The sequence below is a fragment of the Mycolicibacterium komossense genome (assembly GCF_025822605.1).
Classification (GTDB): Bacteria; Actinomycetota; Actinomycetes; order Mycobacteriales; family Mycobacteriaceae; genus Mycobacterium; species Mycobacterium komossense.
On sequence record NZ_JACKTY010000047.1, the window covers coordinates 171,508 to 229,178 of the forward strand.

Sequence of the window (57,671 nt, forward strand, 5' to 3'; positions counted from 1 at the left end):
GCGGCCAGCCTGCTGTTCGGGCTCGGCTTCATGCTGACCAGCAGCAGCGGCTGACGCCGATCAGCTCGGCGGGGTGAACGGCTCCGCCTGTCGCGTCATCCCTGCGGCCCTGCCCTTACCGGCTATCACCAACGCCATCTTGCGGCTGGCCTCGTCGATCATCTCGTCGCCGAGCATCACCGCGCCGCGCGCGCCGCCCGCGGCGGAGGTATGCCATTCGTACGCCTCCAGAATCAGCTCGGCATGGTCATAGTCCTGCTGACGTGGGCTATAGATCTCATTACCGGCCGAGATCTGGTCGGGATGGAGCACCCATTTCCCGTCGTAGCCGAGCGCCGCCGACCGTCCCGCCACCTTCCGGAAGGCGTCGGTGTCGCGGACCTTCAGGTAGGGGCCGTCGATGGCCGCAATGCCGTTGGCCCGCGCCGCAATCAGGATCTTCATCAACACATGGTGGTACGCGTCGCCGACGTCGTAACCCTGCGGCTGCTCCCCGACGACCAGTGTGCGCATGTTGAGACTGGCCATCAGGTCGGCAGGTCCCAGCACCAGCGCGTGCACCCGCGGATGCGCGGCGATGGCGTCGACCAGCGTCAGCCCCCTGGCGTCCTCGATCTGCGCGTCGATGCCGATGTGGCCGACCTCCAGCCCACCGGCGAGCTCCAACTGGGCCAGCAGCAGATCGAGCGCCTGCACATGCGCGATGTCGGTCACCTTGGGCAGCACCACGACATCGAGCTGGGCACCTGCGGCCGTCACCACATCGATCACGTCGGCGTGGGTCCACGGCGTGGTCCAGTCGTTGACCCGGACCCCGCGTAGCTGTCCTGCCCAACCCGGCTCGGCGAGCGCGGCGGCCACCGTCGCACGGGCATCGGTCTTGGCATCGGCCGCGACGGCGTCCTCCAGGTCGAGGAAGACCTCGTCGGCGGGAAGCGTCTTGGCTTTCTCGATCATCTTGGGGCTGCTACCAGGTACCGAAAGACAGGTTCGACGGGGTCGATAAGCGGAATTCACTGTTTCACTCCTACCCTTTGAGTCATGTCGTCGATCAACAGGGTGTACGCGGCTCGGCTCGCGGGTCTGGTGGTCCTGGGCCCCGACGGTGAATCGCTCGGCCGCGTGCGTGATGTCGTCGTGAGCATGAGCATCGTCCGTCAGCAGCCCAGGGTCTTGGGCCTGGTCGTCGAATTACTCACGCGCCGAAGAATTTTCGTGCCAATTCTGCGCGTCACCGCCATCGAACCGCACGCCGTGACGTTGATAACGGCCAATGTCTCACTGCGCCGCTTCGCCCAGCGCCCCGGTGAAGTCCTGGTGGTTGGGCAGGTGCTCGACACCCGTGTCCGGGTCAATGACCCCGAACTGCCGCAGCTCCAATCCGTGGATGTCGTCGTCACCGACCTGGGGATCGAACAGATCCGGTCGCGCGACTGGCTCGTCACACGGGTCGCGGTGCGCAGCCACCGTCGGCTCGGCCGGCGGACCAACGTGTACGTCATCGACTGGCAGAACGTCCAGGGACTGACGCCGTCGGCACTGGCGATGCCCGGCCAGGGCGTCGCTCAGCTGCTGCACCAGTTCGAGGAGCAGCGGGCCGTCGAGGTCGCCGACGCGATCCGCGAACTTCCACCCAAGCGCCGCAACGAGATCGTCAACGCACTCGACGACGAGCGCCTGGCCGACATCCTGCAGGAGTTACCCGAAGACGATCAGACCGACCTTTTGCTGCAGCTCGACACCGAGCGGGCCGCCGACGTGTTGGAGGCGATGGATCCCGACGACGCGGCCGACCTCCTGGGTGCGATGAACCCGACTCAAGCCGAGGCCTTGCTGGCCCGGATGGATCCCGAGGATTCCGATCCGGTCCGTCGACTGCTCAAACACTCCCCCGACACCGCCGGCGGTCTGATGACGTCCGAACCGGTGGTGCTGGCACCCGACACCACCGTCGCGGAAGCACTGGCCCGGGTTCGCGACCCCGACCTGACGCCTGCGTTGTCCTCGCTGGTGTTCGTCGCCCGCCCGCCCACGGCCACGCCCACCGGGCGCTATCTGGGCTGCGTCCATCTGCAGCGACTGCTCCGGGAACCGCCGTACTCGCTGGTCAGCGGCATCATCGACAAGGATCTGCCCAACCTCACCCCTGAGATGTCCCTTGCTGCGCTGACCCGCTATTTCGCTGCCTACAACCTGGTCTGCGGGCCGGTGGTCGACGAAGAGAGTCACTTGCTGGGCGCAGTGACCGTCGACGACGTCCTCGATCACTTACTCCCCCACGACTGGCGCGAACGTGAAGACGAACCCGAGCTACCCGTAGCCGAAGGGGCGACATGAGCGAGCCCACCACCCGCCAGCGCCTCGACACCCCCCGCAGCTCGCGGCGGCGCTTCACGATCAACATCGACCCGGAGGCCGCGGGCCGGGTCAGCGAGTCGTTCGCACGTTTCCTCGGGACCGGCCGGTACCTGCTGATCCAGACCGTTTTCGTCATCGTCTGGATTGCGGTGAATCTCGTCGCGATCTCGTGGCGGTTCGACCCCTACCCGTTCATCCTGCTCAACCTGGCGTTTTCCACACAGGCCGCCTACGCAGCGCCGTTGATCCTGTTGGCCCAGAACCGTCAGGAGAATCGGGACCGGGTCGCACTCGACGAAGACCGGCGCCGCGCCCAGCAGACCAAGGCCGATACCGAGTACCTGGCCCGCGAGCTCGCCGCGCTGCGGTTGGCGGTCGGCGAAGTGGCCACCCGCGACTACCTGCGACGTGAACTTGAGGAGTTGCGCGAATTGGTCGCGGCGCTGCAGCCGGAGAAGCCGTCCAAACCCTCAAAGTCGAAGCGGCACAAGGCGGAAAACAGCGAATCACCGGCTGAGCAGCCCGCCGGGGAGAGCATCGAAAACGTTTCCTGATCTGTACCGCGGCTACCGGGCCGACCATTGTTGCCACAGGGGTCACAAGAGTATGTATGGTGACTTCGTTCACATGGTCTCACCGGATTCCAACCGGCTCACATCGTCAAGGGCGGTCGCGTGCGCATAGGGAGAGGCTTGGGCGCCCACCCGGCCCTCGCGAGCGCACTGGGTTCTGCCCGCAGTCAGATGTCGAAGGCCGGCAGTCGGCCCGTCCTGGGTATTGCTGTGATCAGCCCGCTCATCCTCGCGGTCGCAGTGGGAGCGTCCGGTCCGACGGCGTCGGGGCTGGCCACCGCTGCACCGATTCGCGATGCCGACGTGACCCCGTTGGCGGCCGTCGCACCGGTGCCACCAGAGATGAACGGCCCGACGGTGGTCGCCATCCGCAGGACCCCGACTAACTTCCACATCGCTGCCGCGACGCAGGCGGCGCCCCCGCCCGCCGTCGTGGTGACCTCGCCCGGAGCCCTGCGGATCCCGGCGATGGCGCTGAGCGCCTACCGCAACGCGGAGGCGATGATGGCCCGCGCCGATCCGGCCTGCGGGATCAGTTGGAACCTGCTGGCCGGTATCGGGCGGATCGAATCGATGCACGCCAACGGCGGCGCGACCGATGCACGCGGCAACCCGATCCAGCCTATTTACGGCCCTGCGCTCGACGGCACCCTGCCGGGTAACGAGATCATCGTGGCGGGCAGCCAGGCCGGCCGGGTGAGCTATGCCAGGGCGATGGGCCCGATGCAGTTCCTGCCCGGCACCTGGTCGCGGTTCGCGTCCGACGGTGACGGTGACGGTAAGGCCGACCCGCAGAACCTGTACGACTCGTCGCTGGCCGCCGCCCGCTACCTGTGCAGCGGCAACCTGAACCTGCGGGACCCGTCACAGGTGATGACCGCGATCCTGCGCTACAACAACTCCGTCGCCTACGCCCGCAACGTGTTGGGCTGGGCCGGCGCGTACGCCACCGGCGTCGCACCCGTGGACCTGCCGCCGATCAACGGCCCGGTCCCAGCGATGGGCGACGCACACCTGGACAACCCCGAGGGTCTCGGCCCCGGGCTGCCTGCCAATGCGATCGGCCTGCCGGCCGGCGACCCGTTGTCGCAGTTCTCGATCTTCACCCTCGGCCAGTCCGATGTCGCGAACCAGCTGCCCGTGCCACCGGGGCCGGCTGCCGGAGCCACGCAGACGACCCCGCTGACCGCCCCGTGCGCCATTTTCTGCATCACATCGAATTCTGCTCCCGCCCAGCCGGGACCAGCCGACGCGGTGCCACCGGCCCCGTTCAATCCGTTGACGACGCCGCCGGCAGATGCCGCTCCACCCGCTCCTGGGGGACTCCCCGGTCTGCCGCCGCCCGCCGCGCCGCCCGCGCCGTTCAACCCCTTCGCACCGCCCCCGCCGCCCGCTCCCGAGCCCGCAGCGCCGCTGCCGCTGGGACCGGCACCCGGTCCGGCCGCCTGACCTCCGCCCCAGCTCGTCCCTCGCTGCATCGTCGCTGGCCTAGACTCGGCCGTGATGAGCGACAAAGAACTTCAGTCGGCAGTGCGCGCCGCGCTGACCAAGGTGATCGACCCCGAACTGCGCAAACCGATCACCGAACTCAACATGGTCGAATCCATCGACGTCGGTCCCGGCGCCGAGATCCACATCTCGATCCTGCTGACCACAGCCGGCTGCCCGAAGAAGACCGAGATCACCGAACTCGTCGCCAAGGCTGCCACCGACGTGCCGGGTACCGGCGCCGTCAAGGTGTCCCTCGGCGTGATGAACGACGAGCAGCGCACCGAACTACGCAAACAGCTGCGTGGCGATGCCGCCGAACCGGTCATCCCGTTCGCCCAGCCAGGCTCGCTGACCAGGGTGTATGCCGTCGCCTCCGGTAAAGGCGGGGTCGGCAAATCGAGCGTCACGGTCAACCTGGCCGCCGCCATGGCCGCGCGCGGCCTCTCGGTCGGCCTGCTGGACGCCGACATCTACGGCCACAGCGTGCCGCGGATGATGGGTACCGACGAACGGCCCACCCAAGTCGAGTCGATGATCCTGCCACCCATCGCCCACGACGTGAAGGTCATCTCGATCGCCCAGTTCACCCAGGGGAACACCCCGGTCGTGTGGCGCGGGCCGATGCTGCACCGCGCGCTGCAGCAGTTCCTCGCCGACGTGTACTGGGGTGATCTGGACATCCTGCTGCTGGACCTGCCACCCGGTACCGGCGATGTGGCCATCTCCATCGCCCAGCTGGTGCCCAGCGCGGAGATCCTGGTGGTGACGACACCGCAGCTGGCCGCCGCCGAAGTGGCCGAGCGCGCGGGCGCGATCGCGTTGCAGACCCGTCAGCGGGTCGCCGGCGTGGTGGAGAACATGGCCGGACTGGTGCTGCCCGACGGGTCCACCATGCAGATATTCGGTGAAGGCGGCGGTCAACGGGTCGCGGAGTCGTTGTCGCGGGTGGTGGGCGCCGACGTGCCGCTGCTCGGCCAGGTACCTCTGGACCCGGCGCTGGTCGCGGCCGGCGATTCCGGGGTGCCACTGGTGCTCAGCGCGCCGGATTCCGCGGCGGGCAAGGAGCTGCAGAAAATCGCCGACAGTCTGTCCTCGCGGCGACGCGGCCTGGCCGGAATGTCGCTGGGATTGGACACTGCCAGGCGAGGTTAGTCAGTTCGGCGACGGCGGGTTTGGCTGAGCAGGACTACCGGACTAGGTGGCGTCGCTGTCGAACGGGGTGGGACGATCGCCAGGCGGCTGCGAGGTCTCGGCGGGCGGGGCGGCCGGAGAGCGTAGTGCGGCCGACGGAGGCACCACGATGTCGGCGGGCTTCTCCGCCGCGTTGTCGACCGCTTTGGTCCCGTCGAAGTTCCCGGTGAGGAACGAATCATCGCCGTCGAGAAGGTGTTTCGTGATCGCGGCGCGCGGCGTCATTCCGCGCAACTTCTGCAGCTCGCTCAACGGCTGCCGTAGATCCTCGAACTCCGGACCGAGATCATCTCTTAGCTGGCTGGTGGCCCCACTGATGTAGTCGCGGGCCTGTTTGACGGTGTTGGCGGTCCAGCGGATCGCTCCGGGCAGTCGTTCGGGGCCGAGCACAACCAGGCCGATGATGACCAACACCAGCATCTCGCCCCAGCCGAGGTTGGCGAACACCTCAGCTGTCCGGCGTCGGGGTCACCATCAACGTCACGTGCCGGCCGTCGCGGACGACCTCGATCGGCGATGCCTGACCGATGGGCAACTGACGCACCGCCACAGTCATCTCGTCGGCATCGGCGACCGTGCGGTTGCCGACCTTGACCACGACGTCGTTCTCCAGCAGCCCGGCCTTGTCGGCGGGACCGCCGGCTTTGACGTTGGCCACCTGGGCCCCGGACGCCAGATCGTTGCTGACCGAGCGCGCGCTGAGGCCCAGCGTCGGGTGCTGAATCTTGCCGTCCTTGATCAAAGCCTGCGCGACCTGCTTGACCTCGTTGACGGGGATGGCGAAGCCCAAGCCGCTGGCACTGTCCGACAGCGACTTGCCCGCGGTGTTGATGCCGATGACATGGGCGTCCATATCGATGAGCGGTCCACCGGAGTTGCCGTGGTTGATCGACGCGTCGGTCTGGATACCGTCGATCACGGTGTCGGTGTCCGAACCGTCCCCGGAAAGCGGGATCGGGCGGTGCAGTGCGCTGACGATGCCGTGCGTGACGGTGCTGCGCAGGCCGAGCGGGGAGCCCGCGGCGATGACCTCTTCGCCGACCTGCACCTTGTCTGAGTCACCGAGCTGCGCCACCGTCAGGTTGTCGACATTGTCGACCTTGAGCACCGCGAGATCGGTCTTCGGATCGCGCCCGACCAGGTTGGCCGGCGCCTCCTTGCCGTCGTTGAACACGACGGTCATCTTGTACTGGCTGGGGTTGGTCGCCGCCTCGGAGATGACGTGATTGTTGGTCACGATGTACCCGCGGCCGTCGATGACGACGCCTGAGCCCTGCGAACCTTCCTGATCGCTGACCGCTTCGATGGTCACCACCGAGTTGGCGACCGACGAGGCGACCTGCGCGAACCGCCCGGTGGGCATATCGCCGGAGTCGTGGGTGGACAGCGTGACCTTGGACGTGGTGAACGCCTCGACGACTTCGGCCGTCTTGCGGCCCACCCAGCCACCGGCCAGGCCGATGACGAGCGCGACCACTCCGAGGATCGCCAGAGCGGTGTAGGACACCTTCCCGCCGAAGAGGACATCACGCACGCCGAGCTTGCCGCTGGGGCCGCTGACGACCTCCGGGGCGGCTTCGCTGACCGCCGGGGTACCCAGCGCGGCGGGCGCCGACGGATCACGCCACGGATCGTCAGGCTCGTCGAGGCCCTTGTCACGTTCGGCGTCGAGGGCGCCGGCGTCCACGGGGTGACGCTGCAGCGACTCACCACCTAGGTAGGGCCGGCCGAAGGCCTCTTCCAGAACAGGGTCCGGCGGCTGATCGCGGGGCTCGTACTGGTCGCCGTCCTTGAACTTCTTCGACCTGAGGTCCTCGGCGACAAAGGAACCGTCGACACCCTGCGGCCGCCCGAACGTGCGGCGGGACGCGTCGTCTACCGGTGGTCGTGAGACGGGACGGGGCGCCAGACGAGGGCCAGCCGACCCCGGGGCGGAGTTGTCCTGATTGGAACTCAAATCATCCTCTTCTGCAGCGAGGGCTCTACTTAGCGCAAGCGCCGCTACCCGTGGGCCGGGTCCGGCACGCTCCACCCTACCGGCGACGACGCCGACTACGGTCCGCGTCGTCAGCTAACTCGCCGGTCAGCGGACCCACAGCATCGTCAGGTGGCGTCACAGGGGCATGCGGAATCTGCGACAGCATCCCGAGCAGCGTGCTGGGGATGTTGACCGGACAGGAGTCGCGCAATGCGGAGCGCGCTTGCCGCTGGGCGTCCACCTCGGCGCCACACTGCCCGCACAACGACAGATGGTGCGCGGCGCGCAAGTGCGCGTTCATCCGCAGCTCGCCGTCCACAAACGCGGCGATGGCTTCGGTGGAAAGATGCTCGGTGGAGCCGAAACGCCTGGCCCCGACGGGTGCGTCGCTCTGCGATGCGAACTGAGCGGGAAGCCAGGAGAACGCCCGACGGAACACATGTCCCCGGTCGAACATCACCGGCCCCCTTCCTGCCCAGTCCTGGGCCTGTCCACAGGCGCCCGAAGGTTTCTTACGATTTATTAACGACGCCTCTTCGAATGTAGCGCGCGAACGGCCGTAAGACACCGCAAGACAGGGGTTGTCGGTCAAGCTGAATTGGCGGCGATGCCAGAATCCTGTGGATGTGCTGCCAGATAGTCGCGAAGCGCCTGGCGGCCGCGGTGGATCCGGCTGCGGACAGTACCCAGCTTCACCCCCAGCGTCGCGCCGATCTCCTCGTAGGACAAACCTTCGATATCGCACAGGACGACCGCGGCGCGGAACTCCGGCGGGAGTGAGTCCAGAGCGGCCTGCAGATCAGGTCCGAGCCTCGAGTCGTGATAGATCTGCTCGGGGTTCGGCTCATCGGCGGGCACCCTGTCGTAGTCCTCGGGCAGCGCTTCCATCCGGATACGGCTGCGACGCCGGACCATGTCGAGAAAGAGGTTGGTGGTGATGCGGTGCAGCCAGCCCTCGAACGTGCCCGGCTGGTAGTTCTGCACGGACCGGAACACACGGATGAACGTCTCCTGCGTGAGGTCTTCGGCGTCGTGCTGATTGCCGGAGAGGCGGTACGCCAGCCGGTACACCCGGTCCGCGTGCTGGCGGACCAGCTCGTCCCATGACGGCATCGATGAGACATCGCCCGTCGCGTCGAAAACCGCAGTTCCCTGCAGCTCGTCCGACGGCTCCACCCATCCCGACTCATCGTGCTGTTCGAGAGTGGGCATCTTGGCGCGGGCCAGCATTGTGTTGGTCGTCAGACCCTCCTGGTCAGGACTGCCGAATCGGGCCGGCAGGTCATTGTCCCGCACAACATGGAGATCCTCTGGGCTATTCCCGTTCCGAAAACCTCCACGTTCCATGCGCCATACCGTCCCCTAATGGCGTGTGGCGCGCATATGAGCAAACTTAACTTTCCCTGAGAAAGGCTTGCACAGGGCCCTTACGCTGGGGAGATAGGAAACATCACAAATCGGTGACGGCGACCCGATCGGCGTGTCGCCGAGGCCGGGCGCGGCCGGTTGCGGGCGCGCCTGCTCAACGCCTCCTGCGCTTGCCTCTACGCTGCGGGAATGGCCTCTGCAGATGAATCACCCGGCCACAGCCGGGCCAGTCTGGCCGAATCGCTGGTGGCGCACGCCGAGGGCTCGATCTCCGAGGATTCCGTGCTTGCCGCAGCCCGCGAGCGTGCCGACGATATCGGAGCCGGGGCCGTCACCCCTGCCGTCGGGGCGCTGTTGTCGATGCTGGCCAGGCTCAGCGGCGGCAAAGCTGTCGTGGAGGTCGGGACAGGTGCCGGCGTCAGCGGCCTGTGGCTGCTGTCGGGGATGCGCGAGGACGGGGTCCTGACGACCATCGATATCGAGCCCGAGCACCAGCGGATCGCCAAGCAGGGGTTCGTGCAGGGTGGCATCGGGCCGTCGCGCACCCGGTTGATCAGCGGCCGGGCCCAGGAAGTCCTCACCCGACTCGCCGACGAGTCCTACGACCTGGTGTTCATCGACGCCGAGCCCGCTGATCAGCCCGATTTCGTCATCGAAGGCATTCGCCTGCTGCGCCCCGGTGGCGTCATCGTGGTCCACCGCGCGGCGCTGGGCGGCCGCGCCGGTGACCCCGCCGCACAGGACGCCGAGGTGGCCGCGGTCCGCGAGGCCGCCCGGCTCATCGCGGAGGACGAACGCTTCTCACCGGTACTCGTGCCACTCGGGGACGGCATCCTCGCCGCGGCCCGGGACTGACCCGCGGTGGCGCCCACACGCGGAGTCGGGTAGCAAAGTAGCGATGAGCAACAGGCACCAAGGTTCCTCCCCGCTTCGCGAGTCGATGACGCGGCGGCTGTACCGGCGTACCGGCGCCTCGGGCCGAATCGAATTCCCCGCGATTCCCGGCATGATCGACGATTACGTAACCATCTGCGGCAGCGTCTTCGCCGATGTCGGGCGGGAGTTCACCGCTGACGAGCTCAGCCACCTACGTTCGGTGCTGCAGCAGCAGTTGTCCGCCGCTTATGCCAGTTCACCCCGGTCGACGATCGTCGTCACCTACAACGCACCGCCCGCCTCGATACTGAACTACGAGGTCAACTTCGAATGGCTGACGCTTGAGCAGGCCTACGAGAACTGGGTCAGCACCCGCGAACCACCGCTGTTCGGCACCGAACCGGATGCACGGGTGGTTGCGGCGGCAGCAGAAGCCGATGACGCGACAGTTCACCCCGTCCTCGACATCGGAGCCGGGACCGGCCGTAACGCGCTGGCGCTGGCGCGCCGCGGACATCCGGTGGACGCCGTAGAGCTGACACCGAAGTTCGCTGAGACGATCGCGTCGGACGCCGGCCGGGAGTCCCTCGCCGTGCGCGTGATCTCTGGTGATGTATTCGCCTCGACGCAGGAGCTACGCCGCGACTACGGGCTGATCCTGCTGTCCGAGGTGATCTCCGACTTCCGGACGACGCAGCAGCTGCGCCAGGTGTTCGAGCTGGCCGCGGCCTGCCTCGCGCCGGGCGGCCAGTTGGTGTTCAACGCCTTTATAGCCAAACCTGGATACCAACCTGACGCTGCGGCGCGCGAACTCGGTCAGCAGTTCTACACAAGCATCTTCACGGAAGATGAAATGTCCATCGCAGCACTGGACTTACCCCTGCGGCTGGAGAGCGACGACTCGGTGTACGACTACGAGAAGACGCACCTGCCGCAGGGAGCGTGGCCGCAGACGAGTTGGTACGAACAATGGGTCAGCGGGCAGGACGTTTTCGACGTGCCGCGCGATCAGTCACCGATCGAGCTGCGCTGGCGCGCCTACCGCAAGTGGGGCGTCCCGGCGATCTGAGCGCGAAAGCATGTGTGGGGCGCCGGCCGAGCCGGCGCCCCACACATGTGACTAACTGCTATCCGGCGTTACCGCCGGCGCTGCCGTTGCTTCCATTGGCACCGTGAGCACCGGCTGAACCGTCAGCGCCCTTGCTGCCGGAGCTGTTGGTGACGCCGCCGCTGCCCGTTCCGCCGGCCCCGCCCTTACCGGCGTTTCCGCCATTGGCGCCGGAGCCGCCGATGCCACCCTTGCCTGCGGTGCCACCGGTTCCGGAGGAGCCGAAGATCCCGCCGCCACCTGCAGCGCCGGCCGCACCGCCGTTCGCGCCGTTGCCGCCGCTACCGCCCTTGCCGCCGTTCCCACCGCTACCGCCGTTGCCACCGGCAGAGCTGGGGCCGGCGACGCTCACCGCGTTGCCACCGGCGCCGCCATCGGCACCGTTGCCACCGGTACCTGTGCTCGTACCGCCGTTACCGCCGGCACCGCCACTGCCGCCGTTACCGCCGGCACCCAAGATGCCGCCCGATCCACCGGCACCACCGGCGCCACCTGTGGTCCCGTTCCCGGCCGATGCGCCGTCGCCGCCGTTACCGCCGTTACCACCGGTCGCCCCCACTGCCGGGACTAGCGGGGCACCGACGCCGGCACCACCCTCACCACCGGCGCCACCGTTGGCGCCGGTCGCACCGTTACCGCCGTTGCCACCATTGCCGGCCGGGACGACCGTCACCTGAGGCGTGCCGATCGCGCCGGCGCCACCGACGCCGAGCGTGCCGCCGGTGCCGTTGCCGCCGTTCGGACTCACAACAGGCACGCCCGGGATACCGGGAACACCGACGATCGGGTTGGACGCGTCGGCGCCGTCGACGCCAGCGCCGCCGGCCCCGCCGTTGCCGCCCGTGCCGAACAGCCCGAAGATGCCCGCGTTACCGCCTGCACCGCCATTGCCACCGGCGGTGCGCTCGCCAACGGCGCCCAGCAGCGTCACATTGTTTCCGGCCGCACCCACGCCACCGTTGCCACCACTGCCGAAGATCGAGAAGATGCCGGCGTCGCCGCCTCGACCGCCGCTGCCGCTGGGCGTGGCCCCCAGCAGACTGAGTGCGCCATTACCGCCATTGCCGCCACTGCCGTAGAACAGTCCACCGCTGCCGCCGTTGCCACCGTCGGTGCCATCGGGGAGGACGCTGGTATAGCCGTTACCGCCGTAGCCCGCGAAGATACCGGCGTTGTATCCGTCGGGGTGCAGCGCATTGCCGTCCGCACCGTTACCGACGAAGAAATTCAGGACCGGGATGGTGCCCGCGACCGCAAGAAGGCTGTAGAAGGGGTCGTTGGCGGGTGCGATGTTCGGGGCGAGCGCTGCCGCCAGCACGGTGGGAGTCGGCGCCGCCGTGCTGGGACCGAACAGGGAGTTGTTGTTCCCCAGGAACCAAAGGTCACTGGTGTTCGCCGGTGCCGACGGGGTGGAGATCGCAGGCGCGGCAGAAGCCGTACCTGAGGAAAGTAATAGCGCCGCCGGAGCCGCGAGCATGATGCCCGCCCCTGCTACGGCGATTCCTGCTGCGGCAAACGGTCCGGACTTCTTCGCTCCGGTGCGACCGTTGCCTTTTTTGGCGTGCTTGGACATATAGGTGTTTTCCCTCCGAGTCGTGGCCTGAAGGCCGGTCAGCCCCCGAAGACCGGCCCTTGGCAACGTAACACCGGAGCAACGTCCCCGGGACGTTAATTACCGACTTTTTCATTTGCAATTCAGCTCGAGTCGGTTAGCTGCCTTCACTCACCATGATCAGAAGCTGAGAAAACACCCCGCCGCCCTCAGGATTGTCCAGGAGCTGACTAGCCGGATAATAGTGGTCTGAACTGGATATATACCTCTCATACGCGATTACTCGGCTCGCGATCTGGCGGGATGTCGGCACCGAGTCTCAGCTTCCCTTCAGGGGCGAGAACATCGCTGAGGATTCGGCGCATCGTTGCTAGCGACACGCTCGACGTGTTGACGTATTCGTTAATTTGCTAGAAGTGCACGCTTGTGCAGCAAATGACTTTTGAAGTGGCGAAAATAGACCTTGACGAGACACTGAACGTGCGTTTAATCTACAAAACATGCGTTCAGCCGACAGGCGCCCGGAAGAAAGAACAGCAACCGCCCGAATCCGCGACGCGGCGATCGAGCAGGTCGGGTTACACGGATTCGGGATCGGTCTGCGGGCCATCGCCGAAGCTGCCGGAGTGAGCGCTGCGCTGGTGATTCACCACTTCGGCTCCAAGGACGCCCTACTTCAGGCCTGCGATGACTACATCGCCGAGAAGATTCGCAGCGAGAAGTCCCAAGCCATCCAATCCCACGACCCGGCCAGCTGGCTGGCACAGGTCGCCGAGATCGAATCCTTCGCACCGATGATGGCCTACCTGGTCCGCAGTATGCAGTCCGGTGGCGGTCTCGCGAAAACGTTGTGGCGCAAGATGATCGACAACGTCGAAGGGTATCTCCAGGAGGGTGTGCGGGCCGGTACGGTCAAGCCGAGCCGCGACCCCAAGGCCAGAGCGAAATTCCTGGCCCTCGTCGGCGGCGGCAGTTTCCTGCTCTACCTGCAGATGCACGACACCCCGACCGATGTGCGCGCCGTGCTGCGCGACTACGGCAACGACATGGTGCTACCGGCGTTGGAGGTCTACACCAACGGCCTGCTGACCGACCCCACGATGTATGACGCCTTCGTGGCGCACGAAGAGGCGCGAAAAACCCAGGGAGACAACGATGAGTGAGACCATGACACCAAGTCTCGACCCGGGCCTCGCCATCGAGGTCCGCGGACTGACCAAGACCTTCGGGGCGGTGCGAGCCTTGGACGGTCTGGACCTCACCGTCAGGGAGGGAGAAGTGCACGGATTCCTCGGCCCCAACGGGGCCGGGAAGTCCACCACCATCCGGATCCTGTTGGGTCTGGCCAAGGCCGACGGCGGCCAGGCACAACTGCTCGGTGGTGACCCGTGGCGCGACGCCGTCACACTGCACCGGCAGATCGCCTATGTCCCAGGTGATGTCACGTTATGGCCGACGCTGACCGGCGGTGAGACCATCGACCTGCTGGCCCGCATGCGCGGCGGCATCGATGCGGCCCGTCGCGATGAACTGATCGGACGTTTCGACCTCGATCCACGCAAGAAAGCCCGTACCTACTCGAAGGGCAACCGGCAGAAAGTGTCACTGGTGTCGGCATTCTCATCCAAAGCCAGACTACTGCTGCTCGACGAGCCCAGTTCTGGCCTGGACCCGTTGATGGAGAACGTCTTTCAGCAATGCGTCCGGGAGGCCCGCGACCGGGGTGCCACCGTGCTGCTGTCCAGCCATATCCTCGCCGAGACCGAGGCGCTGTGCGACCGCGTCACCATCATCCGGACGGGCAGAACCGTCGAAAGCGGCACGCTGGAATCCATGCGGCATCTGAGCCGTACCTCCATCAAGGCCGAGATGGCCTCGGATCCAGGAGATCTCAGCCGGATCAGCGGTGTCGAGGACGTCAGCTTCGAGGGCACCACCCTGCGGGCTCAAGTCGACAGCGCCAGCATCGGCGAGCTCATCCGGGTCCTCGGCGACGCCGGGGTCCGCAGCCTGGTCAGTCAGCCGCCGACATTGGAAGATCTGTTCTTGCGGCACTACGGCACGCCCGAAAGCGTGCACGCATGAGTGCCGCGACGCTGCAGCGTCCGCCGCAACCCGCCCACCGCGCCTCGGCACACAGCTCCCCCTTTGCCGGCACGTTCGGCCTGCTGCGGCTGAACCTGCGCCGCGACCGCGTCACCGTCCCGCTGTGGATCCTGCTGCTGTCGGTACCGCTGTCGACGGTGTACGTCGGCGGCGTCGACGCGGTGTATCCGACCGTCGCCGACCGTGCCAACTTCGCCGCATCGATCATGGCCAGCCCTGCGCAGCGGGCGCTCTACGGCAATATCTACAACGACAGCCTTGGCGCCGTGGGTATCTGGAAGGCCGGGATATTCCATCTACTCATCGCCGTCGCGGCGATCCTCACCATGATCCGGCACACCCGCGCCGACGAGGAGACCGGCCGCGCCGAACTCGTCGGCTCGACCGCCGTCGGACGCTGTGCCGGCCTGACCGCAGCACTGCTCCTGACCTCGGGAGCGGCGGTGCTGACCGGGCTGATCGGGAGCGCAGGCCTGCTCACTCTCGATATCCCGGCGATGGGGTCGGTGGCGTTCGGTCTGGCCCTGGCTGGATCCGGTCTGGTTTTCACAGCCGTGGCGGCCGTGACAGCCCAGCTCTCGCCGAGCGCCAGAGTCGCCAGGGGTGCGGCGTTCGGCCTGCTCGCGGCCGCATTCACGCTGCGCGCCGTGGGCGACGCCGGTAACGGGGCTCTGTCCTGGCTGTCGCCGCTCGGCTGGTCACTGAAGGTCAAACCCTATGCAGGGGACCACTTTTGGGTTCTCACCCTGCCTGTGGCGGCCGCCACGGTACTCACGCTGCTCGCCTTCCGATTGCTGGCCCGCCGCGATGTCGGCGCCGGCCTGATCGCCGAGCGACTGGGCCCAGCCACGGCGCGACTCGGGCTGCGCAGCCCGTTGAGCCTGGCGTGGCGCCTGGACCGCGGCGCGCTGATCTTGTGGACGGTCGGGCTCTGCATCTACGGGCTGCTGGTCGGCAGCGTTACGAACGGGATAGGCGACGAGATCGGCACCAGCGGTGCCGCCCGCGAGATCGTCGCGCGCCTCGGCGGCACCGACGCCGTCGAGCAGGCCTTCATCACGGTGGCATTCGCGATGCTGGCCATGGTGGCAGCGGCGTTTGCCACTTCCCTTTCCCTGCGGCTACACCAAGAGGAAGCAAGCCAACGCGCCGAACCGGTACTGGCTGGCGCTGTCAGCCGAAACCGCTGGCTGGCAAGCCATCTCGGCATCGCAGTAATCGGCTCAGCCGTCGCGATCATGATCGCCGGCCTGGTCACCGGGCTGACCTACGGTATCGCCGCACACGATATCGGCGGAAAACTGCCGACGGTACTGGCCACGGCAGCAGTTCAGCTTCCGGTGGTCTGGCTGCTCGCCGCCGTCACGGTCGCCCTGTTCGGGGTGGTACCGCGCTTTACCCCCGTGGCCTGGGGCGTGCTGGTGGGGTTCATCGCGCTGTACTTGCTCGGTTCACTCTCCGGCGCCCCGCAGTGGATCCTGGATCTCGGCCCGTTCGCCCACACGCCGCGGGTGGGCGTCGATTTCACCGCGACTCCCCTGGTCTGGTTGCTGGCCGTCGATACCGCACTGATCACACTGGGCGCCTTCGCATTTCGGCGCCGCGACTTACGCTGAGCAAAGTGCTCCGTTACCGGGGCACGCTATTGCCGAGACCGACGTGCCCAGTGGGCAGGGGTCAACGCTCATCCCGCTTCGAAGATGCTGTACCTATTGCGGCCCGCCTGCTTGGATACGTAAAGAGCGGTATCAGCGGCCCGCAACACCGTTTCCGCGTCGGCGCCAGCTGTCGGCACGAACGCAATCCCCACACTCAGGCCGATGTTCGCCGGAACTCCCTCGACGTGAGTCGGGGCCGATACGGCACGAATCATCTTTTCTGCCAGCGTAATTGCCGGGCCACGTCGACCACCTGCGAACTGCATAGCGACGAATTCGTCGCCGCCCCTTCGCCCGACGGTGTCCTCACCGCGCACACAGGTCCGAAGCCGGCCGGCGACTTCCTGCAACACCGCATCGCCGGCGCCGTGCCCGAACCGATCATTGACTTGTTTGAAGCCGTCGAGGTCGAGACAGAACACCGCGAAGCCGTCGTCTCGGTCGGCGGTGCGCGCGATCTCACGCTCCAGCCTTTCGTAGATCAGCGCTCGATTGGGCAGGCCCGTCAGCACGTCATGCATCGCATCGTGCTCCAGGCGGGCCTCCAACTCTTTCCGCCGAGCGGTACCGCGCACCGAGGCGACATAGCCGTCCTGCTCACCGGTCACCGGATCGAAGGTGACCTGGACGAACGCCTCCAGCCACACCCAGGAGCCGTCCTTGCGCCGGTGCCGATGCTCGGTGGTGAAGTTGTCGGTGCGGCCTTCTTGTATCTCCCGCATCGATGCCCTGAACTCGGCGAGATCGTCAGGATGGACATAGTCACCGGCTCGGCTACCGACCAGCTCCTGCGGGGTGAATCCCAGCAGGCTTTCCAGGGAGGGTGACAGGTAGCTCCGAACGCCCCCGATCTCACCTCGCACGAGCGTGTCGGCGGAGTTCTCGGCCAGGGTCCGGAACAGCGCAGCCTCCGCGGTCAGCTCGCGGCGCTCGATCTGTTCGCGCAGATGCGACTGCGCGATCTCAACGAGGTCGCTGAAGCGGTCGCGGTCCTCCTGAGTGACACTGCGTGGCGCGTCGTCCGACAGACAGAGCACGCCGACCGGGGTATCGGTGCCACCGAGAATCGGTGCGGCCGCGAAGAACCGGATCCCGCTCGGCGATGCGACCAGAGGATGCGAAGCCAGGATCGGATCTCGTCGAGCATCCTCAACCAGAAGGACGGTCCGAGGGTACGGCCAATGTTCGCCGAGCGCCGCCGCCAGATCGGCCTCGGGCGGCGGCACACCAGGCCGACCGTCACCGCGGTAGGTTCCGTCTTCGAGGCAGACGAATGCATGGGGCACCGCGAAGAGCGTGCGGGCGATACGGCAGACGGCATCGAAAAGCGTTGTCGTCGAGCTCGTGTCAGATAAGGCCATCGGGGTCCGGGCTGCTGGCGCTAGATCCAGATTCCCTTACCGACGGCGACGATGCCGCCGGAGCTGATCGAGTACTTTTCGCGGTCCTTGTCCAGGTCGACGCCGACCATCTCGCCCGGCCCGACCACGACGTTCTTGTCCAGGATAGCCTTGCGCACCACCGCGCCCCGACCGATGCGGACACCGGGCATCAGCACACTGCCCTCCACAATCGCACCGTCGTCGACGACGACGTTCGACGACAGCACCGAATTGCGCACCGACGCCGCCGAGATGATGCTGCCCGCGCCGACCACCGACTCCTGGGCGGAGCCGCCGTTGACGAACTTCGCCGGCGCCAGGTTCTCCGACCCGCCGCGGATCGGCCAGCGCTTGTTGTACAGGTTGAACACCGGGTGCACGGAGACCAGATCCATGTGGGCGTCGTAGAACGCGTCGAGTGTTCCGACGTCACGCCAGTAACCGTGATCACGTTCGGTGGCGCCGGGTACCTCGTTGTTGTTGAAGTCGTATACCGAGGCCATGCCGTCCGCGACCAGGCGGGGAATGATGTCACCGCCCATGTCGTGATCGGAGTGATCCTCATCGGCGTCGGCCTTGATCGCATCGATCAGGACCTTGGTGGTGAAAATGTAATTACCCATCGACGCGAACGTCATCTCCGGATCATCCGGGGTCCCCGGCGGGTCGGCCGGCTTCTCCACCCAGCCGCGGATCCGGCCGGACTCGTCGGAGTCGATGCATCCGAACGCCGACGCCTCGGCTCGCGGCACCCGAATGCCGGCGACGGTGGCCCCCGCGCCAGTGTCTATGTGGTGCTGCAGCATCTGCTCGGGATCCATCCGGTACACGTGGTCGGCACCGAAGATGACGATGTAATCGGGGTCTTCGTCGTAGATCAGGTTCATCGACTGGTAGATGGCGTCCGCCGAACCGGTGTACCAGCGCGGGCCGAGGCGCTGCTGCGCCGGAACCGGGGTGATGTACTCACCGGCCAGCCCGGAGAGCCGCCAGTTCTGCGAGATGTGTCGGTCCAGCGAATGCGATTTGTATTGCGTGAGAACGCAGATACGCAAGAACCGCGCGTTCACGAGATTTGACAGGACGAAGTCGATCAACCGGTAGCCACCGCCAAAGGGAACCGCGGGCTTCGCCCGATCTGCCGTCAGCGGGTACAGCCGCTTGCCTTCCCCGCCGGCCAGGACGATGCCCAGCACGTGTGGCGCTTCCCTCATGGGAACAAACTTATCGGCACCCGCGGAATGCGGCTAGGGCAATCGCCTTATTGGTGCCGGTTCTCGGATTGTCCGTCAAGGTATTTGGCGTCGCGGCTGCGCTGACGCGCCGCTCCCACTACCGTCGTGCTCATGCGGGTAGCGATGATGACGCGGGAGTATCCGCCAGAGGTTTACGGCGGTGCCGGCGTACATGTCACCGAGCTTGTGGCTCAGTTGCGCCGGTTGTGTGAGGTCGATGTCCACTGCATGGGCGCGCCTCGGCCGGGCGTGATCCTGGCGCAACCGGACCCGGCCCTGGCAGACGCCAACGCGGCGCTGTCCACCCTGTCCGCGGATCTGGTGATGGCCAACAGCGCCGCACAGGCGTCCGTAGTGCATTCGCACACCTGGTACACCGGGATGGCAGGCCACCTGGCGTCGATGCTCTACGGAGTCCCGCATGTGGTGACCGCGCACTCGCTGGAACCGCTGCGGCCGTGGAAAGCCGAGCAACTCGGCGGTGGTTACCGGATTTCGTCGTGGGTGGAGCGCACCGCGGTGGAAGCCGCAGATGCGGTAGTCGCCGTCAGCTCCGGCATGCGTGAGGACGTTCTGCGGGTGTACCCGGCACTCGATCCGAACCGGGTGCACGTCGTCAAGAACGGTATCGACACTGAGGCGTGGTACCCAGCCCAGCCGGACCCCAGCGATTCCGTTCTGGCCAGCCTGGGTGTGGACCCGACGCGGCCGGTGGTCGCCTTCGTCGGCCGGATCACGCGGCAGAAGGGTGTCGCGCACCTGGTTGCCGCGGCTCACCAGTTCGCCCCGGATACCCAGCTGGTGTTGTGCGCAGGAGCCCCCGACACCCCGGAAATCGCGGCAGAGGTGTCCAGCGCGGTCGAGCGGCTGGCCGCAGCGCGGACTGGGGTGTTCTGGGTCCGGGAAATGCTCCCCATCAACAAGATTCGTGAAATTCTCTCCGCCGCGGCGGTTTTCGTATGCCCGTCGGTGTATGAGCCGCTGGGCATCGTGAACCTGGAGGCAATGGCCTGCTCGACAGCGGTGGTGGCCTCCGATGTGGGCGGTATCCCCGAAGTGGTCAACGACGGCGAGACCGGCTCGCTGGTGCACTACGACGCGAACGACCCGCGGGCCTTCGAAGCGGATCTGGCGTCCGCGGTCAACGCCCTGGTCGCCGATCCCGACAAAGCCGCCCGCTATGGGGCAGCCGGGCGCCGGCGCTGCATCGACGAGTTCTCCTGGGCACACATCGCCGAGCAGACCCTGGAGATCTACCGCAAGATCACGTCTTAGCGGCCCCTGCACTCCCCAATACGAACCCCGCGCGCCTGCGCGGGGTTCGGTATCGCCCGGGAAGCTCTAGCTGGGGCTGGTCACACTCTTGAGCTCTTCGCCCAACGCGGCGGCCTCATCCGGTGTCAGCTCGACGACCAGTCGGCCTCCGCCTTCCAGTGGTACCCGCATCACGATGCCGCGCCCCTCCTTGGTTGCTTCCAGAGGACCGTCGCCAGTCCGGGGCTTCATGGCCGCCATCGAGTGCTCCCTCCAAATCTGAGTTGACCCGCCGCTACGGGATGCGGCGTCTGGGCCGTCCGCCCGTTGCCACCGGCGGCGCCGAACTGCCACTTCACACCCCCATTGTTCCCTATCGGCGGCCGCGCGTGTGCAAGACCCGGCTCTGTGGCGTGACCCAGGCGTGGCGGCGGTCGCTATGTGACCCCCGATCGGGCCGTCGGCACCCAACAGGATTGGACATGGTCGTCCACCATGCCGGTGGCCTGCATGAGCGCGTAAGCCGTGGTGGGCCCGACGAATTTGAATCCACGACGCTTGAGCTCCTTGGCCATCGCGGTCGATTCCGGGGTGGTGGCCGGCACCTCAGACATCGAGGCGGGCCGGGGCCGGGCCGGTGGGGCGAACGACCACAGGAAATCCGAGAGATCCGTCCCGAGCTCGATGGCGGCACGTGCGTTGGCGATGGTGGCCGCAACCTTGGCTCTGTTGCGGACGATTCCGCTGTCTGCCATCAGGCGTTCGACATCGGCATCGTCGTACGCGGCGACCGTCTCGATATCGAAACCGTCGAACGCCCGGCGGAAATTCTCCCGCTTACGCAGGATCGTCAGCCACGACAGACCGCTTTGGAAGGCTTCCAGACTCATCCGCTCGAAGAGCTGGAGCCGACCCTGCAGGGGTAGGCCCCACTCGTTGTCGTGGTAGTCGCGGTAGGTCTTGTCATCGGTTTGGGCCCAGCCGCAGCGCACGCGACCGTCGTCCGGCGCGGTCACTGGCCTGGCTCCCCGCCTGCCTCGGCGTGCAGGGCGTGCGCACCCTCGTGAGGGTCGTCAGCGGGCTGCTGCGGGGCGTCGCCCGGCTCGTCACCGCGCAGCATCGCCAGCTCTCCGCGCAACGAATCGAGCTCCTGCCCCAGCCGGTCCAATACCCAGTCGACTTCGCTCGTTTTGTATCCGCGCAGCACCTGGGTGAACTTCACCGCCTCGACATCGGCGCCGACGACACCGGACGCCGGCAGCACAGTGGCCGTCGTCGCGCGGGGCAGCGGCGGTAAGCGCTCACCGCGGCCGAAGAGCAGGCTGCCCACGCCGAACAGCACTACGGCGACCAGAACGAGGACGACGAGATACAGCAGAACCAGTGTCACGACACCGATACTGCCTGATGCCCCCGACAGTGGCAGTCAGGGGCGGGCGGCCCTGTCAGCGTGCGCGCAGGGTGTTCATGGGCGGCCGGTCTTCCAGCGACACCGACGAGGTGCGCGGTGTGAACCCGTCACCATCGGCGAAGAACTGGGTGAGCCCGACGCCGGAGTCCGGGACGCCGCAGCGGCTCAGCAGGGTCGCCATGACCTGCCTGCTCATGGCGCCCAGTTCCGGCAGCGGCCGGTTGCGGTGCGCCCGCACGCCGAGGTTGACCTGTGCGATCGCGTCGAGCCCCAACCGGTCATAGGTATCGATCAGGAGCCCGATCTCGACGCCGTAGCCAGGCGCAAAGGGCACCGCAGTCAGCAGCTCGCGCGTACCGGCGTACTCACCGCCCAGCGGCTGCAGGACGCAACCGAGGTCGGGGCGTAAGGCCGACAGCAGTGGTCGGGCGACCAGTTCGGTCACGCGGCCACCGCCGTTGGCGTCCTCACTGCCACTGACCTTCAGCGGCCGACGGTAGAAACCTTTGACCAGGTGGATGCCGTCGCGGGTCAGCAGTGGCCCGACCAGGCGCGGCACGAACATCGGGTCGGGGTCGATGAGGTCGGAGTCGACGAAGACGATGATGTCGCCGGTAGTGGCGGCCAGTGAACGCCACAGCACCTCCCCTTTGCCGGGGTTCGGCGTGAGCTCGGGCAGTGCCTGCTCCCGGCTGACGACCTTGGCGCCCGCGGCGATCGCCCGGATTTCGGTGTCATCGGTGGATCCCGAGTCGAGCACGATGAGCTCGTCGACCAATCCGCCGAGCAGCGGCGAGATGGTGTCGACGACGGACGCGACGGTTTCTTCCTCGTTCAGCGCGGGGAGGACGACCGATATCGTCCGTCCCGCCTTGGCGGCCACAAGCTCGGCGATCGTCCAGGTTGGACGGCTCCAACTGTGATCGGACAGCCAAGCGTCAGCCGCAAATGTGTCGTCGGTGGCCAGCTCTGGTGTAGCAGTCATGCCAGTCCCCTCACCGTGCGCGTCGGTGCACGTAGGCCTTGGATCGACGCAACCATTTCCAGTACGCGTCGAGTGGGCCCGACTTCGTGTACTCGGAACATCCGCGCTCCGTCGGCCGCCGCCAGGGCGGTGGCCGCCAGGGTGCCTTCCAGGCGCTCCGTCAGACCCACACCCAGAGTCTCCCCGACAAAATCCTTGTTGCTCAGAGCCATCAGGACAGGCCATCCGGTCTTAACAAGATCTTTTACATGGCGCAACAAACTAAGACTGTGATAAGTGTTTTTGCCGAAATCGTGGGTCGGATCGATGAGAATCGCGTCGCGCGAAACACCCGTTGCCAACGCATGCTCGGCCGCATCCGTGACTTCGCGGATCACGTCGTCGACGACGCCTCTGGTGGTGTGGCCGTAGTTCACCCGGAAAGGCCGGGTCCGCGGGACCGCTCCCCCGGTGTGCGAACAGACCAGCCCGGCGCCGAACTCGGCGGCCACCTCGGGCAGCCCGGGGTCGGCGCCCGCCCAAGTGTCGTTGATCAGGTCGGCGCCGGCCGCGCACGCCAGTTTCGCCACCGACGCCCGCCAGGTGTCGACGCTGATCAGTTGGTTCGGATACGCGTCGCGCAGCCACTCGATGAACGGCACCACCCGCGCGATCTCCTGGTCGGCATCCACCACCTCACCCGGGCCGGCCTTGACGCCGCCGATGTCGATGACGTCGGCCCCTTCTTCGATGACGCGATGCGCCGCCGTCTTGGCGGCATCGTCGGTGAACGTGGCGCCCCGGTCGTAGAACGAGTCCGGAGTGCGGTTCACGATGGCCATGATCAGAGCACGGTCACCCGCCACGGATCGGCCGAGAAAGGTCGCCTGCACGCGTTCCAGGCTAGTTGTCGCAGCTGCGGCGACCACCGCCGAGCGCTCATCGTTGTACGGTTTGGCGCCCGATTTCTGTACCAGAGTGAGCGCTCGGCGCTACCGAGGCCTGTTCCCGGTCCTCTGGGTCAGCGCTCCTCAGGGCTTCGTACCTCAGCCCTTCGGACGCTTCCCGGCCGCCACTTCCTCGGGATACTCCTCATAAAACGGCACGTAACCCTCGTCGCGACCGGCCAGCACATACAGCGGGTCGCCGAGATCCGGGCCGTAGGCCTGTTCCCGCAGGTCGACCTTGCGGCTCTTGAAGGTCGAGGTGTGCTCCAGCGATTCGACCACCCGCACGAACAGCGGCAAGGCGTAGGACGGCAGCTTCGAATACACCGCGGCAGCCAGTCCGTTACCGTCGAACTCCGACCCGTCGCGCAGCTTGATCGCCGCCATCCCGGCACGCCCGCCCGTGTCGGGTACCTCGACGCCGTAGACCGTGCACTCCTCGATATCGGGCAGGTCGATCAGCGCGCCCTCGACCTGTGTGGTGGCGACGTTCTCGCCCTTCCACCGGAAGGTGTCACCGAGCCGGTCGGCGAACGCCGCATGACCCATACCCTGCGGGCTCATCACGTCACCGGTGTTGAACCAGACATCGCCTTCCCGAAAAGCGTTGCGCACCAACTTCTTTTCGGTCGCCGCCGGATCGGTGTAGCCGTCGAACGGGGACAACCGGTTCACCGGGCTGATCAACAGTCCGGGCTGCCCGGGCGGCACCTTGGTGACCCGGCCGGCCCCGTCGCGTCGCGGTGCCCCGGTGTCGGGGTCGTATTCGACGTACGCCAATGGCAACGGGCTGATCCCGGTGCTCTTGGCAACGTTGAAGATGTTGATGAAGGCCGTGTTGCCCTCGCTGGCGGCGTAGAACTCGCAGACCCGTCTGATCCCGAACCGCGAGGTGAATTCGTCCCAGATCTCCGGGCGCAACCCGTTGCCGGCGATCACCCGGACCTTGTGTGCCCGGTCGGTGGGCTTCGGCGGCTGGTTCAGCAGATAGCGGCACAGCTCGCCGATGTAGATGAACGCGGTCGCGTCGCTGGCGATCACCTCGTCCCAGAACCGGGTGGCGGAGAACGACCGCCCCAGCGCCAGCGTCGCGCCGGCGTTGATCACCGATGACACCGCGACCGTCAGCGCGTTGTTGTGGTAGAGCGGCAGGCAGCAGTACAGGGTGTCGTTGCTGTTCAGCCGCAGCCCGAGGCCACCGAACGCGGCGAGGGCGCGCAGCCAGCGAAAGTGCGTCATCACGCTGGCTTTCGGATTCCCGGTGGTGCCCGAGGTGAAGATGTAGAACGCGGTGTCTTTGGCGAGAACCGCCGCCGCGGACGCGGGGTTACCGGTGGGCGCTGTCACCGCGGCCTGTTCGAGCTCTTCGATCGTGGTCGGCTCGGGTGCCCCGTTCGCGACGGCGCCGCTCTCGACGATGGGCTCGACGAGATCAGCCTCCGCGACCAGCAGGCTCGCCTCGAGCAGCCCGATGCTGTGCGCCAGCACGTCGCCGCGCTGGTGGTAGTTGAGCATGCCCGCGACGGCACCGCATTTGACGACCGCCAGCATCACCAGCACCGCGTTGGGCGAGTTGCGGAGCATGACGCCGACGACGTCGCCCCGCCCGACGCCGCGGGCGGCGAGCACCGCCGCGTACCGGTTGACCGTCGCATTGGCCTGCGCATAGGACAGCGTCTGGTCGCCGAACCGGATGAAGGGGCGGTCGCCGAAGCGGGCGGCCCGGTCCTGGAACACCTTGCCGATCGACGTCTTGGAGGTCGGGCGCGCCAGCAAGCCCGTGGTGACGCCGCGCAGGATCACCGGGGCATCCTTCAGTAGACCGGGAACCTGACTGGCCAAATCGGCCAGACCGACCGAGGTGCGTGCTCCGGATTCGCGCTCAGACATGCGGGCAGCCTAACCGCGAGGCGATACCGCCGGTACCGGAGAGTCCGGCACGCACAGATCGAGCGCCGCGTCGACGTCCTCGACGACCGGCATCCGGCCCAGTGCCGCCTTGCTGACGTAGCCGGTCTCGACGAGGCCGGCCAGCCATGTCAACAACCCGTCGTAGTGCCCGACCGGATCGAGCATGACGACGGGTTTGTCGTGCATGCCCAGGTAGCCGGCGGTCCAGGCTTCGAAGAGTTCCTCGAGCGTGCCGATCCCGCCGGGGAGCGCGATGAACGCGTCCGCACGGTCTTCCATGATCTTTTTGCGCTCGCGCATGGTGTCGGTGACGATCAGTTCGTCGGCGCCGACATCGGCAAGTTCACGATGCACCAACGCTTTCGGAATCACCCCGATGGTGCGACCACCATGCGACCGTGCGCCGGCGGCCACCGCCCCCATCGCCGAGACGTTGCCGCCACCGGAGACCAGGGTCCAGCCGCGATCGGCGATCGCCACCCCCAGCGCGGTGGCCAGCTCCAGGAGACGGGAATCGGTCGGTCCTGACGCGCAGTAGACGCAGACCGCCCACTCGTTGTCCAGTTCGGTATCGCTCGGCACACCGACAAGGTAGCCCAGCCGCGGACGACGATGCAGGCGAGGAACGAGCCCGAGGAGGAGTCGCGGAATTGGGTCAAGTCGGGCTGCGCCCATTTGGGCCTAACCTCCGTCGACGCGACCTCACCGCAATACAATCCGGCGATGCCGATGCGCTGGAGCGTCCCCGTGCATGAGGCGGCAGTCCAGCAACTGGCCTCGGCGCTGCGCGATCCGGACCGGGCCGGCGCGGTCGTCCTCGGACCCGACGGGGTCGGGAAATCCACCCTGGCACTGACGGCGGTCGAGGACTTCTCCGACGCCCATCCCGACGCGGTGATCCGCTGGGTGACCGGAACGTCCGCCGAACGCGTCGTCCCGTTCGGCGCCTTCAGCGATCTGCTCGAGGTCGCCGAGATCGGCAAGCCCGCCGCATTGTTGCGCGCGGCGCGGTCCTCGCTGGCGGTGGGCCCGGGCGACCTGCTGGTCGTCGACGACGCCCAGCACCTCGACCAGCTGTCGGCGACGCTGGTCTACCAGTTGGCCCGCGCCGGCCAGACGCGGATGATCATCACCGTCGGCGCCGGCGCCACCTCCGACGAACTGGCTGCGCTGTGGACCGACGATCTGCTGGTGCGCATCGACCTCACCGGCGACGACGCCGCCGCCTCCGACGGCCGGGATGTCGACACGTTCCTGGCGGAGCTACCGGCAGGCGCGCGCACCGTGCTGAACTACCTGTCGATCCAGGAACCGCTGGCCCTGGCGGACTTACAGGCGCTGTCGTCGGCCGAGGCGGTGGACGAGGCGACGTCGGCCGGCGCGGTCGAGGTACACCTGCGCGGCCGCGACGCGGATCACCCGATGGTGTTCACCGCCCACCCGTCGTTCGCCGCACGCGCGCATGCCGCACTCGGCACGGAGGGGGCACGCCGGCTGCGCACCGAGCTGGTTGCGCGGCTGGCCGCCCGGTGCCGCGATCACCCCAGTGACAGGTTGCGGTTGGCATCGCTGGCCCTGGACAGTGCCACACCCCAGAGCACCGCCGAGATCGTCACGGCCGCAAGCGAAGCGCTGCGACTGAGTGATGTCCTACTGGCGGAACGACTCGCCCGGGCGGCCGTCGCGGATCCCGCTGCCCCGCTGGCGGCGCGATTGCTGCTGGCCCACGCCATGGGCTGGCAGGGCCGCGGCCGCGACGCCGCCGATGTCCTTGCCGCCGTCGACCCTGGGACGCTGTCCGAGCCGGAACTGATGGCGTGGGCAATTCCCCTTGCGGCCAACCAGTTCTGGATGCTCGGCGAGCCCGAACGAGCGACGGCCTTTCTGCGCACCACCCGCAGCCGCCTGACCGAACCGGCCGCCGCCGCGACCATCGACGCCCTGTCGGCCACGTTCGCGATGAATGCGGGCGCACCGCAGCGGGCACTGCAGATCGCCACCGAGGTGCTGAGCTCACCGGCGGCCGGCGATATGGCGGTAGCGTGGGCGGCGAGTGCCGCTGCGCTGTGTTCGGCCCGAATGGGCCGGTTCGCCGATGTCGCCGCGTTCGCCGAACGAGCCGACGCAGCAGAGCATCCCGGGCTGCTGCGGTTCACCGTCGGGCTCGGACGGACCACCACGCTGCTGATGGCCGGCGATCTTGACGGCGCCGAACAGATGGCCAGGCGGTACACCGATTTCGCGGAATTACAGCAGCCGGGCCGAGCGATCGGCGAGGTGTTGTTGGCTCAGGTTCTGATCGCCAGAGGCGGACCGGACGACCTGGCCGCCGCGACCGCGCTGCTGCGCCCGGCGTCGACGACGCTGGATCGGACCGGGTATTCGTGGGGCCCACTGTCGTTGATGCTGTTGGCGACGGCACTGTCGGGCCAGGGCGAGTTGACGCAGGCCGCAAAAGTGTTGTCGCGGGCAGCTTCTCGGCACGGCACCAAATCTGCCCTGTTCGCTCCCGAGTTGGGCCTGGCGCGGGCCTGGCGGCTCGCGGCAGCTCGCGACGGCCACGGGGCCGTCAGCGCAGCCCGACAGGCGGCCGGCATGGCCGAGCGGTCCGGGCAGAACGCGGTCGCTCTGCGCGCCTGGCACGACGCGGTCCGCCTTGGCGATCTGCGGGCGGCGGATCCCCTGGCCCGGCTTTCCGCCGAAACCGACTGTGTAGTCGGGCGATTGGCGGCCGAACACGGTCGGGCGCTGACCGCGGGCGAGGGTGCCGCACTGCGCGCGGTCGCGGCCGAGCTGTCCGCGATCGGTCTGGTGTCGGCGGCAGTGGACGCCGAAGCTCAGGCCAGCCGGCCCAGAGCTGACAACCTCAGACCGTGATAGCGGGTGCGCTCACCGGCGTTCCAGTGGTCGGTCCAGCCGTCGAGCAGTGCGCCGCGCTGCAGGATCGGTAGGAGTTCATCGACCACGTCGGCATCGGGTCGGCCCGGGGTAGCACGCCCGTCGAGCAACGACTCGCACAGTTCGACGGCGCGACGCCAGTCGACGTGCACCCCGGCGGCGAGTGAAAGTGATTTGGCGTCAACGGAAAACAGCCCGTCGGCACCCATGGGCCGCAGCCGCCACAGCGTGGTCCGCAGCCGCGCCGACGCGCTGGCCGACGGGATGTCTGGCCACAGTTGCGAGCAGGCCCAGAGGCGGTGCACGGGCCGTCCCGCCAACGCCGCGAGTGCGATCACCTTCTGGCACGACGGCGGCAGATCAACCAGACGGCCGCCGTGATGGACCCGGAATTCGCCGATCAAGGTGACGGAGAATCTTCCCGGCATGCACAGCTCCTGACTGATGTGAGTTACCGGGGTAAGCCGTGGATTCTTTGCGAGGTGGAGCATACGTAACGGGCTACCTGTCAGGCGCTGAGATACCGGCGAAGCATATCGACGGCCTGGGTGATCTGAGAAACCTGCACCCGTTCGTCACGGCGGTGCGCGAGATTGGGATCACCTGGTCCGTAGTTCACCGCGGGGATGCCCAGCGCCGCGAACCGGGCCACGTCGGTCCAGCCGTACTTGGCGCGGACCTGCCCACCGGCCGCTTCGACCAGCCTGGCCGCGGCAGGCTTCCCGAGCCCGGGCAACGCACCGGCCGCCGAGTCGGTCAACTCGAGGGTGACCGGCAGTCCGTCGAACACCTCGCGCACATGCTGCAACGCCGCTTCGGGGGTGCGGTCCGGGGCAAACCGGAAGTTCACGGTCAGTGCCGCGGCGTCGGGAATGACGTTGCCCGCGACGCCGCCGTCGATCCGGACCGCCGACAACCCTTCCCGGTACACACAGCCGTCGATGTCGACGCTGCGCGCCCGGTAGGCGGACAACCGCGCCAGCACGTCGGAGAGTCGGTGGATGGCGTTGTCGCCCAACCAGGACCGGGCAGAATGGGCCCGGGTACCGGTGGTGCTGATGACCACCCGGAGTGTGCCCTGACAGCCGGCTTCGATATAGCCGTCCGACGGTTCGCCGAGAATCGCGACGTCGGCGCGCAGCCAGTCGGGCAGTTCACCTTCGATCCGGCCCAAACCGTTTGCAGCCGAATCGATTTCCTCGCAGTCGTAGAACACCAACGTCAGATCGTGGGCCGGATCGGCGATGGTCGCGGCCAGGTGCAGGAAGACGGCGTCGCCCGATTTCATGTCGACCGTGCCGCACCCGTGCAGGACGTCGCCGTCGCGCCGCGACGGCAGGTTGTCAGCCACCGGCACGGTGTCGAGGTGCCCGGCGAGCATGACTCGCGTCGGCAGGCCGCGGTTGGTGCGGGCCAGCACCGCGTTCCCGTTGCGGACGATCTCATATCCGAGAGAAGAGGGAGTCTGGGACCGCAGCGCGGCCTCCACCTGGTCGGCGATCTGAGCCTCGTCACGCGAGACGCTGGGGATGTCCACCAACGCTGCGGTCAGGGCAATCGGGTCACCGTGTAGGTCGAGCACGAGTGAACAGGTTACCGGGCGATCCGGTCGAACACGCCAATCCAGTAGCGTGAACACCGTGACTGGAGCTTCGGGTATTGGACTGGCGACGCTGAGCGCCGACGGCATTGTTCTCGACACCTGGTTCCCTGCACCGGAACTGGAGACCTACGGTGACCCGGGGACGACGAAGGTGTCGGTGGCCCAGGTCACCGACGATCTTGCGGCGCTGACCGGCACCGACGAGGTCCGCGGAACCGAAACCGTCGTGGTCCAGACCACCATCGCCGACCTGGCCGACAAGGCCGTCGACGCCTACGACGTCTACCTGCGCCTGCATCTGCTCTCGCACCGCCTGGTGGCCCCACACGGGCTGAACACCGAGGGATTCTTCGGTCTGCTCGCCAATGTGGTGTGGACGAATTTCGGGCCGTGCCAGGTCGACGGTTTCGAACTGGTCCGGGCACGGTTGCGCGCCCGCGGCCCGGTGACCGTTTACAGCATCGACAAGTTCCCGCGGATGGTCGACTACGTGGTGCCAGCCGGGGTGCGCGTCGCCGACGCCGACCGGGTGCGCCTCGGGGCGCACCTGGCCGCGGGGACGACGGTGATGCACGAGGGGTTCGTGAACTTCAATGCGGGCACCCTGGGCTCGTCGATGGTCGAGGGCCGGATTTCGGCGGGCGTGGTGGTGGACGACGGGTCCGACGTCGGCGGCGGCGCCTCCATCATGGGCACCCTGTCCGGTGGCGGCAGCCAGGTCATCTCCGTCGGCAAGCGTTGCCTGCTCGGCGCCAACTCCGGCCTGGGTATCTCGCTGGGCGACGATTGCGTCATCGAGGCCGGCCTGTATGTCACCGCCGGGACGAAAGTCACCACTGCGGACGGCGAGTCAGTCAAGGCCCGCGAGCTGACCGGCGCGAACAACCTGCTCTTCCGGCGCAATTCGGTGACCGGCGCGGTCGAGGTGGTCCGCCGCGACGGGCACGGCATCACGCTCAACGAGGCACTGCACGCCAACTGATCCTGCGCGGACTAGCAGCCCGGTCGCACCCGCAGCATCCCGACCCCGTGGATGGGCACGCTGTCCTGCCCGAACACGCCTGTCGTGGTGGTGGTTTCGGTATGCGTCCACAGATCGCGCACGGTGTAGCAGGCGGCGGCAGGCAGGCCGACTGCGTTGGCCGTCGTCCGGATCGCGAGGGGTGGCTGCACCGGGTTGTAGAGAACCACTGCCACCGATCCGTCGGCCAGTGGTTTGACGATGATGTGACCATCGCTGTGCAGCGGGCTGCCCTGCAAGACCAGCGGATCCTGGTCCACGGCGATCACGTCCCGGTTGGTCAGGATCGCACGCGCCTCGGGCGCCATGGTGCGCAGGTCGTTGCCGGCAAGCAGCGGCGCGGCGAGCATCGCCCAGAGCGAAAAGTGTGTGCGCTGTTCGACTTCGGTCAGATCGGGCCGTTGATCGGAGACCTTCGCCACCACTTCTGCGGGCACCGGCTGCACCGAGATGTCGCTGGCGCTGACCGTGCCGGGCAGCGCCAGGCTGACCAACATCGACGGGTGGCCGGCAGCGAACGTCGCCCAGGGAATGCCGACCACCATCATGTCCGGATCGTTCCAATAGCCGGGCCGACTGCGCGGCGCCACCGGGATCGCGGCCGCGAACTCCAGGCTGACGCCGGCCAACCCCTGCGCCCACAGGGTGTCGTCGCCCCAGGCCGGGATCAGATCGATCGAATTGCGGGTCATATCAGCGATTCCGGACCAGTCGTAGCGCGAACCGGCGCTCGGCATCGCGGAGCTGTTCGGGTTGATGCTGTAGATGATGCGGCGGTCCGTGCCGCGCAACGCATCCCGCATCGCGGTGAAGTACTTGACCTGCTCGTCGTGGTCATTGTCGAACCGGCACCAGTCGTACTTGAGGTAATCGACACCCCACTTGGCGAACATCCGCGCATCGGCGGATTCATGCCCGGCACTACCGATCCGCGGGTCCTGCCCACAGATCTCGTTGAAGGGGCTGGCATACAGGCCCAGGGACAGCCCGCGGTCGTGCGCGTAACGCGCCACCTCGCCGATACCGTCGGGAAAGGTGTCAGGGTCCGCGCGCAGATCACCGTCGGCATCCCGGGTGGGGGCCGCCCAGCCCGCGTCGAGGTTCACGTAGCGGTAGCCGGCATCACGCATGCCCGACGAGACCATCGAGTCGATGGTCTCCTTCACGTTCTGCTCGGTCAGCGGCATCCCGGAGTTCCACGAGTTCCAGCCCATCGGCGGCGTCAGCTGTGGCGGACCCTGAGCTATCGGTGGGGCCGCACAACCCGCCGCGACGAGGATGGCCACACCGGTGGCGGCCAGCAGGTGACGGAGTCGACGCACGCCGCCAGTGTCCCAGCAGATGCTGAGTGTCCGATGGCGGACATCGACCTGCGCGAGCGCCCGTGACTACTCGCCGGCGAGAATGCAGAACTCGTTTCCTTCGGGGTCGGCAAGGACCACCCAGCTCTGCTCACCCTGGCCGATGTCGACATGTTGGGCGCCCAGGCCGACCACGCGAGCTACCTCGGCCTGCTGATCGTCGGGAGTGAAGTCGAGGTGGATGCGGTTCTTGGCGGACTTACCCTCCGGCACCGAGAGGAACAGCATGGTGGGGCCGGCGGCTGACTGCAGCTGCACATCGCCGTCCTCGGTGATCGCCAACGGCCAACCCAACACCTCCGACCACCAGGCACCCAAGGAATGGATATCCGTGGCGTCGATACAGATCTCGGTGAACCGCAGGGTCATGTCAACTCCTTCTTGAGTACCTTGCCCATCGCGTTACGGGGTAGCGCAGCCACCAGCCGGACTTCCCTGGGCCGCTTGTGCGCCGAGAGTTGTTGTCCGACATGCTCGATCAGTTCGTCCGGTACCGCCTCAGCCGCCGTGGAGGCGACGACGAAAGCGACGATCCGCTGGCCCAGGTCGTCGTCGGGCAGCCCGACGACCGCCACTTCGGCGACCGCAGGATGCCCCAGCAGCGTGGTCTCGATCTCCCCGGCGCCGATGCGGTAGCCACCGGACTTGATCAGGTCGACCGATTCCCTGCCGACGATGCGATGCATACCGGCTTCGTCCACGACCGCGACGTCGCCGGTGCGGTACCACCCGTCGGCGGCGAGCACGTCGGCGGTGGCCTCGGCGCGGTTGAGGTACCCGTCGAACAGCATCGGGCCGCGAACATGAAGGTGCCCAATAGTTTCCCCGTCATGCGGGACGGGGTCGCCCGCATCGTCGAGGAGCCGGGTCTGTACGCCGTCGAGCGGAAGCCCCACCCAGCCGGGCCGGCGTTCACCGTCGGCCAGCGTGCTCAGCGTGATCAGTGATTCGGTGCTTCCGTACCGTTCGACGGGGGCATGGCCGGTGATCTCGACCAGTCGGTCGAACACGGGCACCGGCAACGGCGCACTTCCCGACACCAGCAGACGCGCCGAGGACAGCGCGGCCGCGGCCTGGCGGTCGGCGGCCACGCGCGACCACACCGTCGGCACCCCGAAGTAGAGCGTGCCGTTGGCGGCCGCATAATTCTGCGGACTCGGTTTCCCGGTGTGCACGAAGCGATTTCCGATGCGCAGCGAGCCGAGTAGCCCCAGCACCAGACCGTGCACGTGAAACAGCGGCAGCCCGTGCACCAGCGTGTCATCCGGAGTCCACGCCCAGGCCGCGGACAGGGCGTCGATATCCGCGGCGATCGCCCGCCGACTGGTCTGCACGCCTTTCGGCGCACCCGTGGTGCCGGAGGTGTACATCACGTAGGCCGGCGCGTCGGGATGTGGTTCGGCATAGCGGTGCCAGGAGCGCGCGTGCAACCGAACCGGGACGTGCGGCAAGCCGCCGGGGTCGGCGGGCAGTTCGCCCAGCCAGGCCTGGGCCCCGGAGTCGGTGAGGATGTGGGCGCGTTCGGCGGCCCCGACGTCGGCGGGGACCGGGACGAAGGGCACACCGGCGATCAAAGCGCCGGTGATCGCCAGGACTGTCGTCGCGGTCGGAGTGGCCAGGACCGCCACCCGCGACGCCCCACCGACCCGCTCGGCCACCGAGGTCGCGGCGCCGACCAGGTCGCTTCGGCTCAGGGTGGTTCCGCCGATCGTCACGGCGTCGGCGATATCGGCACCGGCGGCGACGACCGCGGGATTCAGTGAGGTCAGCAGCACGCCTAGGACGCTACCGCGCGCCGGGACGGCGGGGTCGCCGATACTGGCTGTCGTGGATCGCATCGAGCGGGTATCGAGCCAGGTGGCCTACCGCAACAATTGGATGACTCTGCGCGAGGACGTCGTCCGTCGACCGGACGGCACCGAGGGGATCTACGCGTTCGTCGACAAGCCGACTTTCGCGTTGGTGATCCCCCGCTCCACCACGGACGAAGGCGAGCGGTTCCAGCTGGTCGAGCAGTTCCGCTACCCGGTAGGGATGCGGTCCTGGGAATTTCCGCAGGGCACCGCCCCGGGTCAGGTCGAGATGGACGGGGTGGAGCTGGCCGCCCACGAACTCCAGGAGGAAACGGGCCTGACGGCAGGCACGATGACGGCGCTGGGTTTCATCGACATCGCTCCGGGGATGAGCAGCCAGCGCGGCCAGGTTTTCGTCGCCACCGACCTCACCGAGGGCGAGCCCGACCGCGAACACGAAGAACAGGACATGCGCAGCGCCTGGTTCGGTCGGGCCGAGATGGAGCAGATGATGCGCGACGGCCGACTCACCGACGCGCAGACCCTGGCCGGATGGGCGTTGTATCTCCTGCACGAACGCTCCACCGGCAACGCGTGAGCCAAGCTCTGGCCTCGAGTCTGTAACGACTCGCGCGGCGCGTCGGGCGTCGGGCTATTTTCGTCAGATCGTCCCGTTAACGTGGTGTTTCCACAAGCTGAGAACACCGCAGAGGGACCGCCATGTCTGTACGCCGCCTGCGCACCGCGATGTGCGGTGCGCTGCTCGTCGTGGGCTTGTGCACCGCCGTCGAGGGCACGGCTCTCGCGGCGGGACAACCGTGGAACGGCCGCTACAACGTCATGACGTATGCGTCCCAGAAGGCGGGGACCAGCGTCGCCGCCCGTCAGGCGGAACCTGATTTCGGTGCGGTGTTCACCTTCTCGACCGCGTGCTCGACGTCGTCGTGCATCGCGACCGTCGTCGACGGCCCCGCGCCGACGAATCCGACCATCCCACAACCGACGCGCTACATCTGGGACGGCGCCAAATGGGCCGTGACCTACGACTGGCAGTGGGAGTGCTTCCGCGGTGACGGCGTGCCCAAGGTGTTCAGCCCGGCTACTTCATGGGTGAACTACGCGCCCCAGTCCGACGGGACGCTGCGCGGTACCTGGTACACCGACATCCTCGACGGGCCTTGTCGCGGCAACGTGCTGATGCCGGTGGCCGCCGCGCCGGCCTAACCCAGCGGCGCAATCAGGTCTGGCGTTCGGCGAGCGCCCGCAGGAAGAACGTGAGATTGGCGGGTCGTTCAGCCAGCCGCCGGACGAAGTAGCCGTACCACTGCGTGCCGAACGGCACGTACACCCGCAGGTGATTCCCGTCGTCGACGAGACGGAGCTGCTCGCCGTCACGAATGCCGTACAGCATCTGATATTCGAAATCGCCTACTCCGCGGCTGGTTTCGCGGATCAGCTCGGGTACGGCGGCGATGACCGCCGGGTCGTGCGAGGCGACCATCGGATATCCCGCGCCCCGCATCAGTACGGTCAGGCACCGCAGATACGAGTCCGTCACCTCGTCGCGGTCACGGAAGGCGACCGAGGCAGGCTCGTCGTATGCGCCCTTGCACAATCGAATTCGCGCACCGGCGGCGGCGAACTCCTCGCAGTCGCCGTAGGTGCGCTTGAGGTACGCCTGCAGGACGGTTCCGAGCCAGTCGAAGTCGTCCCGCAGCTCGCGAACGATCGACAACGTGGAGTCGGTGGTGGTGTGGTCTTCGGCGTCGATGGTCACCCAGGCCCCGACCTCACGCGCCTTTGCACAGATGGTGTGGGCGTTCTCCAGCGCGATCTTCTCGCCATCACGCCCCAGTGCCTGCCCCAGTGCGGACAGTTTCAGTGAGACCTCAAGTGACGCGGGACCGTCCCGATGCTCACCTCGAGCACCCAGAGCATCGAGCAGAGCGAGGTAGGCGACGACCGTCTGCTGCGCGGCGTCGGCGTCGGCGACGTCTTCCCCGAGGTAGTCAATGCTGACGTAGCGGCCGGTATCCCGAAGCATCGCCACGGTTTCCATCGCAGCATCGACGGTCTCGCCGGGCACGAAGCGATGCACCACCTTACGGGTTACCGGCATTCGTTCCGCGGTGTACCGAAGCCCGGCGGAGCGACTGGCCGCCATGATGGCCGGCCGGGCAACCTTGCCGAAGACCGACATCTCATGCCTCCATATGAGGGTAGTTGTGGTCGGTGGGCGGCACGAAGGTCTCCTTGATGGAGCGGGCCGACGTCCATCTCAGCAGGTTCAGCGGCGATCCCGCCTTGTCGTTGGTGCCCGACGCCCGCGATCCGCCGAAGGGCTGCTGCCCTACCACCGCGCCGGTCGGCTTGTCGTTGACGTAGAAATTGCCTGCGGCGAAACGTAATCGGTTCTCGGCAGCCTGTACCGCGGCGCGGTCGTCGGCGATGACGGCTCCGGTCAGCCCGTACTTGGCTCCGGCGTCGACCACGTCGAGAATGTCCTGGTATCGCTCATCGGGATACACGTGCACCGCGAGAATGGGCCCGAAGTACTCCTCTGAGAACGCCTCGTCGCTCGGGTCGTCGGACAACAGCACCGTGGGCCGGACGAAATACCCCTCGCTGTCGTCGTATTCGCCACCGGCGGCGACCGTCACACCCGCGGCGCTCTTGGCCCGCTCGATGGCCTGCACGTTCTTGGCGAACGCGCGCTCGTCGATGAGCGCACCCCCGTAGTTCGACAGGTCGGAGACGTCGCCGTAGGGCAGCGCATCGGTGGCGGCCAGGAAGTCGTCACCCATTTGTTGCCAGACCGACCGGGCCACGAACGCCCGCGACGCCGCCGAGCATTTCTGGCCCTGGTAGTCGAAGGCACCACGAATCAGGGCGGTACGCAACACATCCGGGCGGGCGGAGCGGTGTGCCACCACGAAATCCTTCCCGCCGGTCTCGCCGACCAGCCGCGGATAGGTGTGGTAACGGTCGACGTTGACGCCAACCTCACGCCACAGATGCTGGAAGGTCGCGGTCGACCCGGTGAAATGGATCCCGGCCAACCGCGGATCGGCCAGCACCACGTCGGAGACCGCCAGGCCGTCCCCGTGCAGGAGGTTGATCACCCCGGGCGGCAGGCCCGCGGCCTCCAGCAACTGCATCGTCAGGTATGCCGAGAACGCCTGGGTGACAGATGGTTTCCAGATGACGGTATTTCCCATCAACGCCGCGGCGGTGGGCAGATTGCCGGCGATGGCGGTGAAGTTGAACGGGGTGATGGCGTAGACGAAGCCCTCCAATGGGCGGTAGTCGGTGCGGTTCCAGACACCGCGGCCGCTGACCGGCTGTTGGGCCATGATCTGCCGCGCAAATGCGACGTTGAAGCGCCAGAAGTCGGCGAGTTCGCAGGCAGCGTCGATCTCCGCCTGATAAGCCGTTTTCGACTGTCCCAGCATGGTGGCGGCGACGAGCCTCTCCCGCCACGGTCCGGTCAGCAGGTCGGCGGCACGCAGGAATACCGCGGCCCGCTCGTCGAACGGCGTGGCGGCCCAGGCTGTTTTTGCTCCGGCGGCGGCGTCGAGCGCGGCGGTGGCCTCGGCGGGTCCGGCGTTGGTGAGCGTGCCCAGAGTCGCGGCATGTTTATGCGGCTGGACGACGTTGACGCGGGTGCCACCGCCCATGGTGCGCCTGCCGCCGATGACGTGGGGAAGGTCGATCTGCTCACCCGCGAGCGCGGTCAGGGCGGCGGTGAGACGGGCGCGTTCGCAGGATTGCGGCGCGTATTCGTGTACGGGTTCGTTGGCGGGTAACGGCACATCGGTGATGGCATCCATGCGGTTCAGGATCCTCCGGCCCACCTCGGGATCTCTTGGCCGAACCGACAAACCCGTGGAGATGAGCTAGTAGCATCGGCCAATATGGACGCGACCGGGGTGGGACTGGGTCAGCTGCTGCTCGCCCTGGACGCGACGCTGGTGACGCTGGTGCAGGCGCCGCGCGGCCTCGACCTGACGGTGGCATCGGCCGCGCTCATCGATTCCGATGACGTCCGCCTCGGCCTGGCGCACGGCGCCGGCGCCGCCGATGTGTTCTTCCTGCTCGGAATCGGTGAGGACGAGGCACTTCGCTGGCTGGATCGCCAACTGGCTCTGACCGGTCGTGCACCCACCGCCCTTTTCCTCAAGGAGCCCGCCCCTGCGGTGATCGCACGCGCCGTCGCCGCTGGAAGCGCTGTCGTCGCGGTCGATCCTCGCGCGCGCTGGGAGCGGCTGTACCGGTTGGTCAATCACGTCTTCGACCATCATGGCGACCGGGCCGACCCGCTACATTCTTCCGGTACGGATCTGTTCGCCTTGGCCCAGTCGATCGCCGATCGCACCCACGGCATGGTCAGCATCGAGGACGCCCAGTCACATGTGCTGGCCTACTCTGCCTCCAACGACGAGGCCGACGATCTTCGCCGGCTGTCGATCTTGGGCCGGGCAGGGCCGCCCGAGCATCTGCAGTGGATCGCCCAGTGGGGCATCTTCGACGCACTGCGCGCGCGCCGCGAGGTGGTCCGGGTGGACGCGCGCCCGGAACTGGGGCTGCAGCCACGGGCGGCCATCGGCATTTTCGCACCGGCCGCCGACGAGCGCCGGGCCCCCGTTTGCGCCGGCACCATCTGGCTGCAACAGGGTTCCCGACCACTGGCCGATGACACCGACAGCGTCCTACGCGGCGCCGCGGTACTGGCTGCCCGCGTCATGGCCAGACTGGCCGCGACCCCCTCCACCCATGCCAAGCAGGTGCAGGAACTTCTCGGCCTGCGCGATACCGAGAACTCCGATATCGCGGCGACCGCGCGCGAGTTGAATATCGTCGCGGACGGGCGCGCCGCGGTGATCGCCTTCGAGACGGCCTCCGTCGGGGCGCGGGTAGCTGACGTTCTGTCCTTGAGTGCCAGCGCTTTTCGCGGGGACGCCCAGGTGACGGCGAACGGTTCCCGGGTGTACGTGCTGTTCCCCGACACCGGCAAGTCGGCGGCGCTGACCTCCTGGATCCGCGGCACGATAGCCAGCTTGCGTTCGGAGCTCGGGCTGGGGCTGCGCGCAGTGATCGCCAGCCCTGTTGCCGGGCTGGCCAACGCCGCTACCGCACGAGCGGAGGTGGACCGGGTACTCGACAGCGCCGAACGCCACCCAGGGGCGATCGGTGACGTGACATCGCTGGCGGAGGCGCGCACCACGGTATTGCTCGACGAAATCGTGACCATGATCGCTGCCAACGACCGACTGACCGACCCGAGGGTGCGTGCGCTGAGGGACCAGGATCCGATGCTGGCCGAGACGTTGCGGGCCTATCTGGACAGTTTCGGCGATATCGCGACGGCTGCACAGCGGTTACACGTGCATCCGAATACGGTGCGCTACCGGGTGCGTCGTATCGAGCAGGTGTTGGCCACGTCATTGACAGATCCCGATGTGCGGCTTCTGCTTTCGCTGAGCCTGCGGGCGATCGCAACCGTTTGACGGCGTGCAGGGTGTAGCTCAGCGGCAGCTGCGCAGGATGGTCGACGAGCCGTCGTACGTCGAACCGGACCTTAGGTTGTGCCGCGGGTCCACTACGACGCCAGTCGGTCCACCGCCGCGGCGATCCGCTCATCGGTGGCCGTCAATGCGATCCGGACATGCTGAGCACCCCGGGCGCCGTAGAACTCCCCCGGCGCCACCAGGATTCCGCGATCGGCGAGCCACGCCACGGTGTCACGGCAGGGTTCACCGCGCGTCGCCCAGAGATACAGACCCGCCTCGGAATGATCGACGGTGAAACCCGCCGCCCGGACCGCGGGCAGCAGCAGGTCGCGGCGGCGAGCGTACCGGTCGCGTTGTTCCTTCTCGTGGGCGTCGTCGTCGAGGGCGGCGGTCATCGCCGACTGCACCGGCGTCGGCACCATCATCCCGGCATGCTTGCGCACCGCGAGCAACTCGGCCACCAGCGCTGGATCGCCAGCGACGAATCCCGCGCGGTACCCGGCCAACGACGAGGTCTTCGACAGCGAATGCACCGCGAGCAAGCCGGTATGGTCGCCTCCGCTGACCGAGGGGTGCAGCACCGACAGCGGGGAGGCGTCCCAGCTCAGCCCGAGGTAGCACTCGTCGGAGGCGACGATCGCACCCCGTTCGCGAGCCCAGCCAACCACTTTGCGCAGATGGTCGGCGCCCAGCACCCTGCCGGTGGGGTTGCTCGGGGAGTTGATGAAGACCAGCGCAGGCGACTGCGGGCCGACCTGGGTCAGCGAATCGGCGACCAGCACCTGCGCTCCGGCCAGGCGCGCACCCACGTCGTAAGTGGGGTAGGCGAGTTCGGGCACGACGACCAGATCGTCACCGCCCAACCCCAGCAGCGTCGGCAGCCAGGCGATCAGTTCTTTGGTACCGATCACCGGCAGCACGGCCTGCTCACCGACACCGGTGACGCCGTACCGGCGTTCCAGCGCGGCGATCGCCGACTGGCGCAGTGCGGCCGTCCCGGCGGTGGTGGGATATCCCGGCGAGGCACTGGCAGCGGCCAGGGCCTCGCGGATCAGCGGGGCAACCGGATCAACGGGAGTGCCGACCGATAGATCGACTATGCCGCCGGCGTGCGCGCGGGCTTTCGCGGTGACATCCGAGAGGGTGTCCCACGGAAAGACCGGCAGCTTCGCCGACACGGGCCGGCGCAACATCGGTTCGCTCAGTCCTCGCCCTGGGGCGGCAGGTCCTTGATCGCCTTCGGATCGTTATCGGTCTGCCCCACCTTCGAAGCGCCACCCGGGGAGCCGAGCTCCTCGAAGAAGTCGGCGTTCGACTGGGTGTAGCTGCTCCACTGATCGGGCACGTCGTCTTCGTAGAAGATGGCCTCGACGGGGCATACCGGCTCACACGCACCGCAGTCCACACATTCGTCCGGGTGGATGTAGAGCATCCGCGCACCCTCGTAGATGCAGTCGACCGGGCATTCTTCGATACATGCCTTGTCTTTGACGTCGACGCATGGCTGGGCGATCGTGTACGTCACAGAACTCTCCTCAAGGTTCTCTGCGCTCTTCCTGTGGGGGCTGCTGTTTGCCGTTTCTGGTGAGCTGCTGACCAAGTATCCGGTGGCTGGAACCGGACGGCTGTGTCAGTGTGCCCTAACTTTGCATCCCTGACCCGCTAGGGCTAGCAGTTACTGATACTAGACGTTGCATATACAAGTTGCGCACGCTGACACCAACGCTCGTTGCGGCCTAGTGCAACTAGTTGCATAGGACTCCCGGTACCACCTAGGCTCCGCGCGTGGCACTCCCCCACGCGATCCTGGTCTCACTGTCCGAACAGTCCGGCTCCGGCTATGAGCTGGCCAGCCGGTTCGACCGATCCATCGGCCACTTCTGGTCCGCCACCCACCAGCAGATCTACCGCACGTTGCGGACCATGGAAGACGACGGATGGGTGCACGTGACACCGGTGACTCAGCAGGGCAGACCCGACAAAAAGGTGTACACCGTCGCCGAGTCGGGCCGCGCCGAGCTGGCCCGCTGGATCGCCGAGCCGCTAACCGGGGACGGCAGTGCGGCGACCGACAGTCGCACCCGCGACCTGGCGGTCAAACTGCGCGGCGCCGTCTACGGCGATGTCAGCGCATTGCACCAACAGATCGTCGCACTGCGCGCCGAGCGGGCCGCCCTACTCGATGTGTACCGCGGCTACGAGAAACGCCAGTTCCCCGAGCCGGGCGCACTACGCGGCGCCGCCCTGCACCAGCATCTGGTGCTACGCGGCGGGATCCGCGCCGAGGAAAGCTCCCTCGACTGGCTCGACGAAGTACTGGCCGCACTGGAAGGTGACCAATGAACTACCCGAACCTACTGTCCCCCTTAGACCTTGGCTTCACCACTCTGCGTAACCGGGTGATCATGGGCTCGATGCACACCGGCATGGAAGACCGCGCCAAGGACACCGACCGGCTCGCCGAATACTTCGCCGAGCGCGCCCGCGGCGGCGTCGGGCTCATCATCACCGGCGGCTATGCCCCCAACCGAACCGGCTGGCTACTCCCCTTCGCCGCCCAGTTACTGAGTTCGACAGAGGCTCGCAGACACCGCCGGATCACCGGCGCGGTGCACGACGGCGGGGCGAAGATCCTGCTGCAGATCCTGCATGCCGGCCGCTACGCCTACCACCCGTTCTCGGCCAGCGCATCCTCGATCAAGGCCCCCATCAACCCCTTTCGGCCACGCAAGCTGTCATCGAAGGGCGTGCAGGACACCATCGACGATTTCGTGCGGTGCGCGCTGCTGGCCCGCGAGGCGGGTTACGACGGTGTCGAGATCATGGGCAGCGAGGGATACCTGCTGAACCAGTTCCTGGCGCCGCGCACCAACAAGCGGACCGACTCCTGGGGTGGGACACCGGTGAAACGCCGGCGCTTCCCGGTGGAGATCGTCCGGCGGACCCGCGCGGCGGTGGGCTCCGATTTCGTCATCTGCTACCGGATGTCGCTGGCCGACTACGTCGAGGACGGCCAGACCTGGGACGAAATCCTCGCCCTGGCAGCCGAAATCGAAGCGGCGGGGGCGACGATCATCAACACCGGCATCGGCTGGCACGAGGCCCGGGTACCGACGATCGTCACCTCGGTGCCGGCCAATGCGTTCGTCGATATCAGCAGCGCGCTCGCCGAGCACGTGGGCATTCCCGTCGTGGCGTCCAACCGGATCAACATGCCGGCCGCCGCCGAGCAGATCCTGGCCGAGACGCACGTCAAGCTGATCTCGATGGCGCGCCCCCTGTTGAGCGACCCGGACTGGGTACAGAAAGCCCAAGCCGATCACGCCGATGAGATCAACACCTGCATCGCCTGCAATCAGGCCTGCCTGGACCACGTCTTCGTCCACAAAACCGTGTCGTGCCTGCTCAATCCACGCGCCGGCCGGGAGACGACGCTGGTCCTCGGGCCAACCCGCGCGGCCCGGTCGGTGGCCGTCGTCGGTGCCGGACCGGCCGGATTGGCGGCCGCCGTGAACGCCGGGGCCCGCGGCCACCGGGTCACGTTGTTCGACGCCAACACGTTCATCGGTGGGCAGTTCGACATGGCGCGCCGCATCCCCGGTAAAGAAGAGTTCACCGAGACCATCCGCTACTACGCCGCCATGCTCGACAAATACGGCGTCACACAGCGATTGGGCGTTCGGGTGGCCGCAGAGCAGTTGGGTGAATTTGACGACGTGGTACTGGCCACCGGCGTGACGCCGCGGATGCCGTCGATCCCCGGGATCGATCACCCGAAGGTACTGAGCTACCCGGAGGCGATCTACGGCACCAGGCCGATCGGCCGCAGAGTCGCGGTAATCGGCGCCGGTGGAATCGGATTCGATGTCAGCGAGTTGCTGGTGACCGATCAGTCTCCGACTCTGAACCTCAAGGAGTGGAAGGCCGAATGGGGCGCGTTGGATTCCCACGAAGCGCCCCAGGCGCGCGGTGCGCTGGCCACCCCCATCCCGGCGCCGCCCGTCCGTGAGGTCTACCTGCTGCAGCGCAGCAAGGGCGCCCAGGGCAAGGGACTGGGCAAGACCACCGGCTGGGTACATCGGGCATCACTGAAAGCCAAAGGTGTGCAACAGCTTTCCGGAGTGAACTACGAACGCATCGACGACGCCGGCCTGCACATCAGCTTTGGCTCCGACCACACCCGCCCGCAGATACTCGACGTCGACAACGTCATCGTCTGCGCCGGCCAGGAACCGGTGCGTGACCTCGAAGACGCCCTGCGCCGTGCCGCGATCGACCCGCACATCATCGGCGGCGCCGCGCTGGCCGCCGAGCTCGATGCGAAACGTGCCATCCGCCAAGGCACCGAACTCGCCGCCCGACTGTGATTTCGGCGTGCTCCGGACCGCTGAGGGCGACGGAACACGCCGAAATCGCTCAAGACCTGAGGGCTTCAATCTCCAGAGTGATGGTGACCTTGTCGCCGACGACGGCGCCACCGGTCTCCAGTGGCATGTCGATATCGATGCCGAAATCCTTGCGATTGAGCACAACCGAGGCCTCGAAGCCCGCGACCTCGCCATGGCCCATGCCCGGGTTGACGCCGTTGAACGCCAGCGACAGGGTGATCGGCTTGGTGACACCCTTGAGGGTGAAATCACCGTTGAGCACGTAGTGGTCGCCGGAGGCTGCCACCCCGGTGGCGGTGAACTGCGCGGTCGGATACTTCTCGGCGTCGAAGAAATCGCCGGCCTTGAGGTGGGCGTCGCGCTGCTCGTTGCCGGAGTTGATCGAGGTGACGTCGATCTCGGCGGTCACCGACGGGGTGCCGTCCTCGGCGACGGTGATGGTGCCGGTAAAGCGGTCGAAGCTACCGCGCACCTTGCTCACCACCAGGTGGCGGACCGAGAAGTGGATCGACGAGTGGGCCGAGTCGATCGCCCAGGTGCCGGTGCCGAGCTGGCTGGTTACTGCAGCAGTCATGGTGAATGTCTCCTTGGCGGATGGCGCCGGACCTCCCGGCGCCCTCCCCACCATAACCGGACCATGGTCCGAATATATTCCTCGGGCGCGTTCCGAAGGATCGTCGCGCAGTGGCGTTACATTCGCGGGGTGACGCCCGAGGAGGAGCGCGGGGCCGAAGGGGCGACCGGCTTCATCGCGCGGTTGGGCGCGACCATGGCCGGCGCGAACTACCCAGTCACCATGGTCCAGCACACCATGGTGACCACGGCGAATGCCTACCACGTCACCCAGGAAATCCTGGTGCTGCCGAACTACGTGCACGTCGGAGGGACGGACAGCAGCGGGCACACCGCGCTCCACATCGCCCGACCTGAGCGGGATCTCCGCTATCACCAGACCTTTCCGCTGGCTCGGTTGATCTCGCGCGCGCAGACGGGCTCCATCTCGCCCGCAGACGGGATGACCGAGCTGGACCGCATTTATGCCCTGCCGCCGCGCTTCCCGGTGTGGGTCGGCGTCATCGGCTACGCGATCCAGAGCACTGGCCTGGCGCTGATCCTGCAGCCGGCACCGTGGGCACTCGCGGCGGCGCTGGGGCTGGGGCTGATGGTGGGGATCCTCACCGCAGTCGTCCGGGTGAGCGACGCACTGGAACAACTGTTGCCGATCATCGTCGCGTTTCTGGTCGCGACCATCTCCTTCACCGTGGCCCACCTCGCCCACTACAGCTTCGGCAGTTTGCGGGTACTCATCGCCCCGCTGGCCTACTTCATGCCAGGGGCGGCAATCACGCTGGCCGTCATCGAATTGTCCACCCATCAATTGGTTTCGGGCTCAAGCAGGTTGATCTCGGGGTTCATCCGGTTGGGGCAACTGGCATTCGGCATCCTGATCGCCGCGCAGGTGACCGGTCTGGGCAGTTCCAACCTCGTCGACAACCCCAACAACCTGATTGGCCCGTGGGCGCCGTGGGTGGGTGTGCTCGTCTACGCCATCGGCACCACCCTGTTCTTCGGACCACCGCGGTGGTTCCTACCCTGGATGGTGGTGATTCTGCTGGTCTCGTATTCGGGCCAGGTCCTCGGCAACGCCATTGCCGGCAGCTACGCCAGCGGGTTCTTCGGCGGAGTTGTCCTCACGATCGGCGCAGTCCTGATCACCCGACTGCCGAACTCTCCGCCGACGATGGCATTGATCCTGCCGGGCTTCTGGCTTCTGGTGCCCGGCTCACTGGGGCTGATCGGTGTCACCGAACTCGTCGGCGGTGACAGCAGTGCGGTTTTGACCGCGACCATCATCTCGTTGGTCGCGATCGCCCTCGGTATGCAGACCGGTCTGCTCATCTCCGAAGCCGTGGCGCGGCTGTGCCGGGCCCATGACCCCCGTGCCTTCCGCGGGTGACGGCGTTGGACCTCAGGCCGCTAGCGGGGTGTACGTGGTCGAACGCTGCCGGGCGGGACGGCCGATACCCTCCGCGATGGCAACCAGTTCGGCGACCGACTTCGCCGAGCCGTTCTCCGAACCGGCCATCCGCGAGATGGTCTCCTCCATCAACGTCCCACCGAGATCGTTGGCACCGCCCTGGAGCATGATCTGGGTGCGCTCGACGCCCAGCTTGACCCAGCTGGTCTGGATGTTGTCGATCCTGCCGTGCAACATGATTCGCGCCAACGCGTGCACGGCGCGGTTATCGCGGTGCGTCGGTCCGGGGCGGGCAGCGCCGGCCAGATACAGCGGCGAGCTCTGGTGCACGAACGGCAGCGGCACGAATTCGGTGAAACCGCCGGTGCGATCCTGGATTCCGCGTAGCACGTTGAGATGGCCCACCCAGTGTTTCGGAGTGTCGACGTGGCCGTACATCATCGTCGAACTGGACCGAAGCCCCACTTCGTGGGCGGTGGTGACGACGTCGATCCACTCCGAGGTCGGCAGCTTGCCCTTGGTCAGCACCCAACGGACCTCGTCGTCGAGGATCTCCGCGGCGGTGCCCGGGATGCTGCCGAGGCCGGCCTCATAGAGGCTGGTCAGCCATTCCCGTAGCGACAGCCCGCTGCGGGTGACACCGTTGGAGATCTCCATCGGCGAGAACGCGTGCACGTGCATGGACGGCACCCGCGCCTTGACCGCGCGCACCAGGTCGGCGTAGCCGGTCACCGGCAGTTCGGGGTCGATACCACCCTGCATGCACACCTCGGTGGCACCGGCGACGTGCGCTTCCCAGGCCCGATCGGCGACCTCGCCGGTGGACAGCGAGAACGCATCGGCGTCGCCCTTGCGCTGGGCGAAAGCGCAGAATCGGCAGCCGGTGTAGCAGATGTTGGTGAAGTTGATATTCCGGTTCACCACGAAGGTCACGTCGTCGCCGACGACGTCTTTGCGCAGCGAATTCGCCAGCGCGGTAACGGCTTCCAGCGCCGGACCGTCCGCAGTGGCCAGCGCAAGATACTCGTCGTCACTGCACCCGGCGGGGTCGCGTTCGGCCGAGCGCAGCGCGGCCAGCACATCGGTGTTGACCCGCTCGGGCGCGCGGGCGGCCAACTCGTGCACCTTGTCGCGGATCGAATCCCAATCACCGAACGCACTGTCCAGATCCGACCGGGTTTCGGTGCGACGGCCCTCGGTGTCGATCGCTTCATGCAGGTCGGTGCGTCCGAGCGATTCGGTGGCCTCGTCGGGCTCCTGCCACGGCAGGCCGACTGGTTTCACATCGCGGGCCCAGCCGGTTTCCGGGTCGGCCAGCGCGGTGACGTGCGCTCGCACCCGGGGATCGATCCACGCCGAGCCGGCCTGAACGTATTTGGGTTGCGCCGTCAGCCGCTGGACCAGGTCGTACCCGGCCTCGGCCGTCACATCGGCCAGCTCATCCAGCGCCGGCCACGGCCGCTCGGGATTGACATGGTCGGGGGTCAGCGGGGAGACACCACCCCAGTCGTCGACGCCGGCACCGATCAGCGCCAGGCATTCGGCCCGCGACACCAGGTTCGGCGGGGCCTGGATGCGCATACCCGGGCCCAACACCAGCCGCGACACGGCGAGCGTGGCCAGGAAGTCATCGATGTCGGCATCCGGCGTCGCAGCCATCGCGGTGTGATCCTTGGCCCGGAAGTTCTGCACGATCACTTCCTGGATGTGCCCGAACTCTTTGTGCGACTTGCGAATAGCATGAATGGTCTCGGCACGTTCGGTCAGTGTCTCACCGATCCCCACCAGCAGACCGGTGGTGAACGGGATCGACAACCGGCCCGCGTCGGTCAAGGTGCGCAACCGCACCTCGGGATCCTTGTCGGGGCTGCCGTAATGGGCCAGCCCCTTGGTCTCGAACAGCCGCCGCGACGTCGTCTCCAGCATCATGCCCATCGACGGCGCGACCGGCTTGAGCCGGGACATCTCCGACCAGCTCATCACGCCGGGATTCAGATGCGGCAGCAGACCGGTCTCCTCCAGCACCCGGATCGCCATCGCCCGCACGTAATCCAGCGTGGAGTCATAGCCCCGCTCGTCGAGCCACTGCTTGGCCTCGGGCCAACGCTCCTCCGGGCGATCGCCCAACGTGAACAGTGCTTCCTTGCAGCCGAGCTCGCCGCCGGCGCGGGCGATATCGAGGATCTCGTCAGGCTCCAGGTACATCCCCTTGCCCTGGGCTCGCAGCTTGCCCGGCACGGTGACGAACGTGCAGTAGTGGCAGGTGTCGCGGCACAGATGCGTGATGGGGATGAAAACCTTGCGCGAATAACTGATCGGCAGCCTGCCGCTCGCCCCACGGCGGCCCGCTGACTCCAGCCCGGCGTCCCGGACCCGGGCCGCGCTGGTCATCAGGTCGGCGAGATCCTCGCCGCGGGCGGTCAGCGCGACAGCCGCCTCGTCCACGTTGAGCGCCACCCCGTCCCTGGCCCGTCGCAACACTCTGCGCATCGCCGCGGGGCTGGGGGCACCCATAGCAGGTGGGACAACCGGGCTGGGCAGAGCAGTGCCGTGCTGGGGGTTCAGAGCCACTCCCGTGTAACCCATGGTCGTCTACGAATCATCCGCGCGTCTCACAATCTGAAACCTCGGCCCCTGACATGAACGCAACATTAGACCCAGACGCCGGCGCGTTGGGTGATGCCTCACACTGAGAGGACTCACGACACACGCGCCAGTTAACCCCTCGTCACATTGCCCGGCCGCGTAAGTTCATCACGAGTCGGGCCATCTCAACAGGAGTGTTCATGGAAGTTTCGCTGCGGTCGATGCTCACAGCGGGGGTCGCGGCCCTCACCGCCACTGCAATCGTCGTCTCGCCGTCGGTCGCGCCGATGCCTGCAGCCGCGCCTGCAGCGCACACCGCCAGCGTGGGGCTTTTGGCGGCTGTGCAGCCCATCGTGCCCGACGTGGCCCCGCTCACCACCGCCATTGCGGCGGCCACCACCGGGACCCAGGCAACCGCGACCGTGAATGCGTCCTGGACCGGCAACGCGATCATGAACTTCTACTACGCTGCCGAGCCCTGGGTGCAGTACGGGTTCCAGCTCGCCACCTATGCGGTCGGGTTCGTGCCCGTCGCCAGCTACTTCGCGCCGCTGATCATGGTGGGGTACTACACCGGCGAGCCCGTGGTCCAGAGTCTTTTCCAGAGCGCCCAGTACCTGGTCGACGGAAACTGGACGGCGATCCCGCCCACCCTGGTCAACGGCGTCGTCCAGGCCGGCACCAACTTGGTCAATTACACGCTGAACTGGATTCTCGGTTACCTCCCGCCGCTGCCTCCGATCCCGCCTTTCTCCGCGACCGCGACCGCCAGCGCTGCGCCTACGACAGTCTCGTCTCTGACGAAGGAGTTGACCGCTGGACTGAGCGCACCTCTGGCCAAGTCGACCAAGGCGGCGACAGCAGCACTCGCGCCGGCTGAAGCGGCAGTCTCTGACATCACCCAAGCCGTCTCCTCAGTCACCGACACCACGGCCATCACGAAGACCATCGCGAGCACGGCGATCGCGACACCCGTCGTCAAGGGCGCCGCGACGGATCTCGGTGCCCTCGACACCACCGCGACGGCCGCCCCCGACGTCACGACCGATGTCGAGGTGGCGCAACCGAACGCCAAGGGAGCCAAGGCCGCGAAGGCGCCCACCTCCTCCGCCGCCGCCGCCGCCACGGGAGCGAAGAAGACAGTCAAGAGCGTGACGAAGGGCACCAAGGCGGCCTCGTCGGCCAAGTCGGCCGGCGGCGAGTAGTCGGCCCTACCCAGTTTGCTTGCGGTTGACCAGCTGTCGTCCTGCGGGCGGCAGCTGGTTGGACTGATTGCGGCGCCACAGCAGCCAACCGGCCGGTCCGGAGCCCAAGACCAGCAGCAACAGCATCAGACCGATGTCGCTGAACACGATATCGCCGCCCGGGCCGGCGAACGTCAATGCTCCTACCGTCAGCAGCCAGGTCCAGAGCGGCAGGGCCGCGAACCGGTTCGACGGGGTCCAGTACATGGCGGCCCATACCAGTGCGGCATTGACCAGACCGGCGATCACCGCGCTGATCGGAAACGGCAGCCGCCCGATATACAGCGGCAGAAAGAGCGCCGAGGCGACAGCGCAGAGAATGCCGTCGATAGCCAGTAGAACCAGAACGAATGCGCCAAGGAGTGAGCCAGCGCCGCGGTCTTCGCCGGCCGTGGAACTCGGGAGGATGCCTGTCAGGTCGGCATGCTGTCGAGCAGCGAGGTAAGCGAACCCACCACCCATTGGAAATTATCCAGGCGGTCCTGCCAGTGCTGCAGATTCGGGTCGAGATCTGGATCCATGGGTCGTCCCTTCAGACGCTGCGCGTGCAGTGCACCATACCCCGCCAACCCCGTCGCGCGGCAGTAAGTAGTCGCGACCCGACCAATCCGGGCTCGCTGCCCGAGCTGCCGCCGGAGGCGCTCTTCTCTGAGCGGGTGGGTTGGCTCGATGGTCCGGTCAGAGCCCGGCCAGGAGATCGGTTTCCCAACCCCGTTCGTCGCAGGCACCGGCGGTTCCGCGGACCAGCACGTAATGCTCGCGGCCGTGGATCGGCAACGCCAGATTGTTCGACAACGCGCAGGCGCGGCCCGACGGCCCGACCGTCACCTGCGTCGCATGCGCGCGCAGGGCAGCGACCTTGGCGCTCAGCGTGTCCGTCGCGTCGACGACCGCGGTGATCTGTTCATCGGCCCACCCGCGCTCGCCCGCTTCGGTGGGCAGCTCCCACCCGGGCTGAAGATCGCCGTCGTCCAGGTCGTGGGCGGCGGCTTCAAACGCGCTGTGCGACATCACCGTCCAGTAGAACTTCGACACGGCCCACGGAGCGCCCGGATAGTCGTCGCCCTCGGCTGCGGCCACGGCCGCGGTGGTGATCTGGTGAGCCCGGATGTGATCCGGGTGACCGTACCCACCGTGGGGGTCGTAGGTCACGACGACATGCGGCCGTAGCTCGCGGATGACGTCGACCAGCGCACCGATCGCCTCACGATCGTCGGAGTCAGCGAATCTCCTTGCTCCGGAACGGGGTTCGGTTCCCGCCATCCCGGAATCCCGCCAGTGGCCGGCGCCGCCGAGAAATATCGGGTCGCCGATTCCCAGCAGGTGCAATGCGGCGGTGAGTTCACCGATCCGATAGCCGCCGAGCTGATCGGCATGGTCGACGGCCAGCTGGGCCCAGCGCTCGCCGATCACCTCACCCTCTTCGCCGAGCGTGCACGTCACGACGTGCACTGCCGCGCCGAGAGCCGCATAGTGCGCGATGGTGGCGCCGTTGTTGAGGGTCTCGTCGTCGGGATGGGCGTGGACGAAGAGCAGCCGCGGAGAGTCGTCAGAGCGCACCGCGCCACCCTACTTCGGCCGCTCCGGCGGATCCATGCGGACGCCACGTCGTCGGCGAAGTTCGCCAACCGCCTCCCAGCGCACGTCGCAGCACAATGTTCACATTCCCGCCCCGCGCGCTGGATCACCGTGCCGGCGAAGCATCCCCGCCACGACGGCAGCTACCCTCCCCCAGTCCGTGTCCGGGCCGGATCAGAATTTGCCACCTACCATGACCGTGGCGAATCCACCGCCAGCGCAGCACGATTCGCCCCGGCGAGACGGCCATACAAAATTTGCCCATCGACAGCATCCGCGTCGACGGCCACCCCCATGGCTACGAGAGCAATCGATACCCGAGAACTTGCGCCCGCAAGGATGTCGCCCGCCGCCAGCAACGGACCTATATCGTTTGCCGAGCGGAATCGCTTACACACCCGTAAATTTCACGATGTCATCTCATCGACGCCGAGGGGTCTCCCATGCACGCAGCACTTCGCCCGCACCTCACGACCGGAATCGCCATCGTGGGGGCGAGCGTTCTGCTCGTCTCACCGCTGACGGTTCCAGGTCACGAGATCCGGGCCGCCGAGTCTTCTGCCGCAGTCGAATTGACTGCCGCCACCACCGCCGGACTGCCTGACCTCGGACTCACACTGCAAGGCATTGCGACGCTGGCCTTGGCGGTGGCGACATCCCAGGCGAACATCGCGTTGTTCACGGCCGGGGTCCCGTCGATGGCCGTCGAAGTCCTGGTCGCCGCCGCCCTGAATCCGGCTGCCACCCCAGCGCTGGTCAGCTACGTCGCGCACCGACTGCTCGAGCTACCGACAGCCACCAACGCCGACGTCGATTCACTGCTAGCCGATGCGGCCACGCCCGTCGTCAACGCACTCGCCCAGGTGTTGCCTGCGCCCTGGGGGCTGTCCGATTCCGATATCGGCTTGGTGAACACGTACTTCGCCACGGCCGCCACGATGGTCAACACATTTCTCGACAACCAATTCGGCGCCCCCGTCGCACCGGGCACAGTGATCCAAGGGGTGATCGACGGGATCTTCGGCGGGATCTTCGGCGCCACGACCGCGGCGGCAGCCCCCTCCCTGCCGAGTATCTCCCTCACGCCTGCGGACCTCGCGACGATCGCCGCCGCGGTGCTCACCTCGCAGATGAACGTCATCGCGTTCGGGGCCGGAGTGCCTGCGCTGGCCTTGAAGGTCGTGTTGGCGGCGGCACTGAGTCCGACATCGATTCCGGGGCTGCAGAGCTACGTCGCGCACACGCTGCTCGAGCTGCCGACGGCCACCGATCTCGACGTGCACTCGTTGCTGAGCGACGCGACAACGCCGATCGTGGACGCCCTCGCCGCCGTGTTGCCAGGGCCGTTCGGCCAATCGACGACCGATCCCACCGATATCGGCATCGTCAGGACGGCGGCCTTCGCGATCGGTTCCATGGTCAACCAGTATCTCGAAACCTTCGGTGCGCCAGTCGATCCCGACACCGTCGGCAATGGGATCTTCGGCGGGATCTTCGGCACCAAGACGCCCGCGACGACCGCGGTAGCCGCGACCACCTCTGCGACACCCAAGGCCGCCCCGTCAGCGTCGGATCCGTCGTCGGACCCGGCGCAGGTGCCCGCCTCCGTCAAAGCCACCCGCACAGCCGGTCCACGTCAACAGACCCTCAAGCAGGCACAACCCGAGACCTTCGCGGTGAGCGTCACCGACTCCGCGATCGGCAAAGCCGGTTCGAAGGATTCGGCGAACGCCGCTGCGGCCGCCGGGGCCGCGGGGCCCAGTGGATCGGCAGCCACCAAACCGGCGAAAGCCAAAGGCACCCACGGGTCATAACTGCTGACCGGCCGGAGTGCGTCGGGCCGCCCGATGAACGGGCACGTCGCATAGATTCAGGCGGTGACCCGGCGCCACCTCGAGTACGGATGCGCGGTGGCCCTGATCGGCATACTGGCCGGTCTCGCGGGCGCGACGACAACGGTGCTGCTGCACTGGATCGAGCACCTGACCTACCACTACTCCTTCGGCACCCTGCTGCAGGGCGTGTCACAGAGCAGCCCGATCCGCCGCGCCGTCGGTCCGATGCTCGGCGGCGCACTGGCCGGCTGCGGCTGGTGGTTCCTGCGCCGCCGGACCGTCGTGCCCGCCCTCACCGAGGTCATCAAGCCGAACCGGGCGTTTCCGCGGTTGACGCTGACCCTCGATGCCGCGCTGCAAGTGCTGATCGTGGGGACGGGCGCCTCGCTGGGGCGCGAGGGTGCGCCCCGGCAGTTCTCCGCCGCATTGGGAGATCTGGGGATATCACGGTGGACGGGGGTGGGCGGGGCATTGACCCAGCGGGACCGAGAGATCCTGCTGGCCTGTGCAGCGGGTGCTGGACTGGGGGCGGTGTACAGCGTGCCGATCGGCGGAGCACTGTTCGCGGCCCAAATCCTCTTGGGCTCATGGCATCCCCGCGTCCTCGGTACCGCGCTGGTCACGTCGAGCCTCGGCGTCGCGGTGGCATCACCGGTCACCGGCGATGTGAGCCCGCTGCAGTGGCCAGACCCGAGCCTGTCCTATCTCCTCACCGGCTTCGCCGTGCTGCTGGCACCCCTGGCACTGGCCGCAGGTCTGCTTTTCAACAGGCTGATGTCGATGGCCCGGCCAAAACACATTTCGGCATCGTGGCTGCTGATCCCGGCCATCGCGGCGGCAGGACTGCTGATCGGCGTCTGCTCACACTGGTGGCCCGAGCTACCGGGTAACGGCAAGAGCATCTTGACCGTCAGCCTGGACAGCGGGATGACGCTGGGCGCAGCCGCGGTGATACTGCTGCTGAAACCCCTGGTCACCGCAGTGTTCCTGCGGGCCGGCGCAGTCGGCGGCATGCTGACCCCGTCACTGGCAACGGGTGCCGCGCTCGGCTCGGTGCTGGCTCTGTCCGTCGATACCTGGACCGATCTGTCCGTCAGCGTGCCCGCGGTCTCGCTGGCATGCGCGGCGGGTGTTCTTGCCATCACCCAGCGGGCACCGGTCTGGGCGGCGATTTTCGTCTGGGAACTGGCACGGCCGCCCTGGTGGCTGCTCGTCGTGTTCCTGGCTGCGGCGGCGAGTGCTCACGGCCTGCGCGTGCTCGGTGAGCGATGGCGCGCCGCAAGCACCGAGGGCACCCGCGATCAGCATGCCGCTTGACGAGCTGGGAAACTTTCCCGAATTGCGCATGCGAAGATCGGCAACGCTGGTTATCCCGTTCAGTTAACCTACAATATCTGAGATCAGGCTGAGTATCGCCTGAGCGTCTGGCGTATTCATGCACGCTATGCCGAAATTTTTTCTCAGTAAGCCTCCGATAACCCGATCGGTCTTCAGTCATCGCAACTTCGGGTTTCCTGTAAGGCTGGACGCAGTGCCCGAAAGATAGCAAACACCACTCCGTGGGGCACGTGGGTAACTGAGAGTGCGCCCATTCGACTCACCGGGCGATGCACCCCCTCGGCCGAGTACGCACCAGCGCCCCGCCATGGTGCCCGAAACAGGGGTTGTGGCATATCGCGGCAAGACGGCAACACCACCCATTCCTCGCCGATTGCGCACAGCCCGGCCCGATCAGCTACGTGGCCACCCATGTTCATTCCGGCGCCAGCAACCCAGGTACGAAACTTCAATCCATTAGGCGAACCGGGGGCGGCCGGCTTTGCTGCCAAGTCAGCAATCTTTTCAATCTCGCTAGATCAGCAATAACTGTGCATTTCACAGCCATCTTCCAGTCGATTTGACATGCACGTCAGCAAATATTTTTTTCCCGATTTTTGCTTTGCTTCGGATGATTTGCTGGCTACGGTTTCATCAGGTCGGGGCTGCAGCAATCAGAGGGGTCATCATGGAAGTAACCGTCCGGTCCTATCTCACATCCGGTATAGCCATGGTCGGAGCAGGCGTCATCGCGCTGGCTCCGCTTCAGATCAGCCCGCCGGATATTCAGCTCCACGCCGGCCATCCGGTCGTAGCGGTCGACAATATCGAGCTGTCCGCCTTCACCCCCTCTGATATCGCCGGTGCCGTCGGCCTACTCATCACCGGCGGATCGCTGGCCGTCAACCAAGGTCTGGCCAGCGCCAACACCGGCATCGCGCAGGGGCTCGCAACGGTGCAGAGCATCACGTCGACTGCGCTCGGAACCACCTCTGCGGTCAACTCGACGCTCACCCAGTACGGCCTGCTGGCCCTGCAGACCGTCGCGGCCGATCCGTTGGACCCGGCGAGCTTCACCACCGCGATGGGGATTCTGGTACAGGGCGGATCCCTGGCCTTCAACCAGTCGCTGGCTGGGACGAACACCGCCATCGGTCAGGGCCTGGGTGGCTTGTCGGCCACCACCAGCACCGCACTCGGCGCGGCGTCCGCGATCAACAGCATCCTGACGCAGTACGGCCTGCTGGCGCTCAACCTCCTCGCCTCGCCGGCGGCGGTCGCAGCAGCCACACCCGCCGTCATCGCCGCGGCCACCCCCACGGCCGCGGCGCTGGCTCTGCCCACCCCGACCGATGTCAGCTCTGCGCTCGGCCTGCTCATCACCGGCGGCTCACTGGCGTTCAACTCCAGTCTGGCCACCGTCAACACCGCCGTGGGCCAGGCCCTCGGCGGTGCGTCAGCGGTGACCAGCACAGCGCTGGGCGGCATCTCGGCAATCAACAACACGCTGACCACTGCTGGTCTGACCGCCTTCACCACGGTCGCGGCCAACCCGCTCAACCCGGCCAGTTACGCCGCCGCGCTGACTCTGCTGATCACGGGCGGTTCGACTGCCTTCAACCAGGGGTTGGCCAGCCTCAACACCGGGATCGGCCAAGTGCTCGGCACGGTGTCGTCGCTCAGCAGCACCGGACTCGGGGGTATCTCCGCGGTCAACAGCATCCTGACCACCTACGGGTTGGCCGCCCTGGGTGCGCTGACCGCAACGCCGGCAGTCACACCCTATGCCGTCGATCCCGCCGCGTCGGTGACGACCGCGGCGGCCGTCACCGCCACACCGACCGCGTCGGCGGCGGCGATCCCCGCACCGAGCGGCGTCGCCTCCGCGCTGGGGATCCTGATATCCGGCGGCTCTACGGCGTTCAACCAAAGCCTGGCCAGCGCGAACACCGCGATCGCGCAGGGACTCGGCGGGTTGGTGGCGGTGACCGACACCGCTCTGGGCGGCGTGGCAGCAGTCAACACCCTACTGACGAATTACGGTCTGCTGGCGTTGAATTCGGTCGCCGCCAACCCCCTCGACCCGGCCAGCTACGCGACAGCGCTCGGCTTGCTGATCACCGGCGGATCGCTGGCGTTCAACTCAGGTCTGGCCACCGCGAACACCGTGATCGGCCAGGGCCTCGGTACGCTGCAAACCGTCCTGGGCACCACGCTCGGCGGTATCTCGGCGGTCAACACCACCCTGACCAACACCGGTCTGGATGCGCTCGACGCGCTACTCAACCCGCGGGCGGCAGTGACGCCGGCCAGCACGATCACCCCTACGGTGAACGCCCTGTCCACCCCGGCTGCGGCGCTGGTCATCCCCGGACCCGGTGATGTGGCGACCGCATTGGGCTTCCTGGTCCAGGGTGGTTCGACGGCGTTCAACCAGACACTGGCCGGGCTGAACACCGGTATCGCCGAGGGGCTCGGTGGACTCTCGTCACTGACCAGCATCGGCCTCGGCGCCATCGCGGCAGCCAACACGACGCTGACCACCGCAGGGCTGGCCGCGCTCAACACTATTGTCGCTGCTCCCCTGAATCCGGCCAGTTACGTTGCAGCAGGGGCGATTCTGGCGCAGGCTGGCTCGACCGCCTTGAACCAGAGCCTGGCCAGCCTCAACACCGGCATCGCCACCGGCCTCGGCACCCTCCAGGCGGTCACTTCGACCGCGCTGGGCACGGCTTCGGCAGTCAACACCACGCTGACCACGGCGGGGCTGAACGCGCTCAACGCGCTGACGAACACACCTGTCACGGTCGCCGTGACACCGGCACTGGCGGCGGCCAAGGTCGCCAACACCCAGAGCCTGGCCACAGTCGCCGATCCGTCCGCCTCGTCGACCAGCACGGTGACGCTCTCGGTGCCCAAGTCAGTCACGGCGGCGAAGACGGCCGACAAGCCCGCCACCCCCGCGACAGCCAAGGTCACGACCACCGCGTCGGCCCCGGCGGCCAGCACCTCGGCCACCGCCGGTACCCAGACGAAAGCCGGCAACCCGGTCAAGAAAGCCAGCGACCAGGTGAAGAAGGCCAGCGGCGCCGACAAGAAGTCGACAGGCAAGTCGACCGGCGGTGGTGGCGCCAAGTAGACAGAGCCTCTGCCTGGCCCCCTGTATGGACCTCAGCCCTGTTCTGGCCCCCTCCAGA

The 57,671-nt window shown here is 67.1% G+C and carries 51 protein-coding genes (1 of these 51 running past the window's edge); 23 read left to right on the forward strand and 28 right to left on the reverse strand.

Annotated elements, in window-relative coordinates:
• Nucleotides 1–54: the final stretch of a DUF4190 domain-containing protein gene (locus H7J73_RS28345; RefSeq protein ID WP_264071135.1), read on the forward strand. Its footprint begins 432 nt before the window's first position; 54 of the gene's 486 nt are visible here — the last part of the coding sequence; its start codon lies beyond the left edge, outside the window; the stop codon is at nt 52–54.
• Between the two features lie 6 nt (nt 55–60).
• On the opposite strand, the gene H7J73_RS28350 is transcribed toward H7J73_RS28345, so the two are convergent.
• Nucleotides 61–1,017 (reverse strand): HpcH/HpaI aldolase/citrate lyase family protein, encoded by a 957-nt coding sequence (locus tag H7J73_RS28350; RefSeq protein WP_264071137.1) that lies wholly within the window; start codon nt 1,015–1,017, stop codon nt 61–63.
• A gap of 24 nt (nt 1,018–1,041) precedes the next feature.
• Here H7J73_RS28350 and H7J73_RS28355 point away from each other — a divergent pair, with 24 nt between their 5' ends.
• From H7J73_RS28355 to H7J73_RS28370, 4 genes are all read left to right on the forward strand, one after another.
• Nucleotides 1,042–2,337 carry a magnesium transporter MgtE N-terminal domain-containing protein gene (locus tag H7J73_RS28355; RefSeq protein ID WP_264071138.1) on the forward strand — a complete coding sequence of 432 codons (1,296 nt, stop codon included), beginning with the start codon at nt 1,042–1,044 and terminating at the stop codon, nt 2,335–2,337.
• Complete coding sequence (locus tag H7J73_RS28360) at nt 2,334–2,912, forward strand: DUF1003 domain-containing protein (protein WP_264071139.1); 579 nt, start codon at nt 2,334–2,336, stop codon at nt 2,910–2,912. Before H7J73_RS28355 ends, H7J73_RS28360 begins: the two co-directional genes overlap by 4 nt.
• Before the next feature lie 120 nt (nt 2,913–3,032).
• Complete coding sequence (locus tag H7J73_RS28365) at nt 3,033–4,379, forward strand: lytic transglycosylase domain-containing protein (RefSeq protein WP_435405593.1); 1,347 nt, start codon at nt 3,033–3,035, stop codon at nt 4,377–4,379.
• A gap of 54 nt (nt 4,380–4,433) precedes the next feature.
• Nucleotides 4,434–5,573: an Mrp/NBP35 family ATP-binding protein gene (locus tag H7J73_RS28370; RefSeq protein WP_276031850.1), complete on the forward strand. Its 1,140-nt coding sequence runs from the start codon at nt 4,434–4,436 to the stop codon at nt 5,571–5,573.
• Between the two features lie 42 nt (nt 5,574–5,615).
• Here the strand turns inward: H7J73_RS28370 and tatB are convergent, their stop codons facing one another.
• From tatB to sigE, 4 genes are all read right to left on the reverse strand, one after another.
• Nucleotides 5,616–6,059, reverse strand: coding sequence for a Sec-independent protein translocase protein TatB (tatB, locus tag H7J73_RS33760; RefSeq protein WP_308207451.1), 444 nt, complete (start codon nt 6,057–6,059; stop codon nt 5,616–5,618).
• Nucleotide 6,060: 1 nt separating this feature from the next.
• The gene (gene htrA / locus H7J73_RS28380; RefSeq protein WP_264071140.1) at nt 6,061–7,569 is read right to left on the reverse strand and encodes a serine protease HtrA; all 1,509 of its coding nucleotides are present in this window, start codon (nt 7,567–7,569) and stop codon (nt 6,061–6,063) included.
• 76 nt (nt 7,570–7,645) lie between these two features.
• Nucleotides 7,646–8,047, reverse strand: a complete 402-nt coding sequence (rseA, locus tag H7J73_RS28385) for an anti-sigma E factor RseA (protein WP_264071141.1) — start codon at nt 8,045–8,047, stop codon at nt 7,646–7,648.
• 131 nt (nt 8,048–8,178) lie between these two features.
• Nucleotides 8,179–8,820, reverse strand: a complete 642-nt coding sequence (gene sigE, locus H7J73_RS28390) for an RNA polymerase sigma factor SigE (RefSeq protein WP_435405595.1) — start codon at nt 8,818–8,820, stop codon at nt 8,179–8,181.
• Nucleotides 8,821–9,147: 327 nt separating this feature from the next.
• Between sigE and H7J73_RS28395 the strand changes: the two genes are divergently transcribed.
• Both H7J73_RS28395 and H7J73_RS28400 read left to right on the forward strand, forming a co-directional pair.
• Nucleotides 9,148–9,813: an O-methyltransferase gene (locus H7J73_RS28395; RefSeq protein ID WP_264071143.1), complete on the forward strand. Its 666-nt coding sequence runs from the start codon at nt 9,148–9,150 to the stop codon at nt 9,811–9,813.
• A gap of 43 nt (nt 9,814–9,856) precedes the next feature.
• Nucleotides 9,857–10,903 (forward strand): class I SAM-dependent methyltransferase, encoded by a 1,047-nt coding sequence (locus tag H7J73_RS28400; RefSeq protein ID WP_264071144.1) that lies wholly within the window; start codon nt 9,857–9,859, stop codon nt 10,901–10,903.
• 58 nt (nt 10,904–10,961) lie between these two features.
• Here the strand turns inward: H7J73_RS28400 and H7J73_RS28405 are convergent, their stop codons facing one another.
• Nucleotides 10,962–12,515 (reverse strand): hypothetical protein, encoded by a 1,554-nt coding sequence (locus H7J73_RS28405; RefSeq protein WP_264071145.1) that lies wholly within the window; start codon nt 12,513–12,515, stop codon nt 10,962–10,964.
• A 479-nt stretch (nt 12,516–12,994) separates the two neighbouring features.
• On the opposite strand from H7J73_RS28405, the gene H7J73_RS28410 reads away from it, so the two are divergent.
• From H7J73_RS28410 to H7J73_RS28420, 3 genes are read left to right on the forward strand one after another with little or no spacing between them, the layout of a single operon-like run.
• Entirely contained in the window at nt 12,995–13,657 is a 663-nt protein-coding gene (locus H7J73_RS28410; RefSeq protein ID WP_264071146.1) for a TetR/AcrR family transcriptional regulator, read from the forward strand.
• A gap of 4 nt (nt 13,658–13,661) precedes the next feature.
• Nucleotides 13,662–14,579, forward strand: a complete 918-nt coding sequence (locus H7J73_RS28415) for an ABC transporter ATP-binding protein (RefSeq protein WP_264071211.1) — start codon at nt 13,662–13,664, stop codon at nt 14,577–14,579.
• A complete protein-coding gene (locus H7J73_RS28420) occupies nt 14,576–16,216 on the forward strand; it encodes an ABC transporter permease (RefSeq protein ID WP_264071147.1) in 1,641 nt (546 codons plus the stop codon). Before H7J73_RS28415 ends, H7J73_RS28420 begins: the two co-directional genes overlap by 4 nt.
• A gap of 68 nt (nt 16,217–16,284) precedes the next feature.
• On the opposite strand, the gene H7J73_RS28425 is transcribed toward H7J73_RS28420, so the two are convergent.
• A complete protein-coding gene (locus tag H7J73_RS28425) occupies nt 16,285–17,619 on the reverse strand; it encodes a diguanylate cyclase domain-containing protein (RefSeq protein ID WP_276031851.1) in 1,335 nt (444 codons plus the stop codon).
• A gap of 20 nt (nt 17,620–17,639) precedes the next feature.
• Nucleotides 17,640–18,854 carry a glucose-1-phosphate adenylyltransferase gene (glgC, locus tag H7J73_RS28430; protein ID WP_264071149.1) on the reverse strand — a complete coding sequence of 405 codons (1,215 nt, stop codon included), beginning with the start codon at nt 18,852–18,854 and terminating at the stop codon, nt 17,640–17,642.
• A 132-nt stretch (nt 18,855–18,986) separates the two neighbouring features.
• Here glgC and glgA point away from each other — a divergent pair, with 132 nt between their 5' ends.
• Complete coding sequence (gene glgA, locus H7J73_RS28435) at nt 18,987–20,150, forward strand: glycogen synthase (protein WP_264071150.1); 1,164 nt, start codon at nt 18,987–18,989, stop codon at nt 20,148–20,150.
• Nucleotides 20,151–20,216: 66 nt separating this feature from the next.
• On the opposite strand, the gene H7J73_RS28440 is transcribed toward glgA, so the two are convergent.
• The 7 genes from H7J73_RS28440 to log all read right to left on the reverse strand — a co-directional run bounded on the left by H7J73_RS28440 (nt 20,217) and on the right by log (nt 25,944).
• Nucleotides 20,217–20,390: a DUF3117 domain-containing protein gene (locus H7J73_RS28440; RefSeq protein ID WP_264071151.1), complete on the reverse strand. Its 174-nt coding sequence runs from the start codon at nt 20,388–20,390 to the stop codon at nt 20,217–20,219.
• A 176-nt stretch (nt 20,391–20,566) separates the two neighbouring features.
• Nucleotides 20,567–21,145, reverse strand: a complete 579-nt coding sequence (locus H7J73_RS28445) for a DNA-3-methyladenine glycosylase I (RefSeq protein WP_264071152.1) — start codon at nt 21,143–21,145, stop codon at nt 20,567–20,569.
• Nucleotides 21,142–21,519 carry a DivIVA domain-containing protein gene (locus H7J73_RS28450; protein WP_264071153.1) on the reverse strand — a complete coding sequence of 126 codons (378 nt, stop codon included), beginning with the start codon at nt 21,517–21,519 and terminating at the stop codon, nt 21,142–21,144. Before H7J73_RS28450 ends, H7J73_RS28445 begins: the two co-directional genes overlap by 4 nt.
• A 55-nt stretch (nt 21,520–21,574) precedes the next feature.
• Complete coding sequence (locus H7J73_RS28455) at nt 21,575–22,525, reverse strand: glucosyl-3-phosphoglycerate synthase (RefSeq protein ID WP_264071154.1); 951 nt, start codon at nt 22,523–22,525, stop codon at nt 21,575–21,577.
• Nucleotides 22,522–23,397: a dihydropteroate synthase gene (gene folP / locus H7J73_RS28460; RefSeq protein WP_264071155.1), complete on the reverse strand. Its 876-nt coding sequence runs from the start codon at nt 23,395–23,397 to the stop codon at nt 22,522–22,524. The genes H7J73_RS28455 and folP overlap by 4 nt, the downstream gene beginning before the upstream one ends.
• A 153-nt stretch (nt 23,398–23,550) precedes the next feature.
• Nucleotides 23,551–25,341, reverse strand: a complete 1,791-nt coding sequence (gene fadD6, locus H7J73_RS28465; protein ID WP_264071156.1) for a long-chain-acyl-CoA synthetase FadD6 — start codon at nt 25,339–25,341, stop codon at nt 23,551–23,553.
• Between the two features lie 9 nt (nt 25,342–25,350).
• Nucleotides 25,351–25,944 (reverse strand): cytokinin riboside 5'-monophosphate phosphoribohydrolase, encoded by a 594-nt coding sequence (gene log, locus H7J73_RS28470; protein WP_264071157.1) that lies wholly within the window; start codon nt 25,942–25,944, stop codon nt 25,351–25,353.
• A 141-nt stretch (nt 25,945–26,085) separates the two neighbouring features.
• Here log and H7J73_RS28475 point away from each other — a divergent pair, with 141 nt between their 5' ends.
• On the forward strand, nt 26,086–28,239 hold the full coding sequence (locus tag H7J73_RS28475) for an ATP-binding protein (protein WP_264071158.1): 2,154 nt from the start codon (nt 26,086–26,088) through the stop codon (nt 28,237–28,239).
• Here the strand turns inward: H7J73_RS28475 and H7J73_RS28480 are convergent.
• Nucleotides 28,200–28,688 carry an AfsR/SARP family transcriptional regulator gene (locus H7J73_RS28480; RefSeq protein WP_264071159.1) on the reverse strand — a complete coding sequence of 163 codons (489 nt, stop codon included), beginning with the start codon at nt 28,686–28,688 and terminating at the stop codon, nt 28,200–28,202. The two genes, H7J73_RS28475 and H7J73_RS28480, sit on opposite strands and share 40 nt — an antisense overlap.
• A gap of 80 nt (nt 28,689–28,768) precedes the next feature.
• A complete protein-coding gene (dapE, locus tag H7J73_RS28485; RefSeq protein ID WP_264071160.1) occupies nt 28,769–29,842 on the reverse strand; it encodes a succinyl-diaminopimelate desuccinylase in 1,074 nt (357 codons plus the stop codon).
• A 49-nt stretch (nt 29,843–29,891) separates the two neighbouring features.
• On the opposite strand from dapE, the gene dapD reads away from it, so the two are divergent.
• A complete protein-coding gene (dapD, locus tag H7J73_RS28490) occupies nt 29,892–30,845 on the forward strand; it encodes a 2,3,4,5-tetrahydropyridine-2,6-dicarboxylate N-succinyltransferase (RefSeq protein WP_264071161.1) in 954 nt (317 codons plus the stop codon).
• 11 nt (nt 30,846–30,856) lie between these two features.
• Here dapD and H7J73_RS28495 read toward each other — a convergent pair whose 3' ends face one another.
• The 3 genes from H7J73_RS28495 to H7J73_RS28505 form a co-directional block, all read right to left on the reverse strand.
• Nucleotides 30,857–32,206: a glycoside hydrolase family 27 protein gene (locus H7J73_RS28495; RefSeq protein ID WP_264071163.1), complete on the reverse strand. Its 1,350-nt coding sequence runs from the start codon at nt 32,204–32,206 to the stop codon at nt 30,857–30,859.
• 66 nt (nt 32,207–32,272) lie between these two features.
• The gene (locus tag H7J73_RS28500) at nt 32,273–32,614 is read right to left on the reverse strand and encodes a VOC family protein (protein WP_264071164.1); all 342 of its coding nucleotides are present in this window, start codon (nt 32,612–32,614) and stop codon (nt 32,273–32,275) included.
• Nucleotides 32,611–34,020, reverse strand: a complete 1,410-nt coding sequence (locus H7J73_RS28505) for an acyl-CoA synthetase (RefSeq protein WP_264071212.1) — start codon at nt 34,018–34,020, stop codon at nt 32,611–32,613. The genes H7J73_RS28500 and H7J73_RS28505 overlap by 4 nt, the downstream gene beginning before the upstream one ends.
• Before the next feature lie 52 nt (nt 34,021–34,072).
• Here H7J73_RS28505 and H7J73_RS28510 point away from each other — a divergent pair, with 52 nt between their 5' ends.
• Nucleotides 34,073–34,636, forward strand: a complete 564-nt coding sequence (locus H7J73_RS28510; protein WP_264071165.1) for an NUDIX domain-containing protein — start codon at nt 34,073–34,075, stop codon at nt 34,634–34,636.
• A 122-nt stretch (nt 34,637–34,758) separates the two neighbouring features.
• Nucleotides 34,759–35,262: an Rv2253 family sensor-like surface protein gene (locus H7J73_RS28515; protein WP_435405594.1), complete on the forward strand. Its 504-nt coding sequence runs from the start codon at nt 34,759–34,761 to the stop codon at nt 35,260–35,262.
• A gap of 13 nt (nt 35,263–35,275) precedes the next feature.
• Here the strand turns inward: H7J73_RS28515 and H7J73_RS28520 are convergent, their stop codons facing one another.
• Nucleotides 35,276–36,238, reverse strand: a complete 963-nt coding sequence (locus H7J73_RS28520; RefSeq protein ID WP_264071166.1) for a proline dehydrogenase family protein — start codon at nt 36,236–36,238, stop codon at nt 35,276–35,278.
• 1 nt (nt 36,239) lies between these two features.
• Complete coding sequence (pruA, locus tag H7J73_RS28525; RefSeq protein WP_264071167.1) at nt 36,240–37,868, reverse strand: L-glutamate gamma-semialdehyde dehydrogenase; 1,629 nt, start codon at nt 37,866–37,868, stop codon at nt 36,240–36,242.
• Between the two features lie 84 nt (nt 37,869–37,952).
• On the opposite strand from pruA, the gene H7J73_RS28530 reads away from it, so the two are divergent.
• Entirely contained in the window at nt 37,953–39,545 is a 1,593-nt protein-coding gene (locus H7J73_RS28530; RefSeq protein ID WP_264071168.1) for a PucR family transcriptional regulator, read from the forward strand.
• 92 nt (nt 39,546–39,637) lie between these two features.
• Here the strand turns inward: H7J73_RS28530 and dapC are convergent, their stop codons facing one another.
• Together dapC and fdxA are read right to left on the reverse strand one after the other, a co-directional pair.
• Nucleotides 39,638–40,741: a succinyldiaminopimelate transaminase gene (gene dapC, locus H7J73_RS28535; RefSeq protein WP_264071169.1), complete on the reverse strand. Its 1,104-nt coding sequence runs from the start codon at nt 40,739–40,741 to the stop codon at nt 39,638–39,640.
• Nucleotides 40,742–40,749: 8 nt separating this feature from the next.
• A complete protein-coding gene (gene fdxA, locus H7J73_RS28540; RefSeq protein ID WP_264071172.1) occupies nt 40,750–41,073 on the reverse strand; it encodes a ferredoxin in 324 nt (107 codons plus the stop codon).
• Nucleotides 41,074–41,333: 260 nt separating this feature from the next.
• Here fdxA and H7J73_RS28545 point away from each other — a divergent pair, with 260 nt between their 5' ends.
• Nucleotides 41,334–41,891, forward strand: coding sequence for a PadR family transcriptional regulator (locus tag H7J73_RS28545; RefSeq protein ID WP_264071173.1), 558 nt, complete (start codon nt 41,334–41,336; stop codon nt 41,889–41,891).
• Nucleotides 41,888–43,915 carry an NADPH-dependent 2,4-dienoyl-CoA reductase gene (locus H7J73_RS28550; protein WP_264071175.1) on the forward strand — a complete coding sequence of 676 codons (2,028 nt, stop codon included), beginning with the start codon at nt 41,888–41,890 and terminating at the stop codon, nt 43,913–43,915. Before H7J73_RS28545 ends, H7J73_RS28550 begins: the two co-directional genes overlap by 4 nt.
• A 49-nt stretch (nt 43,916–43,964) precedes the next feature.
• Here the strand turns inward: H7J73_RS28550 and H7J73_RS28555 are convergent, their stop codons facing one another.
• The gene (locus tag H7J73_RS28555) at nt 43,965–44,510 is read right to left on the reverse strand and encodes a YceI family protein (protein ID WP_264071176.1); all 546 of its coding nucleotides are present in this window, start codon (nt 44,508–44,510) and stop codon (nt 43,965–43,967) included.
• Between the two features lie 129 nt (nt 44,511–44,639).
• Here H7J73_RS28555 and H7J73_RS28560 point away from each other — a divergent pair, with 129 nt between their 5' ends.
• Complete coding sequence (locus tag H7J73_RS28560) at nt 44,640–45,893, forward strand: threonine/serine exporter family protein (RefSeq protein WP_264071177.1); 1,254 nt, start codon at nt 44,640–44,642, stop codon at nt 45,891–45,893.
• A gap of 12 nt (nt 45,894–45,905) precedes the next feature.
• On the opposite strand, the gene H7J73_RS28565 is transcribed toward H7J73_RS28560, so the two are convergent.
• On the reverse strand, nt 45,906–48,485 hold the full coding sequence (locus H7J73_RS28565; protein WP_264071178.1) for a bifunctional FO biosynthesis protein CofGH: 2,580 nt from the start codon (nt 48,483–48,485) through the stop codon (nt 45,906–45,908).
• A gap of 215 nt (nt 48,486–48,700) precedes the next feature.
• Between H7J73_RS28565 and H7J73_RS28570 the strand changes: the two genes are divergently transcribed.
• A complete protein-coding gene (locus H7J73_RS28570) occupies nt 48,701–49,705 on the forward strand; it encodes a hypothetical protein (protein WP_264071180.1) in 1,005 nt (334 codons plus the stop codon).
• A gap of 6 nt (nt 49,706–49,711) precedes the next feature.
• Here the strand turns inward: H7J73_RS28570 and H7J73_RS28575 are convergent, their stop codons facing one another.
• On the reverse strand, nt 49,712–50,206 hold the full coding sequence (locus tag H7J73_RS28575) for a hypothetical protein (RefSeq protein WP_264071181.1): 495 nt from the start codon (nt 50,204–50,206) through the stop codon (nt 49,712–49,714).
• Nucleotides 50,207–50,422: 216 nt separating this feature from the next.
• Nucleotides 50,423–51,304: an N-acetyl-1-D-myo-inositol-2-amino-2-deoxy-alpha-D-glucopyranoside deacetylase gene (gene mshB / locus H7J73_RS28580; protein ID WP_264071182.1), complete on the reverse strand. Its 882-nt coding sequence runs from the start codon at nt 51,302–51,304 to the stop codon at nt 50,423–50,425.
• 461 nt (nt 51,305–51,765) lie between these two features.
• On the opposite strand from mshB, the gene H7J73_RS28585 reads away from it, so the two are divergent.
• The 3 genes from H7J73_RS28585 to H7J73_RS28595 all read left to right on the forward strand — a co-directional run bounded on the left by H7J73_RS28585 (nt 51,766) and on the right by H7J73_RS28595 (nt 57,613).
• A complete protein-coding gene (locus H7J73_RS28585) occupies nt 51,766–53,136 on the forward strand; it encodes a hypothetical protein (RefSeq protein WP_264071183.1) in 1,371 nt (456 codons plus the stop codon).
• A gap of 63 nt (nt 53,137–53,199) precedes the next feature.
• Nucleotides 53,200–54,474, forward strand: coding sequence for a chloride channel protein (locus H7J73_RS28590; protein ID WP_264071184.1), 1,275 nt, complete (start codon nt 53,200–53,202; stop codon nt 54,472–54,474).
• A 688-nt stretch (nt 54,475–55,162) separates the two neighbouring features.
• A complete protein-coding gene (locus H7J73_RS28595; protein ID WP_264071185.1) occupies nt 55,163–57,613 on the forward strand; it encodes a beta strand repeat-containing protein in 2,451 nt (816 codons plus the stop codon).
• The last annotated feature ends 58 nt before the right edge of the window (nt 57,614–57,671 follow it).

Excerpts from the sequence above, each read along its gene's own strand:
- H7J73_RS28355 (WP_264071138.1), top strand. The coding sequence starts at position 1,042 with ATGTCGTCGATCAACAGGGTGTACGCGGCTCGGCTCGCGGGTCTGGTG.
- H7J73_RS28360 (WP_264071139.1), top strand. The coding sequence starts at position 2,334 with ATGAGCGAGCCCACCACCCGCCAGCGCCTCGACACCCCCCGCAGCTCG.
- H7J73_RS28370 (WP_276031850.1), top strand. The coding sequence starts at position 4,434 with ATGAGCGACAAAGAACTTCAGTCGGCAGTGCGCGCCGCGCTGACCAAG.
- rseA (WP_264071141.1), bottom strand. The coding sequence starts at position 8,047 with ATGTTCGACCGGGGACATGTGTTCCGTCGGGCGTTCTCCTGGCTTCCC.
- sigE (WP_435405595.1), bottom strand. The coding sequence starts at position 8,820 with ATGCTGGCCCGCGCCAAGATGCCCACTCTCGAACAGCACGATGAGTCG.
- H7J73_RS28395 (WP_264071143.1), top strand. The coding sequence starts at position 9,148 with ATGGCCTCTGCAGATGAATCACCCGGCCACAGCCGGGCCAGTCTGGCC.
- H7J73_RS28400 (WP_264071144.1), top strand. The coding sequence starts at position 9,857 with ATGAGCAACAGGCACCAAGGTTCCTCCCCGCTTCGCGAGTCGATGACG.
- H7J73_RS28405 (WP_264071145.1), bottom strand. The coding sequence starts at position 12,515 with ATGTCCAAGCACGCCAAAAAAGGCAACGGTCGCACCGGAGCGAAGAAG.
- H7J73_RS28410 (WP_264071146.1), top strand. The coding sequence starts at position 12,995 with ATGCGTTCAGCCGACAGGCGCCCGGAAGAAAGAACAGCAACCGCCCGA.
- H7J73_RS28415 (WP_264071211.1), top strand. The coding sequence starts at position 13,662 with ATGACACCAAGTCTCGACCCGGGCCTCGCCATCGAGGTCCGCGGACTG.
- H7J73_RS28420 (WP_264071147.1), top strand. The coding sequence starts at position 14,576 with ATGAGTGCCGCGACGCTGCAGCGTCCGCCGCAACCCGCCCACCGCGCC.
- H7J73_RS28425 (WP_276031851.1), bottom strand. The coding sequence starts at position 17,619 with ATGGCCTTATCTGACACGAGCTCGACGACAACGCTTTTCGATGCCGTC.
- glgC (WP_264071149.1), bottom strand. The coding sequence starts at position 18,854 with ATGAGGGAAGCGCCACACGTGCTGGGCATCGTCCTGGCCGGCGGGGAA.
- glgA (WP_264071150.1), top strand. The coding sequence starts at position 18,987 with ATGCGGGTAGCGATGATGACGCGGGAGTATCCGCCAGAGGTTTACGGC.
- H7J73_RS28440 (WP_264071151.1), bottom strand. The coding sequence starts at position 20,390 with ATGGCGGCCATGAAGCCCCGGACTGGCGACGGTCCTCTGGAAGCAACC.
- H7J73_RS28455 (WP_264071154.1), bottom strand. The coding sequence starts at position 22,525 with ATGACTGCTACACCAGAGCTGGCCACCGACGACACATTTGCGGCTGAC.
- fadD6 (WP_264071156.1), bottom strand. The coding sequence starts at position 25,341 with ATGTCTGAGCGCGAATCCGGAGCACGCACCTCGGTCGGTCTGGCCGAT.
- H7J73_RS28475 (WP_264071158.1), top strand. The coding sequence starts at position 26,086 with ATGCCGATGCGCTGGAGCGTCCCCGTGCATGAGGCGGCAGTCCAGCAA.
- H7J73_RS28480 (WP_264071159.1), bottom strand. The coding sequence starts at position 28,688 with ATGCCGGGAAGATTCTCCGTCACCTTGATCGGCGAATTCCGGGTCCAT.
- H7J73_RS28500 (WP_264071164.1), bottom strand. The coding sequence starts at position 32,614 with ATGACCCTGCGGTTCACCGAGATCTGTATCGACGCCACGGATATCCAT.
- H7J73_RS28515 (WP_435405594.1), top strand. The coding sequence starts at position 34,759 with ATGTCTGTACGCCGCCTGCGCACCGCGATGTGCGGTGCGCTGCTCGTC.
- H7J73_RS28520 (WP_264071166.1), bottom strand. The coding sequence starts at position 36,238 with ATGTCGGTCTTCGGCAAGGTTGCCCGGCCGGCCATCATGGCGGCCAGT.
- pruA (WP_264071167.1), bottom strand. The coding sequence starts at position 37,868 with ATGGATGCCATCACCGATGTGCCGTTACCCGCCAACGAACCCGTACAC.
- H7J73_RS28530 (WP_264071168.1), top strand. The coding sequence starts at position 37,953 with ATGGACGCGACCGGGGTGGGACTGGGTCAGCTGCTGCTCGCCCTGGAC.
- dapC (WP_264071169.1), bottom strand. The coding sequence starts at position 40,741 with ATGTTGCGCCGGCCCGTGTCGGCGAAGCTGCCGGTCTTTCCGTGGGAC.
- H7J73_RS28550 (WP_264071175.1), top strand. The coding sequence starts at position 41,888 with ATGAACTACCCGAACCTACTGTCCCCCTTAGACCTTGGCTTCACCACT.
- H7J73_RS28555 (WP_264071176.1), bottom strand. The coding sequence starts at position 44,510 with ATGACTGCTGCAGTAACCAGCCAGCTCGGCACCGGCACCTGGGCGATC.
- H7J73_RS28570 (WP_264071180.1), top strand. The coding sequence starts at position 48,701 with ATGGAAGTTTCGCTGCGGTCGATGCTCACAGCGGGGGTCGCGGCCCTC.
- H7J73_RS28575 (WP_264071181.1), bottom strand. The coding sequence starts at position 50,206 with ATGGGTGGTGGGTTCGCTTACCTCGCTGCTCGACAGCATGCCGACCTG.
- H7J73_RS28585 (WP_264071183.1), top strand. The coding sequence starts at position 51,766 with ATGCACGCAGCACTTCGCCCGCACCTCACGACCGGAATCGCCATCGTG.
- H7J73_RS28595 (WP_264071185.1), top strand. The coding sequence starts at position 55,163 with ATGGAAGTAACCGTCCGGTCCTATCTCACATCCGGTATAGCCATGGTC.